The organism is Serratia sp. X10 (assembly GCF_017811775.1).
Classification (GTDB): domain Bacteria; phylum Pseudomonadota; class Gammaproteobacteria; order Enterobacterales; family Enterobacteriaceae; genus Serratia; species Serratia ureilytica.
In genome coordinates this window covers 562,018-618,703 of the sequence record NZ_JAEIOH010000001.1, presented here as the reverse complement: position 1 = coordinate 618,703, position 56,686 = coordinate 562,018, and the positions used below count along the sequence as shown (strand labels likewise).

Genomic DNA, 56,686 nt, shown 5'->3' with positions numbered 1-56,686 from the left:
GGCGGCCGTCGCCGATAACGTGACAGCGTCACGTAAACGCATTGAAAAAATCCTTACCGGTGAAGACCGCCGCCTGCTGGTGGTGATCGGCCCCTGCTCCATCCACGATCTCGACGCCGCCGTCGATTACGCCGGCCGGCTGAACGCCCTGCGCGAACGCTACCAGGATCGCCTGGAGATCGTGATGCGCACCTACTTCGAAAAACCGCGCACCGTTGTCGGCTGGAAAGGCCTGATCTCCGATCCGGCGCTGGACGGCACCTTCCAGGTCAACCGCGGCATCGAAATGGCGCGCCGCCTGCTGCTGGAGGTGAACCAGCTCGGCCTGCCGACCGCCACCGAATTCCTGGACATGGTGGTCGGCCAATACATCGCCGATCTGATCAGCTGGGGCGCCATCGGCGCGCGCACCACCGAAAGCCAGATCCACCGTGAAATGGCCTCGGCGCTCTCCTGCCCGGTCGGCTTCAAAAACGGCACCGACGGCAACACCCGCATCGCCATCGACGCCATTCGCGCGGCGCGCGCCGGGCACATGTTCCTGTCGCCGGACAAACATGGTCAGATGACCATCTACCAGACCAGCGGCAACCCGTACGGCCACATCATCATGCGCGGCGGCAAAACGCCGAACTACCACGCCAGCGATATCGCCGCCGCCTGTGACAGCCTGCGTGAATTCGATCTGCCGGAGCACCTGGTGATCGACTTCAGCCACGGCAACTGCCAGAAGATGCATCGCCGTCAGTTGGAAGTGGCCGACAATGTCTGCCAGCAGATCCGCGCCGGCTCTGCCGCCATCACCGGCGTGATGGCGGAAAGCTTCCTGGTGGAAGGCACGCAGAAAATCGTCGCCGGCCAGCCGCTGACCTATGGCCAGTCGATCACCGATCCTTGCCTGAGCTGGTCCGACAGCGAACAGCTGCTGGCGATGCTGGCGGATGCCATCGATAGCCGCTTCTAGCCTATCGCAGGCCGGGGCCACGCCCCGGCTTTATCTCCCCTGTTTCGCTCATCTATACTGATCGCAATCCTTTAACACCCGCCGCAACGCACTGGGAGCCCCGGCATGATTCACTCTCTGTTATCCATCCCCTGCGTCACGCTGCAGGGCGAGCAAAAAACGCTGGGCGATTTCCCGGCGCGCGCTTACCTGGTGGTCAACACCGCCAGCAAGTGCGGCTTCACCCCGCAATACCGCGGGCTGGAAAATTTGTGGCAATACTATCGCGAACGCGGGTTGATGGTGCTCGGCTTCCCTTGCAACCAGTTTGGTTCTCAGGAGCCGGGCAGTCCGCTTGAGATCGCCAATTTTTGCAGCCTCAACTACGGCGTCAGTTTCCCGCTGTTCAACAAAATAGAGGTCAACGGCCCCGGTGCCCATCCACTGTTCAACGAACTGAAACGCCTGGCGCCCGGCATTCTGGGCAGCCGACGCATCAAATGGAATTTCACCAAATTCCTGCTCACCGCCGACGGCCAGCGCGTGACACGCTTTGCGCCGATCACCAAACCTGAGCGTCTGTTCGACCGTATCGAAACCCTGCTGAAATAATCCCCTCTTTTTTACGGGCCGAGCGCGTTCGGCCCGTCGCCGGATGTCCGTTCGGCAAAAAGGTTCCATCGGTAAGAAAATTTTCCTTGATGTAACCTTTCCATCACATGATAATGATTCTCAATTTGATATTAATTACCATTTAATGGTCTGTTTTATAAGCACAAAGATGATGGATACTGCCAACACGCCAACTCCCGCCGCCGCGGCCCCGACCGAGCACAGCGCAAACGCGCCGCCCAGCTACGACAGCGCACAGCTGCTCGGCGCCGACGGCATCGCGTTCATTACCCATCAGGGCCAGCGCTATCAACTGCGGCAGACCAAGGCAGGGAAATTGATCCTGACCAAATAACCACAGCATCCTCAAACGCCAGCCACCCCGATCTTGTGATCCAGGCAGCCAGCAAATCTATTGATATGTTTCATTACATACGGAGAGTTGCACCATGCCTCTGACATTTTCCACCCGGCTGCGTTTTTCCGCGTTGAGTCTGGCGATTGCCTGCGCTCTGCCTACGGTGGCCTTGGCACAAAACACCAGCACGACACCCTCTTCCTCCCCCGCGACGCCGGCCAAAAAAGCCAAAGCCGCTGACGACACCATGACCGTGGTCGCCACCGGCAATCAGCGCAGCAGCTTTGAAGCGCCGATGATGGTGACGGTCATCGAAGGCAGTTCGCCGGAAAGCCAAACTGCGGGGACCGCTGCCGATATGCTGCGCCGCGTGCCGGGTATTACCGTCACGGGCTCCGGCCGCAGCAATGGGCAAGATCTCATGATGCGCGGTTACGACCGACGCGGCGTGCTGACGCTGGTCGACGGCATCCGCCAGGGCACCGATACCGGCCATATTAACGGCACATTTTTAGATCCTGCGTTGGTGAAACGCATCGAAATCGTGCGCGGCCCTTCTGCCCTGCTGTACGGCAGCGGCGCGCTGGGTGGCGTAGTGTCTTATGAAACTGTCGACGCCGCCGATCTGCTGTTGCCGGGCCACGACAGCGGGTTCCGCGTCTACGGCACCGCCGGCAGCGGCGATCACAGCTTGGGCATGGGCGCCAGCGCCTACGGCAAGACCGATAACCTCGACGGTCTGCTGTCGTTCGGCACCCGCGACGTCGGCAATCTGCGCCAGGGCAATGGCTTCGATGCCCCCAACGACGAAACCATCAACAACGTGCTGGCCAAAGGCACCTGGAAGATCGACGATAACCATTCGCTGGGCGGCAACCTTCGTTACTACAACAACAGCGCCCAAGAGCCGAAAAACCCACAAACGCCAGCCAGCTCCGCTGGAAACTTAATGACCGATCGTTCGACGATCCAACGCGACGCGGCTCTGAGTTACAAACTGAAGCCGGTCGGCCAGGATTGGCTGGATGCTGAAGCGAAAGTGTATTACTCGGACGTGAAAATTAACGCGCACGCCAGCGGCAGCGAAGATGAAGCGCGCAAACAAACCACTAAAGGCGCCAAACTCGAAAACCGCACGCGCCTGTTTGCAGATACTTTCGCTTCGCACCTGCTGACCTACGGCACCGAGGCTTACAAACAGGAGCAAACGCCGGGCGGAGCGACCGAAAGTTTCCCGCACGCAAAAATCAACTTCGCTTCAGGCTGGCTGCAGGACGAAATCACGCTGCGCGATCTGCCCGTCACCCTGCTCGCCGGCACCCGCTATGACAATTACAAGGGCTCAAGTGACGGCTATGCCGATGTGGATGCGAACAAATGGTCCTCACGCGGCGCAGTCAGCATTACCCCCACCGACTGGCTAATGCTGTTCGGCTCCTATTCTCAGGCGTTCCGCGCACCGACAATGGGTGAGATGTACAACGACTCCAAACACTTTTCGATACCCATGGGGCCTACCACCCTCACCAACTATTGGGTGCCGAACCCTAATTTGAAACCGGAAACCAATGAAACTCAAGAGTACGGATTTGGTCTGCGTTTCGACGATCTGCTGCTCGCCGATGATAGCTTGCAGTTCAAAGCGAGCTATTTCGATACCAAAGCCAAGGATTACATCACAACCGACGTCACCATGGAGCTGGGACGCGGCCCGCGCGGCCCTTACTGCATCAGTTGCACCACCTTCTCGACCAATATCGATCGCGCAAAAATCTGGGGATGGGACGCTACGCTCAGCTATAAAACCTCTTGGTTCGGCTGGGATTTGGCTTATAACCGCACCCGCGGCAAAAATGAAGCGACCGGTGACTGGTTGAGCAGCATCAATCCGGACACCGTCACCAGCTCGCTGGATGTGCCGCTGGGCGAAACCGGTCTGTCCGCCGGTTGGGTCGCCACCTTCGCCGAACGCGCCACCCGCGTGCAGACGGGGACGCCGGAGCAAGGCGGCTACGGGGTTAACGACTTCTATCTGAGCTACAAAGGCCGCGACCGTCTGCAGGGCGTCACCACCACCGTGGTGCTGGGCAACGCCTTCGATAAAGAGTACTACTCGCCGCAGGGCGTCCCGCAGGATGGCCGCAACGCCAAACTGCTGGTCAGCTACCAGTGGTGATCATTTGACTATCTGGCGGACATCCGGTGTGTCCGCCATTCGCATCACAGCGCAGGAGAATCCCGCATGAGCAACACCCTGTACGAACGTTACCAACAGGCTAAAATCGACCACCCCGGCAAATACGCCCGCGATCTGGCGACGATCCTTGGCGTCAGCGAAGCGGAGCTGACGCATGCCCGCGTTGGCCACGACGCCCGCCGCCTGCAGGCCGACGCCCGCACGTTGCTGACCGAACTCGAGCAAGTGGGCGTCACCAAGTCCATCACCCGCAACAGCTATGCGGTGCATGAGCAGATGGGCCGCTACCGCAACCAGCACCTCAACGGCCACGCCGGGCTGATCCTCAACCCGCGCGAGCTGGATCTGCGCCTGTTCCTCAACCACTGGACCAGCGTCTTCGCCATGAGCGAAACCAACAAGCGCGGCGTGCGCCACAGCATTCAGTTCTTTGACCCGCAGGGCGATGCGCTGCACAAGGTCTACACCACCGAGGAAACCGATCTGCCGGCCTGGATGGCGCTGGTGGAACACCACCTGAGCGAAGAAAACCCGGCGCTGGCGCTGCAGCCCGCCGAGGCGGCCACCTCCGATGAAGCCACGCAGGATCATGCCAAAATCGACGCTGAATGGCGCGCGATGACCGACGTGCACCAGTTCTTCCAGCTGCTGAGCCGCAATAAGCTGACGCGCCAGCAGGCCTTCCGCGCCGTCGGCGACGATCTGGCCTATCAGGTGGACAACGGCGCGCTGTCGCAACTGCTGGAGGCGGCGCAGCAACAGCAAAATGAGATCATGATCTTCGTCAGCAACCGTGGCTGCGTGCAGATTTTCACCGGCCAGATCGAACGCTTGATGCCGCAGGAAGGCTGGATCAACGTGTTCAACCGCCGCTTCACGCTGCACCTGATTGAAAATGCCATCGCCGAAAGCTGGATCACCCGCAAACCGACCAAAGACGGCATCGTCACCAGCCTGGAGCTGTTCGCCGCAGATGGCACGCAGATCGCGCAGCTGTATGGCCAGCGCACCGAGGGCCAACCGGAACAAACCCAGTGGCGCGAGCAGGTCGCCGCGCTCACCGCCAAGGACATCGCCGCATGAAATCCTCCTTGATCCGCCGCCTGGCGTTGATGGTGACGCTGACGCTGCCGCTCACCGCCGCCGCGGCGCAGCGCATCGTCTCGATCGGCGGCGACGTGACGGAAATCGCCTTTGCGCTCGGCGCCGGCAACGACGTGATCGCCCGCGACAGCACCAGCCTGCATCCTGAAGCGGTGAAAAAGCTGCCGGACGTCGGCTACATGCGCCAGCTGAACGCCGAAGGCATTCTGGCGCTGAAACCGACGCTGGTGCTGACAACCGAGCTGGCGCAGCCGGCGCTGGTGCTCAAACAACTGGCGGACAGCGGCGTCAAGGTCGTCAGCGTGCCGGGTGACACCACCCTGCAGGCGGTGCCGCAAAAAATCGCCGCGATCGCCGCCGCGCTGCAGCGTGATGAGCAAGGCAAGCAGTTGAGCGAGCGCTATCAACAGCAGCTGGCGGCGGTCGATACCACCCCGCTGCCGGTCAAGGTGCTGTTTGTGATGAGCCACGGCGGCATTACGCCGATGGCGGCCGGGCAACACACCGCCGCCGACGCGGTGATCGCCGCCGCCGGACTGAAAAACGCCATGCAAGGCTTTGACCGCTACCGTCCGCTGTCGCAGGAAGGCGTCATCGCCAGCGCGCCGGACCTGTTGCTGGTCACCACCGACGGCGTGCGCACCCTCGGCGGCGAACAGCAGCTGTGGACGTTGCCGGGTCTGGCGTTGACGCCGGCAGGCAAGCAGCGTCGCGTGCTGATCGTCGATGACATGGCGCTGCTGGGCTTCGGTCTGGAAACGCCGGCGGCGCTGGCCAAACTGCGCCACGCGGCGGAGCAAAAGTAATGCGCTGTCGCACCTCGCCTCAGTTAGCCATCATCGGCCTGCTGGTGCTGCTGACGCTGCTGGCGCTGGTCGCCGCTAACCTGGGCGCGCTCACGCTGTCGTTTGGCACCCTGTGGCGCGAACCCTTTAGCGACGCCGCCTGGCATATCTGGATCAACATTCGTCTGCCGCGCGTGCTGTTGGCGGTGGTGATCGGCTGTGCGCTGGCGGTATCCGGCGCGGTAATGCAGGGGCTGTTCCGCAATCCGCTGGCGGATCCGAGCCTGCTGGGCATCAGCAGCGGCGGCGCGCTGTTTGTCGCGCTGTTCATCGTGATGCCGCTGGCGTTGCCGGTGACGATCGCGTTGTATGGCCACATGCTGGCGGCGTTCCTCGGCAGCCTGCTGGTATCGCTGTTGATCTACGGCATCAGCCGCAGCGGGCACGGCAATCTGTCGCGGCTGCTGCTGGCGGGCATCGCGATCAACGCCCTGTGCATGGCGGCCATCGGCGTGCTCTCCTACATCAGCAGCGATCAACAGCTGCGCCAATTCTCGCTGTGGATGATGGGCAGCCTCAGCCAGTCGCAATGGCCGACGCTGGCCGTTTCCGCCTCGTTGATCCTGCCCACGGCGCTGCTGACGCTGCTGCAGGCGCGTCGTCTGAACCTGTTACAGCTGGGGGACGAAGAGGCACACTACCTTGGGGTGAACGTTCAGCGCGCCAAGCTGCAGCTGCTGCTGTTGAGCGCCCTGTTGATCGGCGCGGCGGTGGCGATGAGCGGCGTGATCGGCTTCGTCGGTCTGGTGGTGCCGCATCTGGTGCGCATGCGCCTCGGCGGGGATCACCGCTGGCTGCTGCCCTGCTCTGCTCTGGGCGGCGCCTGCCTGCTACTGGTCAGCGACACGCTGGCGCGCACGCTGGTGGCGCCGGCCGAAATGCCGGTGGGATTGATGACCAGCCTTCTCGGCGGCCCTTACTTCTTATGGCTGGTGATGCGCCAGCGGGAGCGAACCGGTGGATAACGCCGCCAACCTCACGGCCCGGGAGCTGCGCTACAGCCTCGGTACGCGCCGCTTGATCAACGATGTTTCGCTCAGCCTCGCCGGCGGTGAAATGGTGGCGATTATCGGCCCTAACGGCGCCGGCAAATCGACGCTGCTGCGTTTGCTGACCGGTTATTTGACGCCGGACTGCGGCGAATGCCGGCTGCTTGGCCGCCCGCTGGAACACTGGGCGCCGCAGCAGTTGGCCAAAGTCCGAGCCGTGATGCGTCAATACAGCGATCTGGCGTTTCCCTTCAGCGTGGAAGAAGTGGTCAGCATGGGACGCGCGCCGCACGGCAAACGCGACGAGCACCAGGCGATCCAACAGGTGATGGCGCAGACCGATTGCCTGGCGCTGGCGCAGCGCGACTATCGTCAGCTGTCCGGCGGCGAACAGCAGCGAGTGCAACTGGCGCGGGTATTGGCGCAGCTGTGGCAGCCGCAGCCGTCCCCCGCCTGGCTGTTCCTCGACGAGCCGACGTCGGCGTTGGATCTTTACCACCAGCAGCATACCCTGCGCCTGCTGCGCTCGTTGACGCGCCAACAGCCGCTGGGCGTCTGCTGTGTGCTGCACGATCTCAATCTGGCGGCGCTGTACGCCGATCGCATCCTGCTGTTGCATCAGGGGCGCCTGGTGGCGAGCGGCACACCGCAGGAAGTGTTGCAGACGGAAATCCTCACCCGCTGGTACCAGGCCGATCTCGGCGTGGTTCATCATCCCGAAGTGTCGTTGCCGCAGGTCTATCTGCGACAATGAAACGTTCAAGGGCGCCATGAGGCGCCCTTTTTTCATCTCAGCTAGAGCAGGAAATCTCCAGATGTTTGCCCCAGTCCGGCGGCAGCGCGGCGAGATCGTCATACTCCGGCGCATCGTCGAACGGCCTCAGCAGAGCCTGATGCAACCGCTGCAAACGGCCGACGTCGTCTTTCTCCGCATCCTCAATCGCTTGCTGGGCCAGGTAGTTGCGCAGGATCAGCCGCGGGTTCACCGCCTTCATCGCCCGTTGCCGCTCCGCATCGCTGACCTGCTCCTGCTGCAGACGCTGACGATATTGCTGATACCAGGCGTCGAAGGCCGTGCGGTCGATAAACTCATCGCGCAGCGGCGACTGCGCCTGTTGCTGTTCGGTTTCGCTCAACAGGCGGAACGTGCGGGAATAGTCCCGCCCTTCCTGGGCAATCAGGCTCAACAGGCCGGTCAGCACGTCGTTATCCTGCGCCGTCGGCGTGAAGAAGCCCAGTTTGGCGCGCATCTGTTCGCCATAGGCGCGCATCAACGCCGGTTCATACGCCGCCAACGCTTGCTGCAGCTGTTCGGCGGTCATCAGCCCCGACAAGGTTTGCGCCAGACGATGCAGGTTCCATAGCGCCACCGCCGGCTGATTATCAAAGGCGTAACGCCCTTGATGGTCGGAATGGTTACAGATATAGCCGGGCTGATAGTCATCGAGGAAGCCGTAAGGGCCGTAATCGATGGTGATGCCGAGAATCGACATGTTGTCGGTGTTCATCACGCCGTGGGCGAATCCGACGGTTTGCCAATGGGCGATCAGGCGCGCCGTGCGTTCGACCACGTCGGTAAACCACAACAGGTAACGATCGGCCTGATCCTGCAACTGCGGCCAGTGACGGGCGATGACGAAATCCGCCAGCTGCCGCACCTGCTCCGGCTGTTTGCGGTAATAAAAGTGTTCGAAGTGACCGAAGCGCACATGGCTTTCCGCCACCCGCAGCAGCATCGCGCCGCGTTCCGGCTGCTCGCGGTATACCGGTTGTTGACTGGTGACAATAGTTAACGCACGCGTGGTGGGGCTCCCCAGATGGTGCAACGCCTCAGAGGCCAGAAACTCGCGGACAACCGAACGCAGCACCGCGCGGCCATCCCCCATGCGTGAATATGGCGTCAGCCCGGCGCCCTTCAGGTGCCAGTCGCGGTGACTGCCGTCCGCCAGGACTTGTTCGCCCAGCAAAATGCCGCGCCCATCGCCCAGTTGCCCGGCCCAGACGCCGAACTGGTGGCCACTGTACACCTGTGCTAACGGCTGCATGCCCGGCAGCAGCGTTTCCCCCGCCCAAATCGGGGTTTTATCCTGAGTAAACCAACTTTCATCCAGCCCCAGCTCGCGCGCCAGTGGCTCACTGTGGTACAGCAGGCGCGCATCCTTGAGCGGCGTCGGGTTCAGGGCGGTGTAAAAACCGGGTAGTTGTTGGTAGTAAGCGTTATCGAATTGCGGCATAGGCCCTCCGTTTCAGCGTAGTGTAGAGCCTGAACGGGAGGATTAACACCGAAGGAATGCAGGGAGAACGCATCCGCCTGTCGCCAGAACGGATGCGGGAGGTTTCGCGTGAGGAAACGCGCTTGAACGTCGGCTGACAAACGCGATTATCAGCAAAAACGTGGGGGAATAACGGCGACTGAATCACGCTAAACACCACCCCGGCGCTTATTTACCTCATTGTGTGTAGTTTTTTTGTATCACTTCTTAATTATTGAACTCGCTGGGCATCGCCAGCAAAGCTTGCAGATTATCCACACCAACGCTGGGCCATAAAAAACCTTGCAGGCCTAAAACACCGGCGTATCTGAGTTTATTAAAGTACTCTTTTTTCTCTATTCCTCCGACGATCACGCCTTTACACAACAGGTTGATATTCTTTAACAACGAGTCGATGACCACGTCATACCCCTGATGGGTAAACAGCTGCCAGTAAAAACGCTTGTCTATCTTTACGTAGTCAAACAAACCATCGTACAACGCGGTCAGCGTGGCTTTACCGGAACCGAAATCATCGAGCCACAGCGTAAACAATTCGCTTAATCGCCGCACGCTCGTATTGTTCTTTCCGGCAGAAAGATTCGGAAAACTCTCACTCATTTCAAATGCAATAAAAGGATATTGCCGGATCCTCTGGCACAAGGCCGGATCGGAAAGAATAAGCTCGACGATGGTTTCTTCGATATTGATGGTCAACTGCACGCTGTTACCGGTAAACCAGGCAGCATGCTGCTCCGCCAGTCTCAATTGCTCATTAAATAACTCAATCCTTTGTTCAGGCGCCAATAAATTAATCCCAATTTCGGCCGGCATGGCTAAATCACCGTCGAGACTGTTGAAACGGCTCAACATTTCCACCGCCAACAGCCCACCCTCCATTGAGTAAACAGGTTGAAAAACATAGCTACTAATAAAGTCAGCTTCGAGTTGGATGTTCATTTTAATGCCACAGGATGAATGGCTAGCGTATCATCGTATATCAATATATTTTATCGATCAATCCTTCTGGGATTAATCGGAAATATCAATGCAAATGCTCGTAAAATATCATTTAATTGATAGATTAAAGCTATACGACAATCGCGAACGGCGCAAAGAAAAGCAGCCGCACTTATGCCAGTTTTCTCGTTCGGCGCGTGATGCGAAAAGATATTTGGCTTAAGTGGAATGGATTTGAGGCCAAATTTGACTTATCTCCTTTGTTTTAATTAAGAAAAATCCTAAATAAAGTAAAATAATCTTTCTGACTTAACGCCAATTTTTCCGGCCGTTAACGATGACTGATTAAATTTAATAACGCATCAATTCCCCCCGTTATTCGCAGCATTGAAAACCTGAAAAAATGCCCACCTTGATTTTCAGAAAATCTGCGCTATGCCCAGCGAAACGTCGCTTTCAGCGATAAAAAAAGGGATGAGCACGCTCATCCCCTCGCTGCCAGACCGCCCGGCTAGCGGATGGTATCGCTCAGCCATTGCCGCAGCTCGGTCAATTCAGCCGCCTGTTGCGGATAGGCCGCCACCAGACGGTCGCAGCAGGCGGCGACGGGCTCACTGCGGTACGCGCAGCCCACCAGCATGTCCGCCAACCGCTGTAGCGGAGCCGGATTCAGGCTGTCGGTGAATACCTGCGCACGAACAATTGTCCCCTTCTCTACATCGAAGAACAGGTCCACGCCGCCCCAGACGAAGCGTTCATTCAGCAGATGGCTGAACGCCGGCGCCTTGCCGAAATTCCATTCCCAACTGCTCTGTTTGGCGAACTGCGCGGCAAAATCGGGCAGGTCGGGAAATACATCCGGCGAAATGATCTCCGGCTCGGCCGTCTCGCCATAGTGGGCGAAGAAGGCCTGCACGATCGCCTCACACACCTGCTCATGGCTGATGCCCGGCAAAAACTCCGCCAGGTTGGCGACGCGCGAACGCACCGAGGTGATGCCCTTGGCCTGCAGTTTTTTGGGATCCGGATTGAGGTAGTCCGCCAGCCGCTCCAGATCGGCATTCAGCAGCAGCGTGCCGTGGTGGAAACCGCGATCCTGCGTTTCGCGATAGGCGGAGCCGGATATTTTGCGCGGCCCGTCGGCAGTTTCCATCACCAGGTCATTGCGCCCCGATGCGCCGGCCGTTACGCCCAACTGCCGCAGCGCTTGCAGAATGATGTTCGTGGAGACGCTTTTATCGTACCCCGGCTTGCCGGCCATAAAGGTGAAACAGGTGTTGCCCAAATCGTGGAATACCGCCCCGCCGCCGCTGCTGCGCCGCGCCAGCCGAATGCCATCCTGTTCCATACGCCGGGTGTTGCACTCTTTCCAGGGGTTCTGCGACTGGCCGATCACCACCGTTTCAGCATTGCGCCACAGGAAGAGGATTTTTTGCGTGGTCATTTCGCGGAAGATGCACTCTTCCACCGCCAGGTTGAACCAGGGATCGTAGGAGTCGGAGATCAGTAAACGCAAACTGTTCATGGCAGGCACCGTTCAAAACACGTGATGCCGCCATGATACACCAAATCAACGGGTTAAGGCTAAATGCGCCGCGCCTGCCAGTACACCCGCTTCCAGTAGACGTTATCGAGCGAGGAGCGGATCACCCCGCGGCTGGTCGAAGCGTGGATAAATTGGTCGTTGGTATCGTAAATGCCGACGTGCAGACCGTTCTCACCGCCGCCGGTTTTGAAAAACACCAGATCGCCCGGCATCAGTTCGTCGCGCGAGACCTTGGTGCCCAGCGAGGTTTGCTCTTCGGTCGAACGGGGCAGCTGCATATCGAAGCGATCGCGGAACGTGCGGTAAACAAAGCCGGAGCAATCCACGCCGCCGCGATCCAGGCCGCCGTAACGGTATGGCGTGCCGTACCACTGGCGCAGTTGTTCATTGAGCTGGGCCACCACCACGATAGAATCCGCCAGGCGGCCGCTGGGTGGCGGCGCATGGCTGCTGCAACCGGCGAGGATTAAACTGGCTAATAAAAACCACACACGCATCCGCATAATATCCCTTCATTGAACACGTTGCCGCATTATGCCATTCGGTACACCACTACACTGCCTGCGAGGCAAAGCCGGCACCACGTAAGGAAAGCGCTATTTCGCGTTAATTTATCTCCCGCACGGGGAAAAAGGCAAGCGCCATGAGGGAGATAATAGCAGGATCGCCGGTTTTGGCCCTATTGCGGCGATTTGGTCTCGGATTTGCTGTTAATCAGCCAGACGCCGAACAGAATAAACAGCGTGCCCAATGTTTTCAGCAGCGTAGCGGATTCGTTAAACCACGGCAGGACCACCGCCGCCAGGTAAACCAGCGCATAGCTGACGCTCAGCAGAGGATAAGCGCGGTTTAACGGCAGATGGCGCAGCGCAAAGAACCAACACAGCATCGACAGCGCATAGCCAAAAATGCCGCCGCCCACCGCCAGCAGCGGCAGCCAGTAGTCGCCGATCAGCGTCAGCGAGACGTCGGCGAACGACATCAGCGGGATCTGAACCATGCCCCACTTCATCAGCAACTGCGCCAGCGTCACCAGCAGTACGCTGGCGGCGCCCCAGGCATAGCCCTTCATGAATGCACGCTCATCAGCAGGATCCCCAGCATAATCGACGCCACGCCACACCAATGGCGCGCGGTCGTCGGCTCATGAAACAGCCAGCGCGCGGCCAGCGTCACCATCACGAAGTTAAGGCTGAGCATCGGGTAAGCCAGGCTGAGCGGCAGGCGTTGCAGCACATTGAGCCACACCGCCATGCCCAGCCCCAGCAACAGCACCGCCAGCGCCAGCCAACGCAGCGTCTGCTTGAGCCGCGCCTCGTCCGCCCGTTCCCAGCAGTGCACCGCCTGCTTCTGGCACAGCTGCCCACCACAGGTGAGCAGACTGACCACTATCACCAACAGAAAACCGATCATGGTTGCTGTTTATACCACATCAGCACCAGACGGTTCATGCGATCCACCTTGTCTGCGGCAGGTAGCTCCTGCGGCAGCGCTTCGCCGCGGGAGAGCTGCAACACCAGCGACACATTCCCCTGCTTGCGCGCCTGCGCCAGCCACTGCGGGAAGTCGGCGTCGCTGATCAGGTGCCCTTTGGCGTCCGGATACTCCAGACCATAGGCCACCTCGCCTTTCTGGCTGTACATCAGCACGTCGCTGCGCTTGAGCTCCCAGGCCAAGCCGGCCGCCACCCCGACGCTGTCGGTCAGCACGTAACGGCTGTCGCCAAGTTCGGCCATCGTGGCGCGGGCGAAGTTCTGCGGCAGTTTGGAATCGGTCACCTGCTGCGGAATCGCGTAACCGATCACCAGGCACAGCAGCACCGGGCAAGCGGCCGCCCAACGCCATTGGCGGCCGTTATCGCGCGCGGAAACCAGCGCGAACAGCAGCCAACCGCCGAACGCGATCAGGCCGAGAACCACTTTCGGCCACTCCTGCGGAGTAAACAGATGCGCTTTCGGCAGCAAACCGGAGCTCAACACCACCAGCGCCACGATGCCAATCAGCCCGAACAGGCCGTTCAGCCAGGCGTTAGCCTTAAACAGCCTGGCGCGCAGCGTGGCGGCATAGTCTTCCGCATAGGCGGTCATCAGCAGCGCCAGCGGCGCCATACACGGCAGAATATAGGTCGGCAGCTTGCCTTTGGCGATGCTGAAGAAGATCAGCGGCATCATCGCCCAGCTCAGCAGGAAGAACAGCTCCGGGCGCTGCACGCGTTCGCGCCAACCTTTGAGCAGCGCGCCGGGCAGCAGCGCCAGCCAAGGCAACACCGCCGCCAGCAGGATCGGCAGGTAATACCAGAACGGCGCCTTGTGCTGGGCGTTATCTTCGGCGAAACGCTGAATGTGTTCGACCCAGAAGAAGTAATTCCAGAAATCGGGCTCACGTTGCGCGATCGCCAGCGCCCACGGCAGGCTGAGCAACGTGGCGGTCACGATCGCCACCGGGCCGTAGCACAGCAGATCCTTGATGCGACGTTGCTGAATGACAATCGGGATCACCGCAATCACCGGTACCGCCAGCGCCAGGAAGCCCTTGGTCATAAAGCCCATGCCGCAGGCCAAACCCAGCAAGGCGTAGGCGCCCAGCTTGCCTTTGACCGAGGTGGCTTTCAGCGTCAGGTAATAGCTGACCATCGCCGCCGCCAGCCACAGCGAAATCATCGGATCCAGCACGCTGTAGGTGCCGATGCTGAACACCAGCACCATCGACAGGAACATCAGCATCGCCAGGCTGGCGCGGCGCGCATTGCGCCACATCAGCATCGCCAGCGCGAATACCAGCAGCGCGGTCATGCCGGTGCTGAACACCGAGCCGAACCGCACCGCAAAGTTGTTTTCCCCGAACAGCCACTGGCTGATGTTATTGAACCAATATCCCGCTACCGGCTTCTCGAAATAGCGCAGCCCCAGCAGGTGCGGCACCACCCAATCGCCGCGTTGCAGCATCTCACGGCTGATCTCTGCATAACGCGTTTCATCCGGCTGCCACAGCAGGCGACCGTTAAGCGGGATCAGATAGACCAGAGCAAAAAAAACGGCCAGCAGAATGGCCCAGGATCCTTTTAGCGCCTTCATGTAACGTCCTTCACATCGGTTTGACAGCCCAGCCAACCTTCGCGGCCGGGGAAAGGAGCGCGCTTGATGCGGCCCAACGGCAGTGACGCCAAATCTTGCGGTAACAGCGCGCTCAGCGGGCAGAATTCGATGCCCTGCTGCCGTGCGCGTTGCAATAACTGTTCGAACATCGCCGCTTGCGACATGCCTTCCACTTCGGTGTGAATGGTGTACACCGGTACGCCGCGATCGTTCTCGATGGCGCGCAGAATGTAGTCGTTGAAGTCGGCCATGCTGACTTCGCTGCCGATCACTTCGTCGAAGGTCGGCAACGTCACCGGGATCTGCACCGTACCGTGACGCCCGTCGCTCAGCACCGGACGGAACGGATGGGTGCCGCGGCAATCGCTGTTGTAATGGAAGCCGAAGCGCTGCTTGACCTCCAGCACGCGCGTGTCGGCACGCCACCCCGCCACGGCGGAGCATTTCACCGGCTGGCCGGTGCTGGCGCTCAGGGCATCGACGCCTCGCTGCACCTGTTCGGTCAGCTGCGCCTCGCTCCACTTGCCAACGTTGGCCTGCCATCCCTGGTGATCCCAGGCATGCAGCCCGACTTCATGGCCGGCTTCGGCGGTGCGCTTCATCAGCGGCCCCAGCGCGCGTGAAATGTTGCGCCCCGGCCACGCGGTGCCGGCCAGCAGAATATCCAGGCCGTACAGCGAAGCGGCGTTCGAGCGCAGCATTTTCCACAGAAATTTCGGACGCAAAAGGCGCCAAAGATGGCGCCCCATGTTGTCCGGTCCCACGCTGAAGAAGAAGCTGGCCTGAATGTCGTACTTTTCGAACAGGTCCAGCAACTGCGGCACCCCTTCACGGGTGCCGCTGAAGGTATCTACATCAACCCGCAGACCGACTTTCTTCATGCATCGTTCCCTTCCTGAACGGTAGTGCGCAGGAAGTAGTCCAGCGTATCGGCGACGGTTTGCTTCATCTCGATGGTCGGCTGCCAGCCCAGCAGGCGGCGCGCGTTTTTGATGCTCGGCGTGCGGTGCTCGACGTCCTGGTAACCTTTACCGTAGTAGCTGCTGCTCTCCACGTCCTTGAAGCCGGCAAACGGCGGGAAGCGGTCGCGCAGCGGGTGGTTGTTGAAGCTTTCCAGCAGCATTTCCGCCAGCTCGCGAATGCTCGCTTCGTTGGTCGGGTTGCCGATGTTGACGATCTGGCCGTCGCACAGGCCGTCGCGGTTCTCAATGATGCGGAACAGCGCTTCAATGCCGTCGTTGATGTCGGTGAAGCAACGCTTCTGTGCGCCGCCGTCCATCAGTTTGATCGGCGAACCTTCTACCAGGTTGAGGATCAGCTGGGTGATGGCGCGGGAAGAACCGATGCGCGCGGCGTCCAGGTTATCCAGACGCGGCCCCATCCAGTTGAACGGACGGAACAGCGTGAACTTCAGGCCTTCTTTGGCGCCGTAAGCCCAGATCACCCGATCCAGCAGCTGTTTGGAGACCGAGTAGATCCAGCGTTGTTTGTTGATTGGCCCGACGATCAGACGCGAATGATCTTCATCGAACTCTTTGTCGTCGCACATGCCGTACACTTCGGAGGTGGACGGGAAGATGATGCGCTTGTTGTATTTCACACAGTCGCGAACGATCTTCAGGTTCTCTTCGAAGTCCAGCTCGAACACGCGCAGCGGGTTACGGGTGTATTCGATCGGCGTCGCGATCGCCACCAGCGGCAGCACCACGTCGCATTTCTTGATGTGATACTCGATCCACTCGGAGTGAATGCTGATGTCGCCTTCCACGAAGTGGAAGCGCGGGTTGTCGAGGAAGCGGCTGATGGCGTCAGAGCCGATATCCAGACCGTAGATGTCGTAACGATCGTCGCGCAGCAGACGCTCGGTCAGGTGGTTGCCGATGAAACCGTTAACCCCGAGGATCAGCACGCGAGTGCGGCGTTTCATCACGGCGTTAGGCTTGGCGGCCAGACGCACGTCGGTGACGATGCCCATTTCCTGCGCCAGGCGGCTGCCCTGCACGTACAGGCCACTTTCGTTCTGCCCGGCGACGATTTCCAGCGCGCCTTCGCCACAGGCGATGACCAGCGGGGCGGTGCTCAGCACGGTGCCCGGTTGTTTATCGTGTTGGGTATCCAGCACGCGGGAACGCCAGACGATCAGCTTGCGCTGGCCGAGGTAGCTGAATGCCCCCGGGTACGGTTCAGTGACGGCGCGGACCAGGTTGTTGATCTCTTTGGCGGATTTGTGCCACAAGATCTCGCCGTCCGCCGCGGTGCGGCGCCCGAAGTAGCTGGCCTGAGACTCATCCTGCTTGGTAAAAGTGGCGGTGCCGTTCTTCAGCTTCGGCAGTTGCTCTTTCAACACGGCCTGCGCGGCTTCCAGCACTTTTTTGTGCAGCGTCAGCGCGGTGTCGTTGTCGGCGATAGCCACTTTCTGCTGGCCCACAATGTCGCCGGCGTCAGGGCGTTTCACCATTTTGTGCAGGGTAGCGCCGGTTTCGGTTTCGCCATTCACCAACGCCCAGTTCACCGGCGCGCGGCCACGGTAGCGCGGCAGCAGCGAACCATGCAGGTTGAAACCGCCCAACGGGGCCAGCGACAAGATCTCGTCGCTCAGCATGTGACGGTAGTAGAACGAGAAGATCACGTCCGGCTGCAGTTCGCGAATGCGATCAACCCACAGCGGGTGGTTCACGTCTTCCGGCGCATAGACCGGCAGATCCAATTCGGCGCCCAAACGGGCCACGGAGGAGAAGAAGTTGTTCTCACCTGGGTCGTCGGTGTGCGTGAACACAGCCTGCACGTCATAACCCGCCTCAGTCAGCGCTTTCAGACCTGCGCAGCCAATATCATGGTAAGCAAATACAATAGCTTTCATCATTCTTCTTCCTGAGTATTGTGGTCTTGCTGTACGCCGACCACTTTCTGAACAAAATAGCGAGGACGTGCGCGCACGTCGGTATAGATGCGGCCGATGTATTCACCCAGCAGCCCCATGCCGACAAACTGGGCGCCGATAAAGGTGAACAGGACGGCGAAAAGCGTGAACACGCCGCCGGCGGCCCATTCAGGACCGAGCAGCAGACGCAGCGCGATCAGCACCAGCGCCAACACGAACCCGGACAGCGCCACGATGCTGCCGACCACGCTGAGCAAACGCAGCGGCGTAGTGGTCAGACAGGTGATCAGGTCATACATCAGGTTGATCAGCTTCATCAGGCTGTATTTGGAGTCGCCGAACTCGCGCTCGGCGTGACGCACCTCGATCTCGGTCGTGCGACGGGCGAAGGTATTCGCCAGGATCGGGATGAAGGTGCTGCGCTCATGACAGTGCAGCATCGCCTCAACGATATGACGACGGTAGGCGCGCAGCATGCAGCCGTAGTCCCCCATCGATTTGCCGGTGGCGCGTTGAATCATCATGTTGATCACGCGCGAAGCGCTTTTGCGGAACCAGGAGTCCTGACGGTTGGCGCGCACGGTGCCCACCACGTCATAGCCCTCTTCCGCCACGCTGACCAGCCGAGGGATTTCCTCCGGCGGGTTCTGCAGATCGGCGTCAAGGGTAATCACCAGATCGCCGGTCACCTGATTGAAACCGGCCATGATCGCCGAATGTTGGCCATAGTTGCGGTTAAGCAGGACGGCAATCACGTGACTGTCCGGCTTTTCGGCCGCCGCGGTCAGCATGTCAGCGGAGTTGTCGCTGCTGCCATCGTCGACGAGAATGATTTCATAAGGTTGGGATAACTGCTTACAGGCGGCGGTAGTGCGCTCCAGCAACGCCGGCAGGCTTTCCTGCTCGTTGTATACCGGGATGACTATCGACACTTTTTTGATCGGTTCAACGCGAGACACGTAAAGACTCCACAACAGAAGACAAGGCATTGACCACGCGATCCACATCGGCGTCGGTCATATCAGGGAATAGCGGTAAGGTGCACAGCCGCGCCGAGTTCCATTCGGTATTCGGCAACGACAGCTGCGGATAGCGCTCACGGTAGAATTTCTGGGTGTGCGCCGCACGGAAATGCAGCCCGGTGCCGATGCCAACCTCTTTCAGACGCTCCATCAGCTGGTCGCGATCGAGGCCGCAGCGCTCGGGATCGACGCGCACCATAAACAGATGCCAGGCGTGGTCATGCGGATAATCCGGCACGCCCAACGGTTGGAACGGCGAGCCTTCCAGCGCGCTCAGGTAGCGCTGCGCCAGCGCCTTACGGCGCGCGTTCAGCTCGGCGAAGCGCGACAGTTGCACCACGGCGATCGCCGCGTGAATGTCGGACAGGTTGTATTTGTACCCCGGCTCCACCACTTCGGCCTGCGGTTTGCGGCCAAGCTGCTGACGATCGAAGGCATCGACGGCCAGGCCGTGGAACTTCAGGCAACGCAGGCGATCCGCCAGCGCATCGTCGTCGGTGGCGATCAGGCCGCCTTCGGCGCAGGTCACGTTCTTAATCGCGTGGAACGAGAAAATCGCCGTGCCGCGCGCGCCGACCCATTCGCCGTTGTAACGCGTGCCGACCGCATGGGCGGCGTCTTCGATTAACGGCAGACGATGGCGTTCGGCCACGGCGCGCAAAGCGTCCATCTGCAGGGGGGCGCCGGCATAATGCACCGGAACAATCGCTTTGGTTTTCGGGGTGATGGCAGCCTCGACGTCGGCGGCGCTGACCATCAAGGTCTCACGGTCAACGTCAATCATCACCGGCGTAGCACCCAGCAGTTCGATCATGTTGAGGGTGGAAACCCAGGTTTGGGAAGGGGTGATGACTTCATCGCCGGGCCCCACGCCCAGCGCCATCAAAGTGATGTGCATGCCTGCTGTGGCGGAACTGACGGCGATGGCGTGTTTACAGCCGAAGGTGGAACAGAAGTCGCTTTCCAGTTGCTGATTTTGCGGGCCGGTGGTGATCCAACCGGAACGCAACACTTTCTCTACCGCGGCGATTTCTTCGTCGCCGATGGCTGGACGAGAGAAAGGTAAAAATTGATCCATAGTTAACCCCAAACGTATCGGACTGCTTTTGATGACACTGTAAATCCCTTTCGTTTAACGAATATTAAACGCCAGAGAAGAATCGTTTCCGTGGATTAACTGCCAATGTAAGGCCGCAAGCTTAACTAAACCTTAAGACGAGACTTGTCATCAGTGGGAGAACTGATAGGAAGGCGCCGTCATCATTAATTTAATTTTATTATGTAAATCAATTTCTTATGTTTTTTAATAATTACTTACGTATTTTATTTTTGCCGAATCAAGCGTAGCACGTCATCGACGTTTTTCAAGAAAATCGATAAGAAAATGAGAGACCGCACAATATTCGCCGATCCTTACCCCGCTATTTATATTCACTGTGTTTAGTTTCCGTTTACGTTGCGCCCCGCCGACTGGGTTAATTAAGCCGTGCGGGTCATGATCCAACGCTGGTCCCCTACCCATTGCAGCTGGAAATCCACTTCATAAATCTGCGACAGCAGTGCGGGCGCCATCACCTCACGCGTGACGCCCTGCGCCACCAGCCGGCCGGCATGCAGCAACCAAACCCGATCGGCCTGCTGCAGGGTGTGATTCAGATCGTGCGCGCATACCAGCGCGCTGCGCCCGCTCTGGCAGAATTCGCGCAGCAGGCGATCCAGCGCGACTTTCTGCGCCACATCCAGGCTGTTGGTCGGCTCATCCAGCAACAACAGGCGGCTGTGCGGATTGATGCTGGGCCACACCTGCAGCAAGACCGCCGCCAGCCGCACCCGTTGCCATTCTCCGCCAGAAAGCTGCGTCAGCGTGCGTGACAGCTTATCCACCAGCTTCAACCGCCGGCACAGATAGAGGATGGCGTGCTCCACATCGGTTTGCGTCGCCGCCGCAGGCCGGTGCAGCGCCAAATACTGAAACACCGGCATCAGCGACACCGGCGGCTGTTGCTGGCTGAGGTAACCGCGCCGGAATGCCAGTTCGCTCCCTGGATAATCGGACAGCGCGCGTCCGTCCAGACGAACCTCGCCCAGTCCCGGCAGCATGCCCGCCACCCGCGCCAGCAGAGTGCTCTTCCCGGCGCCGTTTGGGCCGATCAGGTGAACCTGCAACCCGCCGTCAATCTGTGCCGAAAAAGGCGCCAGGCGCCCCGCCACCCCAACCTCAACGAGTTGCAGCATTCGTCTTACCCTGCCAGCGCTTGTTTCACCGCCGCCACCAGCGCCGGATCTTCCGGCGTGGTGTCAGGCGAGAAGCGCTGGATCACCGTGCCGTCGCGCGCGATGAGGAATTTCTCGAAGTTCCACAAAATATCGCCGGCGTGCTTCGGCGCACGCCCTTTGCTGGTCATCCGCGCCAGGAACTCGCTGCCCTGCGGCGCGACAGCAGCCGGCTGCGCGGCAATCAGCGCCTGATACAGCGGATGACGGTGTTCGCCGTTCACCTCAATCTTGGCGAACATCGGGAATTGCACGCCGAAAGTGCCGCGGCAAAACGCCAGGATCTCTTCGTTGCTGCCCGGCTCCTGCCCCAGGAATTCATTGGACGGGAACCCCAGCACTTCCAGCCCCCGATCGCGATAGGTTTCGTACAGCGCTTCCAGCCCTTCATATTGCTTCGTCAGGCCGCACTCCGAGGCCACGTTGACCACCAGCAGCACCTTGCCCTGATAGGCCCCCAGCGTGGTAGCCTGATTTTCGATGGTCTGTAACGGCAGGTTATAAATTGGATTGCTCATCGGTTGTCATCCTGTAGTTTTTTAATGGCAGGTGAATGAAGAAAACTACCTTACGCCTTTTGCCCGGGTCAGTAACCAGATAAATAGCGGCGCTCCCAGCGTAGCGGTCACCACGCCGATCGGCAGTTCGGCCGCCAGCAGCGCAACGCGGGCAATCACATCGGCCACCAGCAACACGCCGGCCCCCGCCAGCGCGCAGGCCGGCAACAGATAGCGTTGGTCGGTCAGGCCGGTGAGCCGCAAAATATGCGGGATCACCAGCCCGACGAAGCCGATCACCCCGGCGAGCGCCACGCTGACGCCCACCAGCCAGCCGATCGCCAGCACCAGCAGGTTGCGCCACAGATGCAGCGACAGCCCGAGCTGCCGCGCCTGCACCTCGCCCAGCGCCATCAGGTTAAGCGCTCGCCCCTGGCCGCACAGCCACAGCAGCACCGGCAGCAGCGCCAACACCAGCCACTTTTGGCGCCAGTCGACACCGCCGAAGCCCCCCATCATCCAGTACATCAACTGCCGCAGATCGAGACTGGTGCTGAAATAGACCGCCCAGGTCATCAGCGCGCTGCACATGATGCCCAGCGCCACTCCCACCAGCAACAGCCGCGCATTGGTCAGGCGACGCCGGCGAGCGAAGCCCAGCAGCAAGAACGTCATCGCCAGCGCGCCTGCTATCGCGGCGGCGCTCATCAGCGCTACCGGCAGCAGACCGTGGCCCAGCAGCATCGTCAGCACCAGCGCGACGCCGGCGCCGTTCGCCACCCCCAGCAGGCCAGGTTCCGCCAACGGGTTTTCAAACAGCGCCTGCATCACCGCCCCGGCTACCGCCAGGGCCGCGCCGACCAACATCACCGCCAGCGCGCGCGGCAATCGCAGTTGCCAGACGAACAGCTGCGCCCGATCGCTGAACCATTCTGACGGCCATATCCATCGATCGCCGGCGCAAAGGCTAAACAGCAATGCCAGCACCACACCCAGCGCCAACAGAATGACCTGGCGTTTATCGCGGTAACGTTGATGTTGCAACAGTAAGGTGAAGGTACGGCTGGTTGGCATGGCGCGGCGATTCCCTGCCGGCCGCTGTCGTGGCCGGATAATTGACGTCTGAGTCAAATATTAGGGGGTTAACGCCGCAAGGGGAAGCCTTGCGTAAGCGATGGCGCAGGAAAGCAGCGGCTGGCCCTGCCCGTCATCGCCAGGATGATGGCAAAACCAGCCGCCGATAAACTCAGGGGTTAACGATGCTGACCGGGGTTGCCCTGCGGATAGGGCTGGCCACGGCCGTCATCGCGCCGGTCATGGTCGCCGCGATCGTCATGGCGGCCATCATGATCGCGATTATCGCGATCGCCGTGGAAAGGATTGCCGCTGCGCGCCGGCTCGCGATGCTCATAGCCGCGCGGCGGCGAAGGCTGCCAGCGCCCGCCGTCCCAGTACAGGCCGCGCGCATTGCGCTCCCCCAAACCGCGGCCCTGGTGTGCATGCCACCATTGCGGGGGACGCCAGTCGTAGCCATCCCAGTAGTAACCACGGCGGTCCTGATCCCCCAAATGCAGGGAAACGCCCGGCACGTTGATATCGACGGAGACATCGGCCTGTGCCGCCAGCGGCAGCAACAGCGGAAAACACACCAGCAACAGGATCTTTTTCATTTTGCCTTCTCACTCTATTTTTCTTGCTGCAGTGGTTATATCAGTGCGCTTATTTAGCGACTATCTCACCGGTGCCTATTTTCAGATCGTTTTCGACGGCCTTACACAATCCCGACACTGTTTGCCGACGTCTTTAATTATTATTACCTCTGCCAAAGCTTAACGAATAACTGACATCGCTTAAGCGGCGCGACAATGATAATTAAACGGATCCCCACCGGAGGATAATAAGATGATTAAACGACTCGGTATGCTGCTGGCCGTGGTCGCCCTGGCCTCAACCCTCAGCGCCTGCTGCTGGGGCCCTCACGGAGGCGGCGGCCACCGTGGCGATGGCCCTGGCCATTATTACGGCCGTTATTGAAGTGAGAAATTAAAAGCCACGCATTACATGAAATAAGATATAAGAATATTCCGCAATTAAGGGCAATGATTTTCGCCGTACCGACTTAACGGCTCAATGAAGTCATGTCTTATCGATTAGGAATAAACTGAATTTTGTCCCAGAAAAGAAAAAGGCCGCGCAAGCGGCCTTTTTTGATGTCACGTCACTCACCCTTTCGGGCTGGCGTTTTCTACCCGGCTTTTCAGCTTCTGCCCCGGACGGAAGGTCACCACGCGGCGCGCCGTAATCGGAATGTCTTCGCCGGTCTTCGGGTTACGCCCCGGACGTTGGTTCTTGTCACGCAGATCAAAGTTGCCAAAACCCGACAGTTTTACCTGTTCGCCATTCTCAAGAGCCCGACGGACCTCTTCAAAGAACAGTTCCACCAGGTCTTTGGCGTCCCGTTTGCTAAGCCCAAGCTTCTCAAACAGGTGTTCTGACATTTCAGCTTTAGTAAGCGCCATAGGTTCAATCCCTCAAGGATGCTTGGAATCGCTGTTTTAGAGCCTCTACGCATTTTGCAACGGTAGCGGCTATCTCCTCTTCTTCCAGTGTACGAGCGGTATCCTGCAATACCAGACTGATAGCCAGGCTCTTGTCACCTTCTGCCACGCCCTTGCCACGGTACACGTCAAACAAGTTTACGCCAACTACCTGATTTGCGCCAACTTTCTTACACTCGGCCAAAATATCTTCTGCGGGGACGTTTTCAGCCACCACAATGGCGATATCACGGCGGTTTGCCGGGAAGCGCGAAATCTCCCGCGCCTGAGGCACGGCGCGGCTCGCAAGCTTGTTCCACTCCAGTTCAAACACCACGGTGCGGCCGTTAAGATCCAGTTTACGTTCAAGTTCCGGGTGAACCACACCGATGAAACCAACGCGTTCGCCGTGCAAATAAATCGCCGCACTTTGCCCTGGATGCAGGGCCGGATTGGCTTCCGCCCGGAACTGAATTTCGGATAATTTACCGGTCAGCTCGAGGACAGACTCCAGATCCCCTTTTAAATCATAGAAGTCGACGGGCTTGCGCGCCAGATCCCAATGTTCATCGTGCGTATGGCCGGCGATCACGCCCGCCAGCATGACATCCTGACGGATACCCAGATCTGCCGCACTATCAGGCACAAAGCGCAGGCCGCTTTCGAACAGACGCAGGCGCGTCTGCTGGCGGTTCTGGTTATACACCACCGCGGACAGCAAACCGGTCCACAGCGACAGACGCATCGCCGACATTTCGACCGAAATCGGGCTCGGCAGGATCAGCGCTTCTTCATTCGGGTGCAGCAGCGCCTGCACTTTCGGATCGACGAAGCTGTAGGTGATCGCTTCCTGATAACCGTGATCGACCAGCATGGTCTTCACGCGCTTGAGCGTCAGATCGGCTTCGCGATGCTGGGTCATCACCAAATCGGCGCGCACCGGCACATCCGGAATGTTGTCGTAGCCGTAAACGCGCGCCACTTCTTCCACCAGATCCTCTTCGATCTCCATATCGAAACGCCAGCTCGGCGCGACCGCTTGCCAACTGTCGCCCTGTTCGGTCACCTGGCAACCCAGGCGACGCAGAATGTCGCTGACCTGCTCGCTCGGCACCACGTGGCCGATCAGGCGATCCAGCTTCTCGCGGCGCAGCGTGATGGTAGCGCGTTTCGGCAGTTCGTTCTCGTGAGTCACGTCGATAATCGGGCCTGCCTGGCCGCCGCAGATGTCGAGCAGCAGGCGCGTGGCGCGCTCCATGGCTTTGTACTGCAGCGCCGGATCGACGCCGCGCTCATAGCGGTGAGAAGCATCGGTGTGCAGGCCGTGACGGCGCGCGCGGCCGGTGATCGACAGCGGGCTGAAGAAAGCGCACTCCAGCAGCACGTCCTGGGTTTCGCCGTTGACGCCGGAATGCTCGCCGCCGAAGATGCCGCCCATCGCCAATGCTTTTTGGTGATCGGCGATCACTAAGGTGTCGGCGTTCAGTTTGGCTTCGTTGCCGTCCAGCAGCGTCAAGGTTTCCCCTTCTTTCGCCATGCGCACCACGATGCCGCCGTCGATGCGGCTCAGATCGAAAGCGTGCATCGGCTGGCCAAGTTCCAACAGCACATAGTTGGTGACGTCGACGACGGCATCGATAGAACGGATACCGCAACGACGCAGTTTTTCACGCATCCACAGCGGGCTTGGCGCCTTGACGTCGATGCCTTTCACCACGCGGCCCAGATAACGCGGGCACGCCTGCGGCGCGTCAACGCGGATCGGCAGCGTGGCGTCAATCGTCGCGGGCACCGGGCTCATGTCCGGCTCGGTCAGCGCAACCTGGTTCAGTACGCCCACGTCACGCGCGACGCCGATGATGCCCAGGCAGTCGGCGCGGTTCGGGGTGACGCTGATCTCGATGGTGTTGTCGTTCAGTTTCAGATAGTCACGGATGTCGGTGCCGATCGGCGCATCCAGCGGCAGTTCGATAATGCCGTCATGATCGTCAGAAATGCCCAGTTCGGAGAACGAACACAGCATGCCTTCCGAAGGTTCGCCGCGCAGTTTGGCGGCCTTGATTTTGAAATCGCCCGGCAGCACCGCGCCCACGGTGGCGACCGCCACTTTCAGGCCGGTGCGGCAGTTCGGCGCTCCGCAGACGATGTCGAGCAAGCGATCGCCGCCCACGTTAACTTTAGTGACGCGCAGTTTATCGGCGTTCGGGTGCTGACCGCACTCGACAACCTCACCCACCACGACGCCGTTAAACGCGCCGGCAACCGGATCCACGCCGTCCACTTCCAAACCGGCCATGGTGATTTGATCGGATAATGCTTCGCTGCTGATGGCCGGGTTTACCCACTCGCGCAACCAGAGTTCACTGAATTTCATGTGATATTCCCGCCTTACTTAAACTGTTTGAGGAAACGCAGATCGTTTTCGAAGAATGCGCGCAGGTCGGTGACGCCGTAACGCAGCATCGTCAGGCGCTCCATGCCCATACCGAAGGCGAAGCCGGAGTAAACTTCCGGATCGATGCCCACGTTGCGCAGCACGTTCGGATGCACCATGCCGCAGCCCAGCACTTCCAGCCATTTACCGTTTTTACCCATCACGTCCACTTCGGCGGACGGCTCGGTGAACGGGAAGTAGGACGGACGGAAACGAACCTGCAGGTCTTCTTCAAAGAAGTTATTCAGGAAATCGTGCAGCGTGCCCTTCAGGTTGGTGAAACTGATGTCTTTATCGACGATCAGCCCTTCCATCTGGTGGAACATCGGGGTGTGAGTCTGATCGTAGTCGTTACGATAAACGCGGCCCGGCGCAATGATGCGGATCGGCGGTTGCTGGTTCTTCATGGTGCGGATCTGCACGCCGGAGGTCTGAGTGCGCAGCAGGCGCGTAGCGTCGAACCAGAAAGTATCGTGGTCGGCGCGCGCCGGGTGATGCCCTGGAATGTTCAGCGCGTCGAAGTTATGGTAATCGTCTTCAATCTCCGGGCCGGTAGCGACGGAGAAGCCCAGCTCGCCGAAGAAGGTTTCGATGCGGTCGATGGTACGGGTCACCGGGTGCAGGCCGCCGTTTTCCATGCGACGGCCCGGCAGGGAGACGTCGATGGTTTCAGCCGCCAGGCGCGCGTTCAGCGCGGCGCTTTCCAGCGCGTTCTTGCGCGCGTTCAGGGCGTCTTGCACCTCTTGCTTGGCCTGGTTGATCACCGCGCCGGCCGCCGGACGGTCTTCCGCCGGTACGTCGCGCAGAGACTGCATCTGCAAGGTGAAATGACCTTTCTTGCCAAAATATTCGACGCGCACCAAATCTAACGCGGCAACATCCTGGGCATCTTCTACGGCTGCCTTGGCATTGGCAACCAGCTCTGCGAGATGTGGCATTGCTTTCCTCTTCCTCTGGCCGGGATGGCCCTAAGTAATTGTTATCTATTATTCGAACACGCCTTTGAGCAATCTTCAAAGACTTTTCAATGCGTTGCCGGCCAGGCGGCTCGCCTGCGCGGCGCAGGGCCGGCTGAGTACCCGCCGTTCTCACCGCAACGCTTTGCAAGGCGGGACGATGGCCAAAAACAAAAAAGCCTCCACGAGGGAGGCTTAGGCGCTACTTTTCGTTTCTTTTCTTACGCGCAAAGCCTCCTGAAGTCAGGCGCTAAAGTAAAAAAAGAAACGAAAAATAGCTGCGTGCATGATTGCGGTACCTTGTCGATGATTGTCCACCAGTGATATAGCGGCGGGCAATGAAAGTCAATATTTGTCGCTGAAAACAAAGATTAAAAGAGGGAGCAAGCTCCCTCTTCTACTGACTTACGCCAGAGCTGCTTTCGCTTTCTCAACCAGTGCGCCGAAGGCCACTTTGTCGAAGACTGCGATGTCAGCCAGGATCTTACGGTCAATTTCGATCGAGGCTTTTTTCAGGCCGTTGATGAACTTGCTGTAAGACAGACCGTTCTGACGAGCAGCTGCGTTGATACGTGCAATCCACAGCTGACGGAACTGACGCTTACGTTGACGACGGTCACGGTAAGCATACTGACCTGCTTTGATTACTGCCTGGAAGGCAACACGATATACGCGCGAACGGGCACCGTAGTAACCTTTCGCCTGCTTCATGATTTTCTTGTGACGTGCGCGTGCAATTACACCACGTTTTACGCGAGCCATATGCTCTCTCCTAAAGTCTTATTCTAAATTCAAAAAAAATGGCTTATGCGTACGGCAGGCACGCGGTAACCAGGACCAGATCGTTTTTAGACACCATGCCTTTCGGACGCAGGTGACGTTTACGCTTGGTTGCTTTTTTGGTCAGAATATGACGCAGGTTGGCATGTTTACGCTTAAAACCACCGCTGCCGGTTTTTTTGAAGCGCTTGGCTGCACCACGTACAGTTTTAATCTTTGGCATTTTAATTAAATCCACTTCGCATTGTTAAACAACGAATCAGTTGGGCGAATAAAACCCACACAGCGCAAGCGCCGCGCGGGTTCCATTACTTGTAAGCCTTACTGTTTCTTCTTAGGAGCGAGCACCATAATCATCTGGCGGCCTTCGATCTTCGTAGGGAAGGACTCGACCACTGCCAGATCCATATCTTCACACAGGTCTTTACGGACGCGGTTAAGCACTTCCATGCCGATCTGCTGGTGCGCCATCTCACGCCCGCGGAAACGCAGGGTGATTTTGGCTTTATCGCCATCTTCCAGAAAGCGAATCAGGTTGCGTAGTTTGACCTGATAGTCGCCATCATCGGTGCCAGGACGGAATTTGATTTCCTTAACCTGGATAACTTTTTGCTTCTTCTTCTGTTCTTTCGTCGACTTGCTCTTCTCGTAGAGGAATTTGCCGTAATCCATGATTCGGCAAACTGGCGGTTCGGCATTTGGGCTGATTTCTACTAAATCAACGCCCGCTTCCTCAGCTTTTTCAAGAGCTTCATTCAGACTGACAATACCAATCTGCTCGCCATCGACGCCGGTTAGGCGAACTTCTTGCGCGCGAATTTCTCTGTTAATGCGATTAGGACGCGCCGGTTGAACTCGTTTTCCGCCTTTAATACTTTATTCCTCCAGTTGATGAAGACTACGGCTGCGAATCTCTTTCAGCAGCTTGTCTACGACTTCGTTTACGTCCAGGCTTCCCAAGTCTTTGCCACGGCGGGTACGAACGGCAACTTTGCCTGCTTCGACCTCTTTGTCACCGCACACCAACATGTAAGGGACTCGACGTAAAGTATGTTCGCGAATTTTAAAGCCAATCTTCTCATTTCTCAAGTCCGCTTTCACGCGAATACCTGCATCCTGCAGTTTTTTGGTCAATTGCTGGACGTAATCAGACTGGCTGTCGGTGATATTCATCACCACCACCTGCACCGGAGCGATCCAGGTCGGGTAGAACCCGGCATATTCTTCGGTAAGGATACCGATGAAGCGTTCCATGGAGCCCAAAATGGCGCGGTGAATCATTACCGGCACGACGCGATCGTTGTTTTCGCCAACGTACGATGCGCCCAAACGGCCCGGCAAGAAGAAATCGAGCTGCACGGTACCACATTGCCATGCGCGATCCAAACAATCATGCAGGGTAAATTCAATTTTCGGTCCGTAGAAGGCGCCCTCGCCCGGCTGGTACTCGAACGGAATGCCGTTCTCGGTCAGCGCGGCGGCCAGGTCTTCTTCCGCACGGGTCCACATGTCGTCGGTGCCGATGCGTTTTTCCGGGCGCGTGGACAGCTTGACGGCGATCTTGTCGAAGCCGAAAGTGCCGTACACGTCATAGACCATGCGAATGCATTCGTTCACTTCGGCGCGCACCTGCTCTTCGGTACAGAAGATGTGGGCGTCATCCTGCGTGAAGCCGCGCACGCGCATCAGGCCGTGCAGGGAACCCGAAGGCTCGTTGCGGTGGCAGCTGCCGAATTCGCCCATGCGCAGCGGCAAATCGCGGTACGACTTCAGGCCCTGGTTGAAGATCTGCACGTGCCCCGGGCAGTTCATCGGCTTGATGCAGTATTCGCGGTTTTCCGACGCGGTGGTGAACATGGCGTCTTTGTAGTTTTCCCAGTGGCCGGTTTTTTCCCACAGCACGCGGTCCATCATGAACGGACCTTTCACTTCCTGGTACTGATACTCTTTGAGCTTCATGCGCACGAAGGCTTCCAGCTCGCGGAAGATAGTCCAACCGTCGTTGTGCCAGAACACCATGCCCGGCGCTTCTTCCTGCATGTGATACAGGTCGAGCTGTTTGCCGATCTTGCGGTGATCGCGCTTGGCCGCTTCTTCCAGGCGTTGCAGGTAGGCGTTCAGCTGCTTCTTGTCTGCCCAGGCGGTACCGTAGATACGCTGCAGCATTTTGTTTTTGCTGTCGCCGCGCCAGTAAGCGCCGGAGGTTTTCTGCAGTTTGAAATGGTGGCAGAAACGCATGTTCGGCACGTGCGGGCCGCGGCACATGTCGACGTATTCTTCGTGGTGATACAGGCCCGGACGATCGTCATGGCTGATGTTCTCATCCAGGATCGCCACTTTATAGATTTCGCCGCGCTCAGCGAAGGTGTCGCGGGCTTCTTGCCAGCTGACCTTCTTCTTGATGACGTCGTAATCCTTATCGGCCAACTCGTGCATCCGCTTTTCCAGCAGATCCAGGTCTTCCTGCGTCAGGGTGCGGTCGATATCCACGTCATAATAGAAACCGTTGTCGATCACCGGACCGATCGCCATTTTGGTATCCGGCCACAGCTGCTTGATCGCATGACCCAGCAGGTGCGCGCAGGAGTGGCGCATGATTTCCAGACCGTCTTCGTCTTTGATGGTGATGATGGCCAGCTGCGCATCTGATTCGATCAGATCGCCGGCGTCGACCAGCTCGCCGTTGACACGGCCGGCGATACAGGCTTTCGCCAGGCCAGGGCCGATATCGCGCGCGACATCCATCGGGGAAACGGGGTGGTCGAAATGACGCTGACTTCCGTCAGGAAGGGTAATAACAGGCATTAATAATTCCTTATCTACAGTGGTGACCCACACGACAGATCACATGCAGTACGAAAATTGGATTTTGGGTTTGGTCAGCCAGGTTTCAGATCTCGCCCACAATTGCCAGATTGAAACCTCACTGGGTATACAGAATGGAACGCATACCTTCTCAGCCGCATTCGGCTAAGCGAATAGTATCACTAAAATTGTTCCGGATAAATAAAGCGCCGCCGCCCTCACACTTTCGCTCTATCCGGCGCAAACACGCCTTTCAGGTAGCTAAGGGTGGCCAGCAGGCACAGGCCGTAGCCCAGCAGTTCGCATCCCTCTTCCACCATGTTTTTCACCACCCGGTTGTAACCGTCCAGCATCAGCGTTTGCCACAGCGCGCTCATGCCGAACAGGCGTGAAAACACCAGGATGCACAGCAGGCCGGCGCACATCATGCCGTAGCCGGGGTGCGACACGATATAGACCAGGCCGCGCGCCGTAGCCGCAATATGCCTTGCGGCATGCCACAGACAGGCCAAGGCGACCGCCAGCGCGAACCACACCCAGGCGCCGTGCCACAACGCATCGAAAGCGAAGTCCATCTCGCGGATCAGCATGCAGAGAAAGAAGCCGCCAACCAGCAGCCAGGCGGAACGACGCTCGGCCTGTCGCCGAGCCGCGGCGAAGAAACCGCCGGAGATGGCGAGCAGCAACAGCTCCTGCGCCGCTTCGGTCAACGAGGTTTCATGCACGAAGTTATGCAGCCAATGCACATCGATAAACACCAGGCCGACCAATGCCGCCATGAAGGCGGCGGAAAGCGCGAATGCGCCGATTTTCCCCAGTAAAATATGCAGTTCTTGTTTCATAATCACACTCATTATTATTTACAGCGCATCTATGGTATCCACCTGTTCTCAGGGATCGTGGCAATTGATGCCTAATGCCCTGCGCCGCGCGAAAGGTGGTCGTTAATTACGCCGAAACAATAAAAAACCCCGGCACCTGGGCCGGGGTAAGGCCAGTCTTTCCTGGCAGTCACTTCATCGTCGTCAGTATTCCAGGCTCTCATCCCTATATCATCGAGACGCGCAAAGGAGCCTGAAGATTACGCCTGCGCAGGTGATACCGCGATACGGCGGACATTGGTGTTAACGCCCCACAAGCCGGCCAACGCACTGACCACTGCGCCAATCAACAGCGCAAAGAACGACCACAATGCGGCCCGCGACAATTCGTCCGCAGCAGCGGCAGCCTGTTCGCGCGCCTTCTGTTTCAGCTCCACATACTCCTGTTTTGCCTGATTGATTTTTGCTTCGGCGTCATCCAAACGCTGATTAACCAGCTGCGCAGTTTTATTTTTGGCTTCGACCAAATTCTTCACCGTCTGGTCCACTTCCTGCGGCGTCATATCGGTATTTTCCGCCAAGGCCTTTTTCAGGGCGTCTTGATCCACATCTTGCGAGATGGCCTCACCCTGTTTTTTAAGCTTGGCGACCAGTTGATTAATAATGTCGTCGCTATTGGCAGGCTGAAGTGCCAGAGCTTTTACTGCGTCCGCCAAATCAGTTTTGGCCGCATTCAACTGCTGTTGCATGAATTCAGGCTGCAATGACGGGATACCGCTTTTTTTAAGCGCCGTAACCACATCGCCTTGCAGCTGTTCAGGTTCCAAGGTTGTGTCAATGCCCAACTTGTCAAACACTTTACCGCCGGCGTCCGCCAATCCGGATGCCCCTATGCCAATCGCTGAACCGGCGCCGGAGAGCAAGCTGCCGGAGGTCGAAGCGATAGCGCCCAGCGCATTGCCGGTCGCCTTCACGGCAGACCCGACCAGCATCCCACCCAGCACCGCCGCCACAATCAGTGAGGTCGCCCATACCAGGAAGCCATGAATAAGTCCGTCATTAGCAGCCAAACGCCCGGCAATAAAAGCGCCGGCGGCCAAACTAATAATGATTGAAACAGCGGACCAAATCACTACGGTGGTACCGGCGCCGTTTATCGGATCGTCTGATGTCGGATCCACGATGGAGAATCCAAGACTGGTGCCTAACGTCGACAGCAACAGTGAAACAGCCAATACGGTGATCACGCCGCCGATGACGCTGCCCCAGGAGATTTTTTTCGCCGCTACCCATTCTTTTGCCACTTCCATAGTAAAACTCCTTTTAAGTTTTCGATTATAAAGAAATGCCAGAAAGCCTTACCATTATAGACTCGCTTCATCAATCAGGCGGTTAAAGGGTGAAAACAGTTAAAAATAATTAATGATAATGACATCAGACGTGCGTTTACTTTCAGCGGCGCTACGCTGACAGACCGCCTTAGCGTCACTATTCTTACGCTATCCACCAATGAACAAGGTCTTAGCGCACAACATGAACCGGTTACTCGCAGTCCTCGTCGTGCTATGCGCGGTATTAGCGACGCTGTATGGGCGAGTGCATTTTGGCGCACGTTCGGTGCCGCGCGCGATTGCGGTCAACGAGGCGCCGCTGGGGTGTGAGGATGAACCTGAGCTCGCCGGCGAGTGCGGCGATGACGAAGAGGCTCCCGCCGACGAATTTCGCCGGCCGGCGACGCTGAACGCCCGGGCCGACGGTTAATTAACGTTACGAGCTATCCCCATTGCCGCCAGGCGTACGGCAGGCTAGGCTGTTCAGCTCATGGGCCGCCGTTTGGCGGCTTGAACGTTGCACAGGGAGTCTATTTTATGACGGGTATTTTGCAGTTATTCCAGGCCATCGGACTGGGTTTGGTGCTGCTGTTGCCGCTGGCCAACCCGCTGACCACGGTGGCGTTGCTGCTCGGGTTGTCCGGCAATATGACGCGCGAAGAGCGTAATCAGCAGTCGCTGATGGCCTCGGTTTATGTGTTCTGCATCATGACGGTGGCGTTTTACGCCGGCCAGGTGGTGATGAACACCTTCGGTATTTCGATCCCCGGCCTGCGCATCGCCGGCGGCCTGATCGTCGCCTTCATTGGTTTCCGCATGTTGTTTCCGCAACAAAGCGCCGATGAGGCGCCGGAGGTGGAGAGCAAGTCGCACGAGCTGCGGCATAAGACCTCGGCCAACATCGCCTTCGTGCCGTTGGCCATGCCAAGCACCGCCGGGCCGGGCACCATCGCGATGATCATCAGCTCGGCGTCGAGCGTCAAAGATAATACGCTGGGTTTTGAACCCTGGGTGCTGGCCGTGGCGCCGGTCGCCATCTTCCTGACGGTCGCGGTGATCCTGTGGGCCTGCCTGCTCAGTTCCGGCGCCATCATGCGGTTGGTCGGGAAAAGCGGCATCGAGGCGATCTCGCGCCTGATGGGCTTCCTGCTGGTGTGCATGGGCGTTCAGTTCATCATCAACGGCGTGCTGGAGATCATCTCCACCTATACGCCGGCCGCCGCTTAAGAATCAAAAACGGGCGCGACATCGCGCCCGTTGCCGTTATTTCCCCGCCGGCGCCTGCGCGCCCAAAATGCCCTTGCCTTCCGGCACTTCGGTAAAGCGACTGAGGATCTCGCTGTAGGTCTTGGCCGGATCCAAATCCAGGAACTGCGCCGGATAGATAAACTTCGCCAGATACTCCAGCCCGACGATGTTGTACGGGTGGTTGTAGAAGTTATGGTAGATGCCGTAGAACCGCCCTTCCTTCACCGCCGACACCTGCGAGAACCCCGGGCGCTGCTTCATGCGGTTGAAGGCCTCATCCACCTGCTGCTGCGTCACGCCATAGCCGAACGGCACCGCGGCATTGGTCTTGCTGGCCCACTGCGAGCCGGAAACGATATACGCATCCGGTTTCATGCTGATCACTTTTTCCAGCGCCACGTCGCCGGTCGCGCCCGGCAGCAGCGCAGAACCGATGTTGCGCGCGCCGACCGCCTCGACCAACGCGCCCCAGCCGACGTGCGCATGGGTGAAGCAGCAGGATTCCAGGCCATTCAGGCCGGCCTTGGCTTCGAAGAACACCAACGGTTTGGGTTCCACCGCCTGCGTTTTGGCCAGAATGGCCTGATAATGCTGCTGATAATAATCGGTATATTGCTTGGCTTCGCTTTCACGGTTGAGGGTTTCCCCCAACAGCGTCACGCTTTTCGGCGTGTTTTCCACCGGCTTGAGCATGGTATCGATAAACAACACCGGCACGTTCAGCGCCTTCAGCTTATCCAACACGCCGGTTTGGCTCAGCGAAGGCTTGGAGCGCAGCTGGGCGATCATCAGATCGGGGCGCTTGGCGATCACGCTCTCCAGATTCACTTCGCCTTTATCGCTGAATCCCATGTCGATGATGTTTTTCGCCGCCGGCCATTTGCTCTGCAAGATTTCCCAGGTCGCCGCGTCGCTTTTCTTCAGTAGGTTATTCCAAGCCACCAGCCGGCCGAACGGGTTAGCGCGATCGAGCAGCGCCAGCGTGAGAATGTCGCGCCCGTCCTGCACCACGATGCGTTTCGGCTCCTGCGGGAGGGTAACCGTCTGGCCGGAGGTGTCGGTCAGGGTCAACGGATAGGTAGTGGCCATCGCCGGAGAGGCGAGTAAGGCGGCGCAAACCAGCGCCGGCAAAGTGATTCGACGGTGCACGAAAGACTCCTTAGTCATGAATACATTCAGGAAATACTAATGAGAATCGCTTGCATTATCAAAGATAACGCCCGGCATGCCGGCGATTAATTGCAAAGGGATGTGTAAAGGAAGGATAAAAGGCGCGCCGGAGGCGGCGCGCCCAGGGGATCACATCAGGCCGTAGATCAACGCCGAGAGCGCGATCAGCCCCATCACCAGCACGAAGACGTTGCTCGCCGCGCGATATTGGCGCATGGCCGGCACCGCACGCACAGCGTACATCGGCAGGATGAACAGGATCGCCGCAATCAGCGGGCCGCTGATGGTTTCGATGATATGCAGCGCGCTGGGGTTCCACACCGTCGCCGCCCAGGTGAGCAGGAACAGCGACACCGCCGAGATGCGGTGCGTCATGCGCGAGCTGAGCGGCTTGCCGACCGCGCGCGTGACGCCGTCGATCAGGCTGGTCGCCCCTTCAGTCACCCCCAGCGAGGTGCCGAGATAGGATTTGGCCATCGCCAGCATCGCCATCACCGGGCCAAGGTAGGCGATCAGCGGGTTGGAGAACTTGTTGGCCAGCGTGGTCAGCACCGTGATGTTCTGCTCTTTCGCCTGCAGCATGTCTTCATGAGACAGGCTCAGCACGCAGCTGAACACGAAGAACAGCACGGTAACGCAGATCAGCACATAGCTGTAGCGCATGATGCGCGCACAGCGGCGTTCCGCCTTGTCGCCGTACAGGCTCTTCTGGGTCGAGGCGAAGGAAGAGATGATCGGCGCATGGCTGAAGGAAAACACCATCACCGGCACGGCCAGCCACAGCGAATGCCACAACCCCGGCGTGTCGAAGCGGGTGGCGGCCAGGCCATGCACGAAGTTGGCAGTATTCCAGCTCGGCATCAGATAGAGCGAAATGCCCATCAGGAACACCAGCAGTGGGAACACCAGCATGCCCATCGCCGCTACGATACTGTCTTTGCCGCGCAGCAGCACCAGATTGAGCACCACCACCACGGCCAGGCTCAGCCAGAGGCGAGGCAGCGGCGCCACATGAAACTGATGGATCAGGAAGCTGTCCAGCGCGTTGGTGATCGAAATGCTGTACACCAGCACGATCGGGAAGAACGCCATCAGATACAGCACCATGATGATTTTGCCGGCCAGCACGCCGAAGTGTTCCACCACCACATCGTGAATGTTGCCGTCGCGGCTGGAGCCGGAAAGCACGAAGCGGCTGAGCGCACGGTGCGGCAAATAGGTCAGCGGGAAAGCGAACAGCGCCATCAACAGCAGCACCAGCGGGCCGTTCAGGCCGGCGTTGATCGGCAAGAACAACGTACCGGCGCCCACCGCAGTCGCATAGAGACCGAACATCCAGACGGTGTCGGTTTTGTTCCATTTGGCAGTCTGAGCGGCCGTCAGCGTGCCTGAATCGGGAGAAATCGTACTCATGAGACAGTCTACCTTAATCTGCGGCGACAACGATTGCGCCTAACGGGATATCCTTCTCCGCGAGTTTTTTAATAATAATCAGTGAATTAAAGCGATATTTCATACTTACGCCTGATGAAAGGACGGCAAAGGATAATGAAAAATCCGCTGCGGGTCTATGTTTTATCGGCTGAACGGACGATTTGCGAACACAATCTGCTGAAAAAGCAGGCGGAAGCAGAAAAACTAAGGGCCCCTTGCGGAGCCCTTAAACGGTTTACTTCTTCGCGTCCGGATGGTCCGGCACCTCGGCGCTGCCCATCTCCTTCTCATCGCGGATCATCGAGCGGTCTTTGCGCACGTCGGCCACGTCGGAGGCGCTCACCGGTTTGGCGCTGTTGCCCCAGCTGGAGCGGATGAAGTTCACCACGTCCGCCACCTGCTGATCGTTCAAACGCCAGCCAAACGGCGGCATGGTGATGTTGGACACCGCGCCCTGCACCGCCGGCGTGGTGTTGCCGGTCAGCACGATATGGATCAGCGAGGTCGCGTCCTCGGTCTGCACCACCGGATTGCCCTTCAGCGACGGGAAGGCGCGCTTGTAGCCCACGCCGTCGGTGCGGTGGCAGGCCGCGCAGTTATCGACATACAGCGCCGCGCCGGGCTTGCTGTCATTCCCGCGCCACAGATCCTTGGCCACGCTGTCTTCGACCGGCGCCGCCTGCTGCTTGCCGTCTTTCGGCGGCAGCGATTTCAGGTAGCGCGCGATGGCGGTCAGATCGTCGTCGCTCAGGTATTGCAGGCTGTGCTCCACCACGTCGCTCATGCCGCCGAACACGATGGCTTTGTCGTTACGGCCGGTTTTCAGGAACTCGGTCAGCTCGGCTTCGCTCCAGCTGCCCAGGCCGTCCTTGCGCTCGCCACGCAGGCTGGAAGCCACCCACCCGTCGATCGGCGCGTTGCTGCCGGACAGGTAGTCGTCGCTTTCGCTGTTGCTCAACGCTTTCTCCTGCATGGTGATGCTGCGCGGGGTATGGCAGGCGCCGCAGTGGCCCAGGCCCTCCACCAGGTAGCGGCCGCGCTCAATCACCGGATCGGCCTTGGCGTCGGCGACAAAATCCGCCGGCGACGGCGCAAACATGCCGCGCCAGATGCTCAGCGGCCAGCGCATCGACAGCGGCCACGGGATGTCGGAGTCCTTGTTGGCCTGCTCCACCGGCTGCACGCCGTGCATGAAATAGGCATACATGGCGCGCATGTCGTCCTCTTTCACCAGCGCGAACGACGGGTACGGCATCGCCGGGTACAGGGTGCTGCCGTTTTTGGCTACGCCCTTACGCACCGCGTTGTCGAAATCCTCGAAGCTGTAATCGCCGATGCCGGTTTTCTTGTCCGGCGTAATGTTGGTCGAGTAGATGGTGCCGATCGGCGTCTCCATCGCCAAGCCGCCGGCGAAGGTCTTGCCGTTCTTGCCATCGGTATGACAGGCCACGCAGTCACCGGCTCGCGCCAGGTACTCGCCACGCTTGATCAGCTCGCTGCTGACGGTGGCGTCCTGCGCCCAAACGGAGAAACTCACTGCACTGAGAACCAGTGCCGGTACAAATGCTTTCATCGTTCGCCGTCCTTATGCCTGCACCAATGGGCCTGGGTTTTTCAGATACTGCTCGCGAATGGCGCGGGCAGACCAGTAAGCCAGCGCCGCCACGGTGCCGGTCGGGTTGTAGCCCAGCCCTTGCGGGAAGGCCGATGCGCCGATCGAAAACACGTTGTGCACGTCCCAGCTCTGCAGATAGCGGTTGACCGCGCTGGTCTTCGGATCTTCCCCCATCACCGCGCCGCCGTTCATGTGGGTGGTCTGGTAGCTGGTGGTATCGAAGTGGCTGTTGGCGTTTTTCGGGCTGCCGGCGATCAGTTTCGGGTTCATCGCCTTGGCGATCGGCGCCATCTTGTCGTACATGAACTGCGCCATCTTGATGTCGTTTTCCTGCCAGTCGAACGTCATGCGCAGCAGCGGCTGGCCGAACACGTTCTTGTAGTTGGGATCGAGATCCAGATAGTTGTTGCGGTACGACTGGTGCGCGCCGTGGGCGTCCATCGACACGTGGTGGGTGTAGGCATCCGCCACCGCCGCTTTCCACTTGCTGCCCCAGGCCGGGGTGCCCGGCGGGGTCGGCAGGCCGGAGATCGGCTTGGTGCCCGCCTGGTTGACCCAGAACGGCGAACCGCCGACGAAACCTTCTTTGGCGTGATCGAAGTTGTCGGCGTTGAAGTCATCCACGCCTACGCCGTTGCCGCCGGCACCGATGAACGGGTTGGTAAAGACGTCTTTATCAAAGAACGCCTTGATGGTGGTCATGTTCTGGTAGGCGAAGTTGCGCCCGACCACGCCTTCGCCGGTCACCGGATCGTAAGGCTTGCCGATGCCGGACAGCAGCATCAGGTGCACGTTGTGGAACTGGAACGCGCCCAGGATCACCAGGTCGGCCGGCTGTTCAATCTCACGGCCCTGCGCATCGACGTAGTTCACGCCGGTGGCGCGGGACTTGTCATCGGTCAGGTTGACCTTCAGCACGTTGGCGTTGGTGCGCAGCTCGAAGCGTTTCTCCATGCGCAGCGCCGGCAAGATGTTGACGTTCGGCGAAGCTTTGGAATACATGTAGCAGGCGTAGCCGCTGCAGAAACCGCAGAAGTTGCACGGGCCCATCTGCGCGCCGTACGGGTTGGTGTAAGAGTCCGAGGTGTTGGCGGACGGCAGGTTATAAGGGTGATAACCCACCTCCAGCGCCGCTTTCTCGAACAGCTGGGCGGAGTAGGTGTTTTTCTGCGCCGGCAGCGGGAAGTCGTCGGAGCGATCCGGCGCAAAGCGGTTGCCGCCCTTCTGCGCCACTTTCTGCCCTTTGATGGTCCAGGCGGTGCCGGAGGTGCCGAACACTTTCTCCGCTTTGTCGAAGAACGGTTCCAGCTCGTCGTAGGTCACGCCGAAGTCCTGGATGGTCATGTCCTTCGGAATGAAGTTTTTGCCGTAGCGCTCTTCATAGTGGCTGCGCATGCGCAGTTCGATCGGATCGACACGAAAATGCACGCCCGACCAGTGCAGGCCGGCGCCGCCGACGCCAGTGCCCGGCAGGAACGCCGCCAGCTGGCGGTAAGGCACCGCGGTCTGGCTGCTGTTGTGGCGAATGGTGACGGTGCTTTTCGACAGATCCTGGAACAGCTTGCGTCGAATGTTATAGGTCAGCTCGTCGATCACCTGCGGATAAGAACCGTCCGGATAGGTGTCGCGCATCGGGCCGCGTTCCAGCGCCACCACGTTGAGGCCGGCCTCGGTCAGCTCTTTGGCCATGATCGCGCCCACCCAGCCGAAGCCGACGATCACCGCGTCTACTTTTTTCATTACCGTTGCCATGGTTAGCCCCTCTCCCCACGAATCGAGACCGGCGGGAAGGGATAACGCTCCCCTCGCTCAACCCAGTCCATAAAATCGGCGCGCGCGCCCGGAAAATTAATCAGCTTCCAGCCAACCATGTCTTTGTTGCCGCCATGGATCGGATCGCTGAAGAAACCTTCACGGGTGTTTTGCAGCAGATAGGAGAAGAACAGTTTCGACGGCAGTTGCTGGAACTCCGCCTCGCCGGACTCGAACTTTTGCAGCAGGGCGTCTTGCTGCGCGCCATCCAGTTCGGCGAAGGGTTTGCCGGCGGTTTTCTTGCTGTAGGCGTCGGCGTCTGCGATGCCGAGGTTGTAGATTTGCTTGGGCACCAGCGGCAGCTGGTAGCCCATTTCCTTCGGCACATCGGGGTTGAACGGCCCCTGCATGTACCAGATGGAACCGGTGGCGTACGGCGTGTTCATCTGGCGATCGATAAACTCCGGCACGCCGGCTTCCAGCGCGCCAGGGCCGCGTTCGTCGGCCGGGATCAGGCGCGCGACGGCGGCCTTGATGAAGGCCCACTCTTCCGGGGTGAAAAAGGTCGGTTGGTAATCGTTCTGCGTTGAAGTGTTCGAGGCAGCGACCGCTGGTGCCGGGGCCGTCAGCGCGCCAACGCCGCTGCCACCAATTACCGCCGCAGGAATTAAGGTCATCGATTTCAACAAGAAATCGCGACGCGAATTGTTGGTTTTATGATTCGACATGTCACATTCCATCCAAAGATAGTCACAACTATTTAACCGCAACCTTGCGATCGATACGGGTTTTTAAAATAATTTGTTACTTATTTGTCTATTTATTGAAGGTCAGAATGCGAGCAAAAGCAAAAATGTTACCGGTAACTTATTGAATGAACGTAAAGATTTATCTGCTAACGTAAATTTAACTTTTTGTGCGGTTTTTCTGATAAGCGATGAGGAAATAACGAAAAATGCGAGGCGGGTCGCGCTCTGAAGCGACAACGGAAAGCAAATCGGCCGCGTTTTGCGGCCGATTCGACAGGATGAAGGGTTACTGCGACATCGCCTGATAAGCGGTGGTCACTTTCCATAAATAGCGCGGCGCCTGCGGTGCCGGGTGCTTTTTCTGGATGTGCTGATAAAACTCATCCGGACTCATCTGATTGATGCGATTAACCGCCACGCGCTTGTCCGAGGAAAAAGTGCGCAACATGGCGCCCGCCCCGTTCACATACGAAACGATGGTGGCGTAACGCAAAGTCTGTGGGTTGTTGATCCCGGCTAGCTGCTGGCTTTGAAGAATATTGATATAGGCCGTTCCCAGATCAATATTGACCGCCGGATCCTTCAGCTCACGCGAGCTGGGTTGCCCGCTTCGTCCTTTCATGCGATAGGCGTCGCGGCCGGCGGTAGAAGCCTTCAGCTGCATCAATCCCACTGCGTTCGAGGTGCTGACCACGTTCGGGTTAAACCCGGACTCCACCTGAATAATCGCTTTAATCAGCGTTTCGTCGACGCCGTAGTTGCTGGCGGCCTGACGAATGTAATCGTTATAAACAACCGGCGTGCCTGTGCGGTTTACCGGTGCCTGCGGAGGGGGTTTTAACCAACCGCCGCGCGTTGTGCCACTGCCTGAAATATTGCTCGCCGTTTGCGGGTCTTTGGCGCACCCCGACAAAAGCAAAATTGCCGTAAGGCAACCTATTTTTGTTTTCACAGAATCCCTCACTCCTTTCAATGAGTTGCGTAGCATATACAACTTGTAAGGACACCTGCAGTAATTTTTTGGACTAATCTCAAGCTATCCATATACCAAGAGGTGATTTATGAGTCAATCTGCAACAAGCTGCTTTGTGGTGACTTTTCGCTATCAGGAAGCGGGACTGACCGACCTGGCCAAGCTGACCGGGCAATTGACCCGTGAAGGTTTTGTCACGTCGGTGACAGACGAAAATGGCGTTCATCATGAGCTCGGCAGCAACAGTTTTGCGTTCATAACCGTTCTGGATCAAGAGGATGTGCAGCGACTGGCGCAGGGGTTCGGGCAGTTGGCGTTAGGAAAACAGCCGGAGGTAGCGATCTGCACCTGTAAGGACTACCTTCAGCGGTTACATACTGATACATAAAATGCTATAACTCCCCGGACGGTATTATTTTTCAGTTGGAGAAATAGCCCCGCCGGCGGTGGGCAAGTGACGCTTGACTTCGCTTCAATTGATATTGATAATCATTTTCATTTGAACCAGGAGACGTCATCATGCCATTGATAACTTGCGCTTTTCGTCGCAGTCGCCCTCCCCGCGCTGCCGCACTGTTACGCCCCTTCACGCTCGCCTGTTTGCTGCTCGGCGCCGCTCTGGTCAGCCAAGCCGCGCTGGCGGAAAAAAAGCTGCGCGTGGTGACCACTTTCACCATCATTCAGGATATCGCCCAGAACGTGGCGGGTGACGCCGCCGTCGTGGAATCCATCACCAAGCCGGGCGCCGAGATCCACGATTACCAGCCCACCCCGCGCGATATCGTCAAAGCGCAGCACGCCGACCTGATCCTGTGGAACGGCATGAACCTGGAACGCTGGTTCCAGCGCTTCTTCGAGAACATCAAGCAGGTGCCGGCGGCGGTCGTGACCGAAGGCATCACCCCGCTGCCGATCCGTGAAGGGCCCTATAACGGCAACCCGAACCCGCATGCCTGGATGTCACCGAGCAACGCGCTGGTCTATATCGAAAACATCCGCAAAGCGCTGGTGGCGCACGATCCGGCCAATGCGGAAACCTACAACCGCAACGCCAAAGCCTACGCAGAGAAAATCGGCGCGCTGGACGCTCCGCTGCGCGAACGCCTGGCGCGCATTCCGGCCGCGCAGCGTTGGCTGGTGACCAGTGAAGGCGCCTTCAGCTACCTGGCGCAGGACTATCAGCTGAAAGAAGTCTATCTGTGGCCGATCAACGCCGATGAGCAAGGCTCGCCGCAACAGGTCCGCCGGGTGATCGACGCGGTGCGCGCCCACCATATTCCGGTGGTGTTCAGCGAGAGCACCATTTCCGACAAGCCGGCCAGGCAGGTGGCGAAAGAGACCGGCGCCAAATACGGCGGCGTGTTGTACGTGGACTCGCTGTCCACCCGCGATGGCCCGGTGCCGACCTATATCGATCTGCTTAACACCACCGTGCAAACCATCGCCAAAGGATTCGATCAATGACCCATGAGCTGTTTGTCCGCCCTGAATTGAATGTGGACGACGTCACCGTGACCTACAACAACGGGCACACCGCCATTCATAACGCCAGCTTCACTCTGAGCGGCGGTTCTATCTGTGCGCTGGTGGGCGTCAACGGCAGCGGTAAATCGACGCTGTTCAAAAGCATCATGGGGCTGGTCAAGCCCACCAGCGGCCGGGTGTCGCTGAGCGACAAACCGGTGGCGGACGCGCTGAAAAAAAACCTGATCGCCTACGTGCCGCAAACCGAAGACGTCGACTGGAACTTCCCTGTGCTGGTGGAAGACGTGGTGATGATGGGCCGCTACGGCAAGATGAATTTCCTGCGCATTCCGTCGCGCGAGGATCGCTTGCGGGTCGACAAGGCGCTGGAGCGCGTCGGCCTCAGCGAGCTGCGCGGCCGGCAGATCGGCGAACTCTCCGGCGGTCAGAAAAAGCGCGTGTTTCTGGCGCGCGCCCTGGCGCAGCAGGGCACGGTGCTGCTGCTGGATGAGCCTTTCACCGGCGTGGATGTGAAAACCGAGAATGCCATTATCGATCTGCTGCGCTCGCTGCGCGACGAGGGGCATCTGATCCTGGTTTCCACCCATAACCTCGGCAGCGTGCCGGAGTTCTGCGATCGGGTGATCCTCATCAACCGCACGGTGTTGGCCGCCGGCCCGACCGAAACCACCTTCACCCAGAGCAATCTGGAGCTGGCATTCGGCGGCGTGCTGCGCCATATCAACCTCTCCGGCCCGGATCTGCACGACGACAACGATCCGCGCACCGTCACGGTGTTGACCGACGATGAACGCCCGGCGGTGTTCTATGGCCACACCAAGAGCGATCCGCCTGCCAACAGTCAGGCCAGGGAGAAACAATCCTGATGCTGGACCTTCTGCTGCAACCTTTCAGTTATAACTACATGGTGAAGGCCATCTGGGTCAGCGCCATCGTCGGCGCCGCCTGCGCGTTTCTGTCCGCCTACCTGATGCTGAAAGGGTGGTCGCTGATGGGCGATGCGCTGTCGCACTCGGTGGTGCCCGGCGTGGCCGGCGCCTATGCCCTCGGCCTTCCCTACGCCGCCGGCGCCTTCTTCACCGGCATGCTGGCGGCGCTGGCGATGACGCTGGTGCGCCACATCACCCGGCTGCGCGAAGACGCCATCATCGGCTTTATCTTCTCCACCTTCTTCGCCGTCGGCCTGCTGATCGTGTCGCTCAACCCCACCTCGGTCAACGTACAGTCGATCATCTTCGGCAATATCCTCGGCATCGCCGACGAAGACGTGCTGCAGGTGGAAATCATCATCGGCGTTTCGCTGCTGATCCTGTGCCTGGTGTGGAAAGATCTGCTGGCGGTGTTTTTTGACGAAAGCCACGCGGTGTCGATCGGCCTGTCGCCGCTGAAGCTGAAGATCCTGTTCTTCACCCTGCTCAGCGCCTGCACCGTCGCCGCGCTGCAAACCGTCGGCGCCATTTTGGTGATCGCCATGGTAATCACGCCGGGCGCCACCGCCTATCTGCTGACCGACCGCTTCAGCCGGCTGGTGATCATCGCCATCATCATCGGCGCATTGACCAGCGGCATCGGCGCCTACCTGAGTTTCTTCCTCGACGGCGCCACCGGCGGGGTGATCGTCACCCTGCAAACACTGGTGTTCCTGGCGGCGTTCTTCTTCGCGCCGAAACACGGCCTGCTGGCGGCAAAACGTCGCGTAGCACAGTCACCAACCGGAGGCCGCTGATGGACACGCTCTACCAACTGCTCAGCGAACCCTTCGCCTACCCGTTCATGCAGCGGGCGATCGTCGCCGCCATCGTCACCGGCGTGGTATGCGCCGTGCTCTCCTGCTATCTGGTGCTCAAGGGCTGGTCGCTGATGGGTGACGCCATCTCGCACGCCGTCTTGCCCGGCATCGTAGTGGCGTTCGTCATCGGCATTCCGCTGGCGATCGGCGCCTTCCTCTCCGGCATCTTCTGCGCGGTGGCCACCGGCTACCTGAAAGAGAACAGCCGGGTGAAAGAAGACACGGTGATGGGCATCGTTTTCTCCGGCATGTTCGCCTTCGGCCTGGTGCTGTTCTCGCGCATCGACACCGACCAGCACCTGAGCCACATTCTGTTCGGCAACATGCTGGGCATCACCGACGGCGAGCTGAAGCAAACCCTGCTGATCGCCGGCCTCACCCTGGCGGTGGTGTTGCTTAAACGCAAAGACTTCATGCTCTACTGTTTCGATCCGCACCATGCGCGGGTGATTGGCCTGCCGGTCAAGCTGCTGCACTACGGGCTGCTGTGCCTGCTGGCGATGACCATCGTCGCCTCGCTGCAGGCCGTGGGGGTGATCCTGGTGATCGCCATGCTGATCGCCCCCGGCATCATCGCCTTTATGCTGTGCCGCCGCTTCGATCGCATGCTGATGGTGGCGACGGTGGTGTCGGTGTTCTCTTGCGTGCTCGGCACCCTGATCAGTTTCCACATCGACGGCGCAACCGGGCCCTGCATCGTCATTGTGCAGGCCGTGCTGTTCGTTATCGCCTTGCTGTACAGTAAACTGCGTCCGTTACAGCGTAACCAAACCGCCCTGAGCGACAGTTAAACGCCCTCCTCTGATGCGGCGGCGCTCTCCGCCGCATCCTGTTTCCTCCGCCCGCTTATCCGTTGTCATCAAGTTGCAACCGGTATTGCGCTTAAATTAATCAATAAGGTATATACTGTGAGCTGGCGGGATGCTGAAAAAATCGCCGCCTTTGACGCCGGCTGTGCGCCGCGTCGTGTTTTCACCGCAGGAAAGACGCTAACCTAATGAATTATCAGGCAGCACAGAGGGGGAAATACCATGTGGCAAGCCGTTAGCCGTCTGTTAAGTGAACATCTTGGCAGCGCAGAGATACGCGAAAGGATTGAACTGCCCGGGGGCGACATTCACCCGGCGTGGCGCGTGAGTTACGGTGACAGCGAGGTGTTCGTGAAATGCGACGCCCGTGAACAACTGCCGATATTCACCGCCGAGGCCGATCAGCTGGCGCTGCTGGCGCGCAGCAAAAGCGTGCGGGTGCCGGAAGTGTACGGCGTCGGCAGCGATCGCGACTACAGCTTCCTGCTGCTGGAGTATCAGCAGTTGAAACCCCTCGACGCCCATGGCGCCTATTGCCTGGGGCAACAACTGGCGCATCTGCACCAGTGGAGCGAGCAACCGCAGTTCGGTCTCGACTTCGACAGCGATCTGACCACCACCCCGCAACCCAACGCCTGGCAACGCCGCTGGTCGGAATTCTTCGCCGAGCAGCGCATCGGCTGGCAGCTGCAGCTGGCGGCGGAAAAAGGCATGACCTTCGGCGACATCGACGACATCGTCGATCGGGTGTATCTGCGCTTGCAGCACCACCAGCCACAGCCTTCCCTGCTGCACGGCAACCTGTGGCCGGGCAACTGCGCGATGACCGCCAACGGGCCGATACTGTTCGATCCGGCCAGCTACTGGGGCGACAGAGAGTGCGATTTGGCGATGCTGCCGCTGTATCCGGAGCTGCCGCCGCAGATCTACGACGGCTATCAGAGCGTGTGGCCGCTGGGGGCCGGATTTATCGAACGCCAGCCGCTGTATCAGCTGTACTACCTGCTCAACCGCAGCAATCTGTTCGGCGGCCAGCATTTGGTGGCTGCCCAACGCGCGGTGGAGGCGCTGTTGCAACCCGAAGCGTCATAACGTTCCGGGGCGCCGAGCGGCGCCCCGTTCAGGGTTCAGGCCGCGCCGGCCAACTGCCCCAACAGGCGGATCACGAACCAGGCGATCACCGCAATCACGATCGGCAGGATATACAGCGGGAAGTACTGCAGGAAGATGGTGTGGTGCGGCAGCGTAATGCGCTCCTCAAGCTGTTGGCGCGTGTGCCCTTCGCTGCCCTTGGCCTGCTCCAGGATCATCTGGTCTTCCAACCCTTCGCGGATGAACTTGACCTGACGCGACATGCGCGCGCCGGAAGCCTGCAGCGCCAGCCCGACGAAGATCAATATATAGATGATGATGAACATCAGATTGGCGCCGCTCAACAGGCTTTTATCCACGTCGGGCACCGGTGAGTTGTACCAGAAAAGGTTCAGGAACGGCGTGTTGAAACGCACCATGTCCACCATCACGTGAACGAAATCCAGCATCACCGCGTTGATGCCCTTGGTTTTTTCACTGTGCTGATAGATAAAACCCAGCACGGAAATCAGCGTCGACAGCAACGCCGGGATAAAAACCACCCATCCGAGAATGCGTTTCAAAATGGCGAGACGCCCGGCCTGTTGATACGTCATGTGTTCCCCTTGTTAGCGACGTAACCGAATCGGCTAAGTCTACCTGCTGTTGGCGAAACTCGCCCACCGTTTTCTTCACTCCCGCTGTGCTACAAGCTTAGCCGAATTAGTCGAAATCAAAAACTTAACGGCGCCGGCACACTATCATTGAAGAGATAACGTTATCCATTCGGGCAGAGGCCGCCATGATTCGACTGATTATCTTATTGCTGGGCGCGCAGGCGCTGCACGGTCAGCGCCGTCTGCTGGTGCTGTTCGGTTGGCTGTGGATAGCCGCAGGGGCGCTGATGCTGTTCGACATACTGCAGGATGGCCGGTCGGTGCTGGCGCTGGATGCGCTGGCGGTCATCCTGGCGCTGGAGGGGCTGGTGGCGGTATCCGCCGCGCTGGTGATCGGCTCTTCGGCCAGCAGGCCGGTGCTGCTGAAAGGATTGGGTTTTGTCTTTATGGCCTTTTTAATGCTGGACGTGCCTGCAGACGATAACATCGTCGCTACCGTGGTGTTTGGCAGCGCGCTGCTGCTTGACGGCGCCGTGCGCATCGCCTCCTCCACGGTGATTCAACACAGTCGATGGAAAGGCGTGGCGCTGGCGGGCGGCGGCGAGATCCTGCTTTCGTTGATGATTTTTGTCGGCTGGCCGGCGCCGCATCGGATGACGGTGCCCTTTTGCCTCGGCGTGATGATGGTGCTTTCCGGCTGGGCCTTATTGCGTATCGCCCGGAGACTGGCAAGCTTCTCTCTGAATCAGCACCCCGCGCGGCAGCCGCCGCAGGCGGCGGATGAGACTGCGCCGCTCACGGTGTATGTCTGGACACCGATTGGTGCGGCTAAAGATCCGCGCCGGCGTTACATCGTCGACCGATACATCGCGGCGGTCGACGGCGGCGGCAATATCTCCACCGGTCACGCCGCCCTGGCGCTCGCGCCGGATGTGTATATCAGTCACTACCCGCTCAACGACATCAGCCATTCCGTTCAGGATTTCCGCCAGTTGTTGCATGCCGGCGAACAGAACAACGTCGACGGGCGTTTCCTGCCCGATCTGGCGGGCGAGATCGCCGCCTGGTGCCCACCGGACAAGAAAATTCAATTCTACCGCTATAACCCGGCGGCGCTGCGCGCATTCTGGCTGCGTTATCGGCAGGACGCCACCTACAATCTGACCCGGCGCAACTGCTCCACCACGGTCATCGGCGCGCTCGACAGCGCGTTGGAAGGCGTGCTGGGCGATAAACATCTGTGGCGCCGTTTTCTGCTGCTGGTGCTCGATCCCAACCTGTGGATGCTGGCGGTACTGCGCAGCCGCGGTGAAAGCATGACCTGGACGCCGGGGTTGGTGCTGGACTATGCGCGCATGTTGCAACAGGTCACCGAGCGTCAACACCAGCGCTGGTGGCTAAAATTGCGCGAGGTGTGGAATATCCTGCGTTTTGGCAAAAGCCAAACGCGCAGGCAAAGGTTTTAGTCTCGTCACCGGCGATGATAAAGTGTCGGGCACATTCACCCGCGCCGGTAGGAGTTAACCGTTAATGGCTTATTCGCAACGCATTGAAACCGCAATTTTTGATATGGACGGCTTGTTGATCGACTCGGAACCGCTGTGGCTGCAGGCTGAGTTGGATATCTTCGGCGCGCTGGGTTTGGATCTGTCCGACCGTCACAAGCTGCCGGACACGCTGGGGCTGCGCATCGATCTGGTGGTGAAGATGTGGTATCAGGCGATGCCGTGGCAAGGGGTTTCACTTGATGAGGTGTCGGCGCGGATTATCGAGCGCGCCATCGAGCTGGTGCACGAGACGCGCCCGCTGCTGCCGGGCGTTCAGCAGGCGCTGGAGCTGTGTCGCAGCCAGGGGCTGAACATCGGTCTCGCCTCCGCCTCGCCGCTGCACATGCAACGGCAGGTGCTGAAGATGTTCGAGCTTGAAGGCTACTTTGATCAATTGGTTTCCGCCGAATACCTGCCGTACAGCAAGCCGCACCCGGAGGTCTACCTGATCGCCGCCGAACGCCTGGGCAGCGATCCGCTGCGCTGCATCACGCTGGAAGACTCGTTTAACGGCATGATCGCCACCAAGGCCGCACGCATGCGTTCCATCGTGATCCCGGCGGCCGAATACCGTCACGATCCGCGCTGGGCGCTGGCGGACCACAAGCTGGACACCCTGGAACAGCTCACCGCCGCCCACTTTGCCTGACCTGCGGCGCCGGCCATCGGCGCCCTGGGTTTGCCGCTCTGCGTCATAAAAGGGATCCGCACCGCAAAATAAACGAAACGCCGTTTCATTTTATTGAATTGGCATGACGTTCTCATTATGCTGCATGGCAGGGAAAGCGACGGCCCGCGGCGCGTTGTCACTGCCACGCAGCGCGATTCAAGGCCGCCGCTTCCTCCCGCCACACGCCGAGCAACCGTCCTTTTTTCTCACCGCCATCCCCCCCCATCGCCCGCTTTTTGTTCTCGCCCGTCAAAATCGATGCTTTGTTACCCATTGCCGTAACAAGCCGTTGTAAAACAGGGAAAAATAAACAATTGGTTACAGGGTAACTGCTTCCACTACTGGGAATTTTCCCATATACTGGATAAATTAACAGTTTACCAGTCGGAATCGCAACAGCATGACCGCGGAAGGACACCTTATATTCTCTGTCGCTTGCGCGATCTTCGCCAAGAAGGCGGAAGTGACGCCAGAGCTGGCTACCGGCGACTGGTGGCACATCATACCCGCCGCGCTGCTGACCTCACTGCTGCCGGACATCGATCACCCCAAGTCGGTGCTGGGCCAGCGTCTGCGCTGGATCGCCATTCCCATCGCCCGCGCTTTCGGCCACCGCGGTTTCACCCACAGCCTACTGGCGATCGCCGGCGGCATGGCGCTGTTTCAGCTTGATGTGCCGCGCAGTTGGCCGATCCCGGCCGACGCGCTGCACGCCATGATCATCGGTTACTTCAGCCATCTGCTGGCCGACATGCTCACGCCCGCCGGCGTGCCGCTGCTGTGGCCGTGCCGCTGGCGTTTTCGCCTGCCGCTGCTCAACTCGCAAAAAGGCAATCAGTTGGAACGCGTGCTGTGCCTCTGCCTGGTGGCGTTTGCCATCTGCTGGCAAGGTGATTTCACCCTCCCGGTGCAATCCTACGTAGAGCAAATCAGAAATATCAGACTCTGATCACAAAAAGTCGCTCAATACATCACCCATGCGTATATAAAACGAACAAAATCACACAAAAAGCTATATTAAATTCCATTTGGATATAAGTGAGCCCCTCAGCAAACTGTTACGATATTTACATCGCGACATACGTGATGCGTAGTCGTTTTTATAAGAAAGATTATTGGAGACATTGGGGATGAATCTTCCGCTCGTGATTAACGTGCTGGTGTTTGTCGCGCTCCTTTTGCTGCTGGCGCAAACCCGCCACAAGCAATGGAGCCTGGCGAAAAAAGTGCTGGTCGGCCTGGTGGTCGGCGTGGTGTTCGGTCTGGGCCTGCAGCTGGTGTACGGCTCCGACAACCCGGTGCTGAAAGAATCCATCAGCTGGTTCAACATCGTCGGCAACGGCTATGTGCAACTGCTGCAAATGATCGTCATGCCGCTGGTGTTTGCCTCGATCCTGAGCGCGGTCGCCAAACTGCATAACGCCTCTTCTCTGGGTAAAATCAGCGTTCTGACAATCGGCACGCTGCTGTTCACCACGCTGATCTCGGCGCTGGTGGGCGTGCTGGTCACCAACCTGTTCGGCCTGACCGCCGAAGGCCTGGTGCAGGGGGCGCAGGAAAGCGCGCGCCTGACGGCCATCCAGACCAACTACGTGGGTAAACTGGCCGATCTGACCGTGCCGCAGATGGTGCTGTCGTTCATCCCGAAAAACCCGTTCGCCGATCTGACCGGCGCCAGCCCGACCTCGATCATCAGCGTGGTGATTTTCGCCACCTTCCTCGGCGTGGCGGCGCTGCAGCTGCTGAAAGACGACAAGCCGAAAGGCGAGCGCGTGCTGGTGGCTATCGACACCCTGCAGGCTTGGGTGATGAAGCTGGTGCGTCTGGTCATGAAGCTGACGCCGTACGGCGTGCTGGCGCTGATGACCAAAGTGGTCGCCGGTTCCAACATTCACGATATCGTCAAGCTCGGCAGCTTCGTGGTGGCCTCGTACATCGGCCTGGCCATCATGTTTGTGGTTCACGCTGTCCTGCTGGCCTTCACCGGCGTTAACCCGCTGAAGTTCTTCCGCAAGGTGTGGCCGGTGATCACCTTCGCGTTCACCAGCCGCTCGAGCGCCGCCAGCATTCCATTGAACGTGGAAGCGCAGACCCGTCGCCTGGGCGTGCCGGAATCCATCGCCAGCTTCTCGGCGTCGTTCGGTGCCACCATCGGCCAGAACGGCTGTGCGGGCCTCTACCCGGCGATGCTGGCGGTGATGGTTGCGCCGACCGTCGGCATCAACCCGCTGGATCCGGTGTGGATCGCCACTCTGGTCGGCATCGTCACCCTCAGCTCCGCCGGCGTGGCGGGCGTGGGCGGCGGCGCCACCTTCGCCGCGCTGATCGTGCTGCCGGCGATGGGCCTGCCGGTGACGCTGGTTGCGCTGCTGATCTCGGTCGAACCGCTGATCGACATGGGCCGTACCGCGCTGAACGTCAACGGTTCCATGGCGGCGGGCACCATCACCAGCCAACTGATGAAGCAAACCGACAAAGCCGTGATGGACAGCGAAGACGAAGTCGAATTGGCTCACCGTTAACGCCTTTCGCGAACGAAAAAACCGGGGATGATCCCCGGTTTTTTTATGCCCTGCGTTCGGTCGTTACGGCCGCTCGCCGTTCGCCAGCCGCCGGTTGATATCGGCGATCACACCCGGCAATTGCGCCAGCGTGTCTATCACATAGTGCGCGCCCGCCGCGTACAGCTTATCGGCGGCGGCCGTGCGACGGCGCTCGATCTCCCCTTGCGGCATTTGGCGATACTCCTGCCAGGTGGCGCCGAACTCGTTGCCGGACAGCGCCAGCCCGACGCTCCACATCCCGGCGTTCAGCCCTTCGGCAATGCCCGGCACCGCGTCATCCACCTTCACACAGTGCGCCACCGCATCAATGCCAAGCGCAATCACGTTTTGCAACGCCATCCACGGCCCCGGTCGCCCGCCGGCCGCGAGATCGTCGGTGGCGACCCAGTAATCCGGCGCGTAGCCGCGCTGCGCAGCGGCAGGCGCCAGCACTTCCATCACCGCGCGCGGATAACCTGAGCAGGAACCGATTTTAATCCCCAGCTCGCGCAAAGCGGCAATCACCTGCGGCACGCCCTCGATGGGATCGGCGAAGTCGACCACTTTGGCGATTTGCAGCGGCATAAACGCTTGATACAGCGCGTCGATATCCTGGTGATTCATCGAGCGGCCCAGCTTCTGCCGCCAGCGCGCGTCAACCGCCGGCAACTTGCCCAGCGCCTCGATGTGTTGCCATTTGCCGAGCCCCATCGGAATGCGCGCTTCCGCCAGGCTGATATCGATATCGAAAGTGCGTTTGAACGCCTCGACGAAAATCTGCGTCGGCGCAAAGGAGCCGAAGTCCACCGTGGTGCCGGCCCAGTCGAGGATTACGGCGTTGATCTGTTTCATGGTCAATCCTTATTGATTCCAGTACATCGCCTGCCCGACGGCCGCCAGCAAACGTTCGATATCCTGCGGAAAAATTTCGCCGATGTTACCGATGCGGAAGCAGTCGCTCTGCGACACTTTGCCGGGATAAATCACGAAGCCCTGCTGCTTCAGGCGCTGATAAAACTCGGCGAAGCGGTAAGTGTCGGCCTTCGGCGAATAGAACGCCGTGATGATCGGCGAATGCAGCGCATCCTCCAGCAGGGTCTCAAAGCCCAGTTCACGCATGCCCGCCACCAGCCGACGCTGATTGGCGTGATAGCGGTTGTGACGCGCGGCAATGCCGCCCTCTTGTTCCAGCTCTTTCAGCGCCTGCGCGAAGGCCAGCACGGTGTGAGTGGGCGACGTAAAGCGCCATTTGCCGGCCTGGTCTTCCATACAGCGCCACTGGGCATACAAATCCAGCGACAGCGAGCGCGAACGGCCGGCGCATTTCTCCAGTTCGCTGCGGCGGGCGATGACGAAAGCAAAGCCCGGCACGCCCTGAATGCATTTGTTGGCGGAGCTGATCAGAAAATCGATGCCCAGCGCGTCCACATCCAGCGGGATACCGCCGAAGCTGCTCATGGCGTCGACGATAAAGGTCTTGCCGTTGCGCGCCGCCAGACCGGCGACCTTCTGCAGCGGGTTGAGCATGCCGGTGGTGGTTTCACAGTGCACCATGGCGATATGGCTGATGCGCGCATCGCTTTTCAGCACCGCCTCCATCGCCGCCACGTCCGGTTCGTTCACCTCGCCGCAGTCGAACGCGTGGTGGTCGATATCCATCAGCCGCGCCATTTCGATCATCCGCGCCCCGTAGGCACCGTTGTTGACGATCAGCAGCTTGTCGTGCGGGCCGATGACCGTGCCCAGCACGCCCTCTACCGCAAAGCTGCCGCTGCCCTGCAGCAGCACCGAGGTATAGCCGGCGGACGGCGTCGCCAGCGCCACCAACCGTTGGCGAACGCGCTGCACCACCCCGAGGTTGTAATCTTCATCCCAGGTGCAGCTGTCATACAGCATCGCCTCTTTCACCGTTTTCGACGTGGTCAACGGGCCGGGGGTCAACAGCAGGTAGTTACGGTCGGACATGTTATTCACCTATTGGTCTATACCAGATTACGCTGATTGTGGCGGCAAATTCCTTCCCAGGTCAAACGGCAAAGCGCGGTGAAACAAAAAATTCATCTGGCTATGTATAATAAGCGGGCCGGAATGCCAGGCCGATGCCATAGCGAGATGAAATGAAAGAACATCCGGGCGATATGCCCCACTATCTGCAGATCAAGGATCAGCTTCAGGCGCGCATCACCCGCGGCGCGCTGCAGGCCGGCGACAAGCTGCCTTCGGAGCGCGAGCTGTGCGCCATCTTCTCCACCACCCGCGTCACCATCCGCGAGAGCCTGGCGCAGTTGGAAGCCACCGGCGCCATCTACCGCGCCGATCGTCGCGGCTGGTTCGTCACGCCGGAGCGGCTGTGGCTGGATCCGACGCAAAACACCAACTTCCACCGTCTCTGTCAGGAGCAAGGGCGCACGCCGCGCACCGCGCTGCTGTCCGGCGAAAAAACCACGGTGCCGCTCGACGTGATGCAGCCGCTGGCGCTCGAACCGTTCGATCAAGTGTATCTGCTGCGCCGGGTGCGCTATGCCGACGGCCGCGCCATCTGCTATTGCGAGAACCACTGCCTGCCGCAACGGGTGCCGGAACTGCTCAGCCACGATCTCAACGGCAGCCTGACCGAGGTTTATCAGCAGCATTACGATTTGATTTACAGCAACATGCACCTGTCGTTCTACCCGACCGCCCTGCCTTATCGCGCCGCCAACGCGCTGGGTGCCATGGTCGGCCTGCCCGCGCTGCTGTTGCGCCGCTTGAATTACGATCAGCACGGCCGCATCCTCGATTTCGATATCGAATACTGGCGCCACGACAGCCTGCGCATCGAAGTCGATACGCTTTAACCCCATGCCCAACGGGGCCTGCGCACGCAGGCCCGCCTTTCTCTCCCGCGTCGTCCTCCCCGTTCCCGGCAATGATATTTTGCTGATTTCATTTGTTTGTCATATTCGCCGATTAGCGTGGCCGCATATCTGGTGTATACCAGTTTCGCATTAACCCGTAACAGTGAGGCTGAAGCTATGAAATTTTCTCGACTGGTCGTGATGACCGCCATCGCACTCGGCTCCGCGCCGCTCTGGGCCGCCGAGGCGGTGGTGACCGTCTACTCCGCCGATGGTTTGCACGACGGCGATCACAGCTGGTATCAAACCCAGTTCGACGCCTTCACCCAGGCGACCGGCGTCAAGGTGCAGTACGTCGAAGGCGGCTCCGGCGCCATCGTGGAACGCCTGTCGAAAGAGCGCAGCAACCCGCAGGCCGACGTGCTGGTGACGCTGCCGCCGTTCATTCAACGCGCGGCGGCGGAAAAACTGCTGCAGGACTTTACCCCGCAGGCGGCCGCGCAAATCGCCGATGCGCAGCCGCAGTTCGTGCCGCTGGTGAACAACTACCTGAGCTTCATCTATAACGCCAAACTGCTGCCGCAGGCGCCCGCCAGCTACCAACAGCTGCTGGACGCGCAGTTCCGCAATAAGCTGCAGTACTCCACGCCGGGCCAGGCGGGGGACGGCACTGCGGTGATGCTGCAGGCGTTCCACAGCTTCGGCGGCAAAGACGCCGGTTTCGACTACCTCGGCAAGCTGCAAAGCAACAACGTCGGCCCTTCCGCCTCCACCGGCAAGCTGACCGCGCTGGTCAATAAAGGGGAGCTGCTGGTGGCCAACGGCGATCTGCAGATGAACCTGACGCAGATGCGCAGCAACCCGAACGTGAAGGTGTTCTGGCCGGCCGGGCCGGACGGCAAGCGCAGCACGCTGGCGCTGCCTTACTACATCGGCCTGGTGCAAGGCGCGCCGCAAAGCGCCAACGGCAAAAAGCTGATCGATTTCCTGCTGAGCAAAGAGGCGCAGAGCAGCGTCAGCGCCATTTCCTACGGCATGCCGGTGCGTAAAGACGTGACCCCGACCGACGATAACTTCAGGCAGTCGCAGGCTGCGCTGCAGGGCGTGGATATCTGGACGCCGGACTGGAATCAGGTGG

At 59.3% G+C, this 56,686-nt stretch carries 57 protein-coding genes and 1 other annotated feature (2 of these 58 running past the window's edge); of the genes, 23 read left to right on the top strand and 34 right to left on the bottom strand.

Going from position 1 to position 56,686, the window contains the following annotated elements; all coding sequences use genetic code 11:
• The 8 genes from J9788_RS03210 to J9788_RS03175 form a co-directional block, all read left to right on the top strand.
• Positions 1–964, top strand: the 3' portion of a protein-coding gene (locus J9788_RS03210) for a 3-deoxy-7-phosphoheptulonate synthase (RefSeq protein ID WP_033642899.1). 83 nt of this gene lie to the left of the window's left edge; only the last 964 of its 1,047 coding nucleotides appear in the window; its start codon lies beyond the left edge, outside the window; it ends in the stop codon at positions 962–964.
• A 105-nt stretch (positions 965–1,069) separates the two neighbouring features.
• Positions 1,070–1,555, top strand: a complete 486-nt coding sequence (locus tag J9788_RS03205; protein WP_033642898.1) for a glutathione peroxidase — start codon at positions 1,070–1,072, stop codon at positions 1,553–1,555.
• A 172-nt stretch (positions 1,556–1,727) separates the two neighbouring features.
• Positions 1,728–1,910, top strand: a complete 183-nt coding sequence (gene hemP, locus J9788_RS03200; protein WP_016927944.1) for a hemin uptake protein HemP — start codon at positions 1,728–1,730, stop codon at positions 1,908–1,910.
• Positions 1,911–2,004: 94 nt separating this feature from the next.
• Entirely contained in the window at positions 2,005–4,089 is a 2,085-nt protein-coding gene (locus J9788_RS03195; RefSeq protein WP_182264564.1) for a TonB-dependent hemoglobin/transferrin/lactoferrin family receptor, read from the top strand.
• Positions 4,090–4,155: 66 nt separating this feature from the next.
• On the top strand, positions 4,156–5,193 hold the full coding sequence (locus J9788_RS03190) for a hemin-degrading factor (protein ID WP_182264565.1): 1,038 nt from the start codon (positions 4,156–4,158) through the stop codon (positions 5,191–5,193).
• Positions 5,190–6,020: a hemin ABC transporter substrate-binding protein gene (locus tag J9788_RS03185; RefSeq protein WP_046898504.1), complete on the top strand. Its 831-nt coding sequence runs from the start codon at positions 5,190–5,192 to the stop codon at positions 6,018–6,020. The genes J9788_RS03190 and J9788_RS03185 overlap by 4 nt, the downstream gene beginning before the upstream one ends.
• Complete coding sequence (locus J9788_RS03180) at positions 6,020–7,024, top strand: iron ABC transporter permease (protein ID WP_182264566.1); 1,005 nt, start codon at positions 6,020–6,022, stop codon at positions 7,022–7,024. The genes J9788_RS03185 and J9788_RS03180 overlap by 1 nt, the downstream gene beginning before the upstream one ends.
• On the top strand, positions 7,017–7,802 hold the full coding sequence (locus J9788_RS03175; RefSeq protein WP_046898506.1) for a heme ABC transporter ATP-binding protein: 786 nt from the start codon (positions 7,017–7,019) through the stop codon (positions 7,800–7,802). The genes J9788_RS03180 and J9788_RS03175 overlap by 8 nt, the downstream gene beginning before the upstream one ends.
• A 37-nt stretch (positions 7,803–7,839) precedes the next feature.
• Here J9788_RS03175 and J9788_RS03170 read toward each other — a convergent pair whose 3' ends face one another.
• The 15 genes from J9788_RS03170 to J9788_RS03100 form a co-directional block, all read right to left on the bottom strand.
• On the bottom strand, positions 7,840–9,282 hold the full coding sequence (locus J9788_RS03170; protein ID WP_182264567.1) for a protein adenylyltransferase SelO: 1,443 nt from the start codon (positions 9,280–9,282) through the stop codon (positions 7,840–7,842).
• A gap of 246 nt (positions 9,283–9,528) precedes the next feature.
• Entirely contained in the window at positions 9,529–10,260 is a 732-nt protein-coding gene (locus J9788_RS03165) for an EAL domain-containing protein (protein ID WP_033642891.1), read from the bottom strand.
• A gap of 511 nt (positions 10,261–10,771) precedes the next feature.
• Positions 10,772–11,785 (bottom strand): lipoate--protein ligase A, encoded by a 1,014-nt coding sequence (locus tag J9788_RS03160; protein ID WP_046898508.1) that lies wholly within the window; start codon positions 11,783–11,785, stop codon positions 10,772–10,774.
• A gap of 59 nt (positions 11,786–11,844) precedes the next feature.
• The gene (locus J9788_RS03155; RefSeq protein WP_016927954.1) at positions 11,845–12,309 is read right to left on the bottom strand and encodes an NlpC/P60 family protein; all 465 of its coding nucleotides are present in this window, start codon (positions 12,307–12,309) and stop codon (positions 11,845–11,847) included.
• Positions 12,310–12,485: 176 nt separating this feature from the next.
• On the bottom strand, positions 12,486–12,878 hold the full coding sequence (arnF, locus tag J9788_RS03150; protein ID WP_182264568.1) for a 4-amino-4-deoxy-L-arabinose-phosphoundecaprenol flippase subunit ArnF: 393 nt from the start codon (positions 12,876–12,878) through the stop codon (positions 12,486–12,488).
• Positions 12,875–13,219: a 4-amino-4-deoxy-L-arabinose-phosphoundecaprenol flippase subunit ArnE gene (gene arnE, locus J9788_RS03145; RefSeq protein ID WP_182264569.1), complete on the bottom strand. Its 345-nt coding sequence runs from the start codon at positions 13,217–13,219 to the stop codon at positions 12,875–12,877. Before arnE ends, arnF begins: the two co-directional genes overlap by 4 nt.
• Positions 13,216–14,880, bottom strand: coding sequence for a lipid IV(A) 4-amino-4-deoxy-L-arabinosyltransferase (gene arnT / locus J9788_RS03140; protein WP_033652452.1), 1,665 nt, complete (start codon positions 14,878–14,880; stop codon positions 13,216–13,218). Before arnT ends, arnE begins: the two co-directional genes overlap by 4 nt.
• The gene (arnD, locus tag J9788_RS03135; RefSeq protein WP_033652453.1) at positions 14,877–15,782 is read right to left on the bottom strand and encodes a 4-deoxy-4-formamido-L-arabinose-phosphoundecaprenol deformylase; all 906 of its coding nucleotides are present in this window, start codon (positions 15,780–15,782) and stop codon (positions 14,877–14,879) included. Before arnD ends, arnT begins: the two co-directional genes overlap by 4 nt.
• Complete coding sequence (gene arnA / locus J9788_RS03130; RefSeq protein ID WP_033644264.1) at positions 15,779–17,761, bottom strand: bifunctional UDP-4-amino-4-deoxy-L-arabinose formyltransferase/UDP-glucuronic acid oxidase ArnA; 1,983 nt, start codon at positions 17,759–17,761, stop codon at positions 15,779–15,781. Before arnA ends, arnD begins: the two co-directional genes overlap by 4 nt.
• Complete coding sequence (gene arnC, locus J9788_RS03125) at positions 17,761–18,741, bottom strand: undecaprenyl-phosphate 4-deoxy-4-formamido-L-arabinose transferase (protein WP_019456023.1); 981 nt, start codon at positions 18,739–18,741, stop codon at positions 17,761–17,763. Before arnC ends, arnA begins: the two co-directional genes overlap by 1 nt.
• The gene (gene arnB / locus J9788_RS03120; RefSeq protein ID WP_033652454.1) at positions 18,728–19,882 is read right to left on the bottom strand and encodes a UDP-4-amino-4-deoxy-L-arabinose aminotransferase; all 1,155 of its coding nucleotides are present in this window, start codon (positions 19,880–19,882) and stop codon (positions 18,728–18,730) included. The genes arnC and arnB overlap by 14 nt, the downstream gene beginning before the upstream one ends.
• 401 nt (positions 19,883–20,283) lie before the next feature.
• On the bottom strand, positions 20,284–21,039 hold the full coding sequence (btuD, locus tag J9788_RS03115) for a vitamin B12 ABC transporter ATP-binding protein BtuD (protein WP_182264570.1): 756 nt from the start codon (positions 21,037–21,039) through the stop codon (positions 20,284–20,286).
• 5 nt (positions 21,040–21,044) lie between these two features.
• Positions 21,045–21,596 carry a glutathione peroxidase gene (locus J9788_RS03110; RefSeq protein WP_033642881.1) on the bottom strand — a complete coding sequence of 184 codons (552 nt, stop codon included), beginning with the start codon at positions 21,594–21,596 and terminating at the stop codon, positions 21,045–21,047.
• Between the two features lie 45 nt (positions 21,597–21,641).
• Complete coding sequence (btuC, locus tag J9788_RS03105; protein ID WP_182264571.1) at positions 21,642–22,649, bottom strand: vitamin B12 ABC transporter permease BtuC; 1,008 nt, start codon at positions 22,647–22,649, stop codon at positions 21,642–21,644.
• 179 nt (positions 22,650–22,828) lie between these two features.
• Positions 22,829–23,245, bottom strand: coding sequence for a DUF2502 domain-containing protein (locus tag J9788_RS03100; RefSeq protein ID WP_046898515.1), 417 nt, complete (start codon positions 23,243–23,245; stop codon positions 22,829–22,831).
• A 232-nt stretch (positions 23,246–23,477) separates the two neighbouring features.
• Here J9788_RS03100 and J9788_RS25160 point away from each other — a divergent pair, with 232 nt between their 5' ends.
• On the top strand, positions 23,478–23,609 hold the full coding sequence (locus tag J9788_RS25160) for a hypothetical protein (RefSeq protein ID WP_046898516.1): 132 nt from the start codon (positions 23,478–23,480) through the stop codon (positions 23,607–23,609).
• Positions 23,610–23,797: 188 nt separating this feature from the next.
• Here J9788_RS25160 and ihfA read toward each other — a convergent pair whose 3' ends face one another.
• From ihfA to J9788_RS03050, 10 genes are all read right to left on the bottom strand, one after another.
• A complete protein-coding gene (gene ihfA / locus J9788_RS03095) occupies positions 23,798–24,094 on the bottom strand; it encodes an integration host factor subunit alpha (RefSeq protein WP_004931414.1) in 297 nt (98 codons plus the stop codon).
• A gap of 4 nt (positions 24,095–24,098) precedes the next feature.
• Positions 24,099–26,486 carry a phenylalanine--tRNA ligase subunit beta gene (gene pheT, locus J9788_RS03090; RefSeq protein WP_182264572.1) on the bottom strand — a complete coding sequence of 796 codons (2,388 nt, stop codon included), beginning with the start codon at positions 26,484–26,486 and terminating at the stop codon, positions 24,099–24,101.
• 14 nt (positions 26,487–26,500) lie between these two features.
• Positions 26,501–27,484 (bottom strand): phenylalanine--tRNA ligase subunit alpha, encoded by a 984-nt coding sequence (gene pheS / locus J9788_RS03085; RefSeq protein ID WP_004931416.1) that lies wholly within the window; start codon positions 27,482–27,484, stop codon positions 26,501–26,503.
• 187 nt (positions 27,485–27,671) lie between these two features.
• Positions 27,672–27,794 (bottom strand) — a sequence feature (Phe leader region).
• Complete coding sequence (gene pheM / locus J9788_RS03080) at positions 27,746–27,790, bottom strand: pheST operon leader peptide PheM (protein ID WP_121626058.1); 45 nt, start codon at positions 27,788–27,790, stop codon at positions 27,746–27,748. It overlaps the preceding feature by 45 nt.
• 113 nt (positions 27,795–27,907) lie before the next feature.
• Entirely contained in the window at positions 27,908–28,264 is a 357-nt protein-coding gene (gene rplT / locus J9788_RS03075) for a 50S ribosomal protein L20 (protein WP_004931417.1), read from the bottom strand.
• Between the two features lie 43 nt (positions 28,265–28,307).
• Complete coding sequence (gene rpmI / locus J9788_RS03070) at positions 28,308–28,505, bottom strand: 50S ribosomal protein L35 (RefSeq protein WP_004931418.1); 198 nt, start codon at positions 28,503–28,505, stop codon at positions 28,308–28,310.
• Between the two features lie 98 nt (positions 28,506–28,603).
• Entirely contained in the window at positions 28,604–29,155 is a 552-nt protein-coding gene (infC, locus tag J9788_RS03065; protein WP_048233542.1) for a translation initiation factor IF-3, read from the bottom strand.
• A 3-nt stretch (positions 29,156–29,158) separates the two neighbouring features.
• Positions 29,159–31,087 carry a threonine--tRNA ligase gene (thrS, locus tag J9788_RS03060; RefSeq protein WP_025159696.1) on the bottom strand — a complete coding sequence of 643 codons (1,929 nt, stop codon included), beginning with the start codon at positions 31,085–31,087 and terminating at the stop codon, positions 29,159–29,161.
• A gap of 218 nt (positions 31,088–31,305) precedes the next feature.
• On the bottom strand, positions 31,306–31,929 hold the full coding sequence (locus tag J9788_RS03055; RefSeq protein WP_047026212.1) for a hypothetical protein: 624 nt from the start codon (positions 31,927–31,929) through the stop codon (positions 31,306–31,308).
• 239 nt (positions 31,930–32,168) lie between these two features.
• Positions 32,169–33,218 carry a CAP-Gly protein gene (locus tag J9788_RS03050; protein ID WP_182264573.1) on the bottom strand — a complete coding sequence of 350 codons (1,050 nt, stop codon included), beginning with the start codon at positions 33,216–33,218 and terminating at the stop codon, positions 32,169–32,171.
• Positions 33,219–33,417: 199 nt separating this feature from the next.
• Between J9788_RS03050 and J9788_RS03045 the strand changes: the two genes are divergently transcribed.
• Both J9788_RS03045 and J9788_RS03040 read left to right on the top strand, forming a co-directional pair.
• On the top strand, positions 33,418–33,669 hold the full coding sequence (locus tag J9788_RS03045) for a hypothetical protein (protein WP_154231732.1): 252 nt from the start codon (positions 33,418–33,420) through the stop codon (positions 33,667–33,669).
• Positions 33,670–33,776: 107 nt separating this feature from the next.
• On the top strand, positions 33,777–34,466 hold the full coding sequence (locus J9788_RS03040; RefSeq protein ID WP_019454910.1) for a MarC family NAAT transporter: 690 nt from the start codon (positions 33,777–33,779) through the stop codon (positions 34,464–34,466).
• Between the two features lie 36 nt (positions 34,467–34,502).
• Here the strand turns inward: J9788_RS03040 and J9788_RS03035 are convergent, their stop codons facing one another.
• From J9788_RS03035 to J9788_RS03010, 6 genes are all read right to left on the bottom strand, one after another.
• The gene (locus J9788_RS03035) at positions 34,503–35,636 is read right to left on the bottom strand and encodes an ABC transporter substrate-binding protein (protein WP_182264574.1); all 1,134 of its coding nucleotides are present in this window, start codon (positions 35,634–35,636) and stop codon (positions 34,503–34,505) included.
• 150 nt (positions 35,637–35,786) lie between these two features.
• A complete protein-coding gene (locus tag J9788_RS03030; RefSeq protein WP_089191618.1) occupies positions 35,787–37,070 on the bottom strand; it encodes an HAAAP family serine/threonine permease in 1,284 nt (427 codons plus the stop codon).
• A gap of 256 nt (positions 37,071–37,326) precedes the next feature.
• The gene (locus J9788_RS03025; RefSeq protein WP_049239988.1) at positions 37,327–38,664 is read right to left on the bottom strand and encodes a cytochrome c; all 1,338 of its coding nucleotides are present in this window, start codon (positions 38,662–38,664) and stop codon (positions 37,327–37,329) included.
• Between the two features lie 12 nt (positions 38,665–38,676).
• Positions 38,677–40,458: a GMC family oxidoreductase gene (locus J9788_RS03020; protein ID WP_004931432.1), complete on the bottom strand. Its 1,782-nt coding sequence runs from the start codon at positions 40,456–40,458 to the stop codon at positions 38,677–38,679.
• A 2-nt stretch (positions 40,459–40,460) separates the two neighbouring features.
• The gene (locus J9788_RS03015; protein ID WP_033652465.1) at positions 40,461–41,186 is read right to left on the bottom strand and encodes a gluconate 2-dehydrogenase subunit 3 family protein; all 726 of its coding nucleotides are present in this window, start codon (positions 41,184–41,186) and stop codon (positions 40,461–40,463) included.
• A 307-nt stretch (positions 41,187–41,493) separates the two neighbouring features.
• On the bottom strand, positions 41,494–42,159 hold the full coding sequence (locus J9788_RS03010) for a transglycosylase SLT domain-containing protein (protein WP_025159924.1): 666 nt from the start codon (positions 42,157–42,159) through the stop codon (positions 41,494–41,496).
• A 109-nt stretch (positions 42,160–42,268) separates the two neighbouring features.
• Here J9788_RS03010 and ghoS point away from each other — a divergent pair, with 109 nt between their 5' ends.
• From ghoS to J9788_RS02980, 6 genes are all read left to right on the top strand, one after another.
• Positions 42,269–42,568, top strand: a complete 300-nt coding sequence (ghoS, locus tag J9788_RS03005) for a type V toxin-antitoxin system endoribonuclease antitoxin GhoS (RefSeq protein WP_033642868.1) — start codon at positions 42,269–42,271, stop codon at positions 42,566–42,568.
• A 131-nt stretch (positions 42,569–42,699) separates the two neighbouring features.
• Entirely contained in the window at positions 42,700–43,644 is a 945-nt protein-coding gene (locus tag J9788_RS03000) for a metal ABC transporter substrate-binding protein (RefSeq protein WP_227414473.1), read from the top strand.
• Complete coding sequence (locus J9788_RS02995; protein WP_182264575.1) at positions 43,641–44,531, top strand: manganese/iron ABC transporter ATP-binding protein; 891 nt, start codon at positions 43,641–43,643, stop codon at positions 44,529–44,531. Before J9788_RS03000 ends, J9788_RS02995 begins: the two co-directional genes overlap by 4 nt.
• A complete protein-coding gene (gene yfeC / locus J9788_RS02990) occupies positions 44,531–45,391 on the top strand; it encodes an iron/manganese ABC transporter permease subunit YfeC (RefSeq protein ID WP_182264576.1) in 861 nt (286 codons plus the stop codon). The genes J9788_RS02995 and yfeC overlap by 1 nt, the downstream gene beginning before the upstream one ends.
• On the top strand, positions 45,391–46,245 hold the full coding sequence (locus J9788_RS02985; protein WP_182264577.1) for a metal ABC transporter permease: 855 nt from the start codon (positions 45,391–45,393) through the stop codon (positions 46,243–46,245). The genes yfeC and J9788_RS02985 overlap by 1 nt, the downstream gene beginning before the upstream one ends.
• A 240-nt stretch (positions 46,246–46,485) precedes the next feature.
• Positions 46,486–47,355: a fructosamine kinase family protein gene (locus J9788_RS02980; protein ID WP_046898523.1), complete on the top strand. Its 870-nt coding sequence runs from the start codon at positions 46,486–46,488 to the stop codon at positions 47,353–47,355.
• 35 nt (positions 47,356–47,390) lie between these two features.
• Here the strand turns inward: J9788_RS02980 and J9788_RS02975 are convergent, their stop codons facing one another.
• A complete protein-coding gene (locus J9788_RS02975) occupies positions 47,391–47,951 on the bottom strand; it encodes a YniB family protein (protein ID WP_046898524.1) in 561 nt (186 codons plus the stop codon).
• A 185-nt stretch (positions 47,952–48,136) separates the two neighbouring features.
• On the opposite strand from J9788_RS02975, the gene J9788_RS02970 reads away from it, so the two are divergent.
• From J9788_RS02970 to J9788_RS02955, 4 genes are all read left to right on the top strand, one after another.
• A complete protein-coding gene (locus J9788_RS02970) occupies positions 48,137–49,417 on the top strand; it encodes an HdeD family acid-resistance protein (RefSeq protein ID WP_046898525.1) in 1,281 nt (426 codons plus the stop codon).
• Positions 49,418–49,481: 64 nt separating this feature from the next.
• Positions 49,482–50,147: a hexitol phosphatase HxpB gene (hxpB, locus tag J9788_RS02965; RefSeq protein WP_046898526.1), complete on the top strand. Its 666-nt coding sequence runs from the start codon at positions 49,482–49,484 to the stop codon at positions 50,145–50,147.
• A gap of 421 nt (positions 50,148–50,568) precedes the next feature.
• The gene (locus J9788_RS02960; RefSeq protein WP_033642861.1) at positions 50,569–51,117 is read left to right on the top strand and encodes a metal-dependent hydrolase; all 549 of its coding nucleotides are present in this window, start codon (positions 50,569–50,571) and stop codon (positions 51,115–51,117) included.
• 181 nt (positions 51,118–51,298) lie between these two features.
• Positions 51,299–52,690 (top strand): L-cystine transporter, encoded by a 1,392-nt coding sequence (locus J9788_RS02955; RefSeq protein ID WP_182264578.1) that lies wholly within the window; start codon positions 51,299–51,301, stop codon positions 52,688–52,690.
• Between the two features lie 63 nt (positions 52,691–52,753).
• Here J9788_RS02955 and phnX read toward each other — a convergent pair whose 3' ends face one another.
• Positions 52,754–53,563, bottom strand: coding sequence for a phosphonoacetaldehyde hydrolase (gene phnX / locus J9788_RS02950; RefSeq protein ID WP_182264579.1), 810 nt, complete (start codon positions 53,561–53,563; stop codon positions 52,754–52,756).
• 9 nt (positions 53,564–53,572) lie between these two features.
• Complete coding sequence (gene phnW, locus J9788_RS02945; protein WP_182264580.1) at positions 53,573–54,676, bottom strand: 2-aminoethylphosphonate--pyruvate transaminase; 1,104 nt, start codon at positions 54,674–54,676, stop codon at positions 53,573–53,575.
• Between the two features lie 152 nt (positions 54,677–54,828).
• On the opposite strand from phnW, the gene phnR reads away from it, so the two are divergent.
• Together phnR and J9788_RS02935 are read left to right on the top strand one after the other, a co-directional pair.
• Positions 54,829–55,548 (top strand): phosphonate utilization transcriptional regulator PhnR, encoded by a 720-nt coding sequence (phnR, locus tag J9788_RS02940; protein WP_069100110.1) that lies wholly within the window; start codon positions 54,829–54,831, stop codon positions 55,546–55,548.
• A gap of 177 nt (positions 55,549–55,725) precedes the next feature.
• Positions 55,726–56,686, top strand: partial view of a 2-aminoethylphosphonate ABC transporter substrate-binding protein gene (locus tag J9788_RS02935; RefSeq protein ID WP_182264581.1) — the 5' portion only. 50 nt of this gene lie beyond the right edge of the window; the window shows 961 of its 1,011 coding nt (coding positions 1–961); it begins with the start codon at positions 55,726–55,728; its stop codon lies off the right edge, out of view.

Coding starts and splice junctions, on each gene's coding strand:
- J9788_RS02985 (WP_182264577.1), top strand. CDS start 45,391: ATGGACACGCTCTACCAACTGCTCAGCGAACCCTTCGCCTACCCGTTC.
- J9788_RS03025 (WP_049239988.1), bottom strand. CDS start 38,664: ATGAAAGCATTTGTACCGGCACTGGTTCTCAGTGCAGTGAGTTTCTCC.
- arnT (WP_033652452.1), bottom strand. CDS start 14,880: ATGAAGGCGCTAAAAGGATCCTGGGCCATTCTGCTGGCCGTTTTTTTT.
- J9788_RS03190 (WP_182264565.1), top strand. CDS start 4,156: ATGAGCAACACCCTGTACGAACGTTACCAACAGGCTAAAATCGACCAC.
- arnB (WP_033652454.1), bottom strand. CDS start 19,882: ATGGATCAATTTTTACCTTTCTCTCGTCCAGCCATCGGCGACGAAGAA.
- pheT (WP_182264572.1), bottom strand. CDS start 26,486: ATGAAATTCAGTGAACTCTGGTTGCGCGAGTGGGTAAACCCGGCCATC.
- pheS (WP_004931416.1), bottom strand. CDS start 27,484: ATGCCACATCTCGCAGAGCTGGTTGCCAATGCCAAGGCAGCCGTAGAA.
- arnF (WP_182264568.1), bottom strand. CDS start 12,878: ATGAAGGGCTATGCCTGGGGCGCCGCCAGCGTACTGCTGGTGACGCTG.
- J9788_RS03110 (WP_033642881.1), bottom strand. CDS start 21,596: ATGAGCAATCCAATTTATAACCTGCCGTTACAGACCATCGAAAATCAG.
- J9788_RS03165 (WP_033642891.1), bottom strand. CDS start 10,260: ATGAACATCCAACTCGAAGCTGACTTTATTAGTAGCTATGTTTTTCAA.
- hxpB (WP_046898526.1), top strand. CDS start 49,482: ATGGCTTATTCGCAACGCATTGAAACCGCAATTTTTGATATGGACGGC.
- J9788_RS03195 (WP_182264564.1), top strand. CDS start 2,005: ATGCCTCTGACATTTTCCACCCGGCTGCGTTTTTCCGCGTTGAGTCTG.
- J9788_RS25160 (WP_046898516.1), top strand. CDS start 23,478: ATGATTAAACGACTCGGTATGCTGCTGGCCGTGGTCGCCCTGGCCTCA.
- yfeC (WP_182264576.1), top strand. CDS start 44,531: ATGCTGGACCTTCTGCTGCAACCTTTCAGTTATAACTACATGGTGAAG.
- phnW (WP_182264580.1), bottom strand. CDS start 54,676: ATGTCCGACCGTAACTACCTGCTGTTGACCCCCGGCCCGTTGACCACG.
- phnR (WP_069100110.1), top strand. CDS start 54,829: ATGAAAGAACATCCGGGCGATATGCCCCACTATCTGCAGATCAAGGAT.
- J9788_RS02960 (WP_033642861.1), top strand. CDS start 50,569: ATGACCGCGGAAGGACACCTTATATTCTCTGTCGCTTGCGCGATCTTC.
- J9788_RS03055 (WP_047026212.1), bottom strand. CDS start 31,929: ATGAAACAAGAACTGCATATTTTACTGGGGAAAATCGGCGCATTCGCG.
- rplT (WP_004931417.1), bottom strand. CDS start 28,264: ATGGCTCGCGTAAAACGTGGTGTAATTGCACGCGCACGTCACAAGAAA.
- arnD (WP_033652453.1), bottom strand. CDS start 15,782: ATGAAGAAAGTCGGTCTGCGGGTTGATGTAGATACCTTCAGCGGCACC.
- J9788_RS03180 (WP_182264566.1), top strand. CDS start 6,020: ATGCGCTGTCGCACCTCGCCTCAGTTAGCCATCATCGGCCTGCTGGTG.
- btuD (WP_182264570.1), bottom strand. CDS start 21,039: ATGCTGCAACTCGTTGAGGTTGGGGTGGCGGGGCGCCTGGCGCCTTTT.
- J9788_RS02980 (WP_046898523.1), top strand. CDS start 46,486: ATGTGGCAAGCCGTTAGCCGTCTGTTAAGTGAACATCTTGGCAGCGCA.
- ghoS (WP_033642868.1), top strand. CDS start 42,269: ATGAGTCAATCTGCAACAAGCTGCTTTGTGGTGACTTTTCGCTATCAG.
- J9788_RS02970 (WP_046898525.1), top strand. CDS start 48,137: ATGATTCGACTGATTATCTTATTGCTGGGCGCGCAGGCGCTGCACGGT.
- J9788_RS03100 (WP_046898515.1), bottom strand. CDS start 23,245: ATGAAAAAGATCCTGTTGCTGGTGTGTTTTCCGCTGTTGCTGCCGCTG.
- J9788_RS02995 (WP_182264575.1), top strand. CDS start 43,641: ATGACCCATGAGCTGTTTGTCCGCCCTGAATTGAATGTGGACGACGTC.
- J9788_RS03030 (WP_089191618.1), bottom strand. CDS start 37,070: ATGAGTACGATTTCTCCCGATTCAGGCACGCTGACGGCCGCTCAGACT.
- J9788_RS03015 (WP_033652465.1), bottom strand. CDS start 41,186: ATGTCGAATCATAAAACCAACAATTCGCGTCGCGATTTCTTGTTGAAA.
- J9788_RS03160 (WP_046898508.1), bottom strand. CDS start 11,785: ATGAACAGTTTGCGTTTACTGATCTCCGACTCCTACGATCCCTGGTTC.
- phnX (WP_182264579.1), bottom strand. CDS start 53,563: ATGAAACAGATCAACGCCGTAATCCTCGACTGGGCCGGCACCACGGTG.
- J9788_RS03205 (WP_033642898.1), top strand. CDS start 1,070: ATGATTCACTCTCTGTTATCCATCCCCTGCGTCACGCTGCAGGGCGAG.
- ihfA (WP_004931414.1), bottom strand. CDS start 24,094: ATGGCGCTTACTAAAGCTGAAATGTCAGAACACCTGTTTGAGAAGCTT.
- J9788_RS03020 (WP_004931432.1), bottom strand. CDS start 40,458: ATGGCAACGGTAATGAAAAAAGTAGACGCGGTGATCGTCGGCTTCGGC.
- J9788_RS02975 (WP_046898524.1), bottom strand. CDS start 47,951: ATGACGTATCAACAGGCCGGGCGTCTCGCCATTTTGAAACGCATTCTC.
- arnA (WP_033644264.1), bottom strand. CDS start 17,761: ATGAAAGCTATTGTATTTGCTTACCATGATATTGGCTGCGCAGGTCTG.
- J9788_RS03050 (WP_182264573.1), bottom strand. CDS start 33,218: ATGGAAGTGGCAAAAGAATGGGTAGCGGCGAAAAAAATCTCCTGGGGC.
- J9788_RS03185 (WP_046898504.1), top strand. CDS start 5,190: ATGAAATCCTCCTTGATCCGCCGCCTGGCGTTGATGGTGACGCTGACG.
- J9788_RS03040 (WP_019454910.1), top strand. CDS start 33,777: ATGACGGGTATTTTGCAGTTATTCCAGGCCATCGGACTGGGTTTGGTG.
- J9788_RS03000 (WP_227414473.1), top strand. CDS start 42,700: ATGCCATTGATAACTTGCGCTTTTCGTCGCAGTCGCCCTCCCCGCGCT.
- arnE (WP_182264569.1), bottom strand. CDS start 13,219: ATGATCGGTTTTCTGTTGGTGATAGTGGTCAGTCTGCTCACCTGTGGT.
- J9788_RS02955 (WP_182264578.1), top strand. CDS start 51,299: ATGAATCTTCCGCTCGTGATTAACGTGCTGGTGTTTGTCGCGCTCCTT.
- J9788_RS03045 (WP_154231732.1), top strand. CDS start 33,418: ATGAACAAGGTCTTAGCGCACAACATGAACCGGTTACTCGCAGTCCTC.
- J9788_RS03155 (WP_016927954.1), bottom strand. CDS start 12,309: ATGCGGATGCGTGTGTGGTTTTTATTAGCCAGTTTAATCCTCGCCGGT.
- J9788_RS03170 (WP_182264567.1), bottom strand. CDS start 9,282: ATGCCGCAATTCGATAACGCTTACTACCAACAACTACCCGGTTTTTAC.
- btuC (WP_182264571.1), bottom strand. CDS start 22,649: ATGCCAACCAGCCGTACCTTCACCTTACTGTTGCAACATCAACGTTAC.
- rpmI (WP_004931418.1), bottom strand. CDS start 28,505: ATGCCAAAGATTAAAACTGTACGTGGTGCAGCCAAGCGCTTCAAAAAA.
- thrS (WP_025159696.1), bottom strand. CDS start 31,087: ATGCCTGTTATTACCCTTCCTGACGGAAGTCAGCGTCATTTCGACCAC.
- hemP (WP_016927944.1), top strand. CDS start 1,728: ATGGATACTGCCAACACGCCAACTCCCGCCGCCGCGGCCCCGACCGAG.